Raw genomic sequence first — 54,495 nt, forward strand, 5'->3', positions numbered from 1 at the left:
CGCAATGGCAGGCGTGGAGTTCGCGGTTTTCGGCGGTTTCCAGTGATACTGCGCCACACAGGCATTGAGTTTTCATTAGGTTCTCTCGGTTTGAAACAGTTAAAAATTTGGGTTCAGGCTACCTGAAAACTTTCAGACGGCCTCCCTGCCCTATTTCCACAAGCTCCACGGCGAAGCCATCCACAAGCCGTAGAAAGCGATGGCGATAAAGCCGATGGGAATCAGCACTTTCCAACCCAAACGCATGATTTGGTCGTAGCGGTAGCGCGGGAAAGTGGCGCGAATCCACAGATAGCCGTAGAGCACGAAGGCCATTTTGGCAAACATCCAAATCGGGCTGGGCGTACCGACGATGCCCCAGCTTTGCGGGAAGGGCGAGAGCCAGCCGCCGAGGAACATAATAGAGGTGAGCGCGCCGATTAGAATCATGAAGATGTATTCGGCGAGGAAAAACAGGGCGAAGGCGAAGCCGGAATATTCAACGTGGAAACCGGCCACGATTTCAGATTCGCCCTCGGCCACGTCGAACGGGGCGCGGTTGGTTTCGGCCACGGCGGAAATCAGGTAGACGAGGAACACAGGGAATAGGGTGAACCAGTTCCACGAGAAAATTGAGCCGCCCGCAATACCGTTGCTTTGCGCAGCCACGATGTCGTTGAAGTTCAGGCTACCTGAAACCATGATCACGCACACCAAAGCCGCGCTCATGGCGATTTCGTAGGAAATGGTTTGCGCGGAGGAACGCATCGCGCCGAGGAAGGCGTATTTCGAGTTGGACGCCCAGCCGGCAATAATCACGCCGTACACGGAAAGCGAGGTAATCATTAAGATATACAGCAGACCGGCATCAACTTTGGTTAAAAGCCATTGGTCAGAAAACGGCACTACTGCCCACGCAGCAAACGAGGGCGCAAGCGAGAGCATGGGGCCGATGTAGAACAAGGCTTTATTGGACGAGCTGGGGCGGGTAACTTCTTTAAACAGCAGTTTCAACACGTCGGCAAACGGCTGAATCAAGCCCCACGGGCCGGTCACATTCGGGCCGACGCGCAGCTGCATGAAGCCGATGACCTTACGCTCGAAGTAGGTCAGGTAGGCCACGGTCAGAATCAGCGGCACAAGGATAATCACGATTTTGACGACAATCGACACCAAGAGGCCGATGTCGTTGCCCGCTGCGCCGAACCAGCCGGCAAACAGGGCTTGAAACCATTCCTGCATCATCAGACTCCTTCCAGTTCAATCGCGTTCATCAGCCCGCCCAGCGCGGCGTTGGCCGGATGCTGCGGCAGGTGGACGACGTTGGGCGGCAAAGTGTTGTCGGCCACCACGGTTACGCGCACGCGGTTGCCGTTCTGCACGGCTTCGGCAGTTGCGCCGTCGGCGAGGCCGAGCGCTGCCAGCGTATCGGGGTGGACGCGGGCAGGCGGCACTTGGGCATGCGAAGTTTGCTGCAGGGCTTCGGCGCGGCGCACGATGGCGTCGGTATGATAGATGCCCACGCCGCCGGTGCGGATCAGGCCTGCGGCGGCCGGAGCGGCTTCGCCCTGCCAGCTGCTGCGGTTGTTCAGTTTTTCAGGTAGCCTTTGGGCATCCAGCGCGTCGTGCAGGATTTGCTCGCTGCTGTCGTATTCGAAGCCTTCCAGCTCCAGCAGGTTGCCCAGCACGCGCAGGATTTTCCACAGCGGGCGGCTTTCGCCCAGGCCTTTTACTACGCCGTGGAAAGATTGCAGACGGCCTTCCATGTTGACGAAGCTGCCGGAAGTTTCGGTGAACGGGGCAATCGGCAGCAGCACGTCGCACACCTCAAGCAAGGTATCGCTGACGAACGGGGTGAACGCCATCACGCTCTTGGCCTGTTTCAGCGCGGCCACGGCGGCGGCTCCGCCTGCCACGTCGGCTTCCGGCTCAACGTTGAGCAACAGCACGGCCTGTTTCGGCGTGGCAATCATTTCGGCAATGCTGCCGCTGTCGGCGTTCAGCAAATCCGCACCCACGCTGTTGGCCGCCTGCGGCAGGATGCCGAATGACGCGCCGGTTTGTTCGGCCAGCCTTTGGGCGGCGGTGTAAATCGCGGCATAGTCGGGGTGGTTTTGCGCTTCCGCGCCGAGCAGGACGGCGGCTTTTTCCGCGTCTTTCAAACCGGCGTGAATCGGGTTGGCGGCATCGGCGGCGAGATTTTTCAGGTAGCCTGCCCATTGGTTCGGATGCAGGGCTTCCTGCGCGGCCAAGGGCATATGCAGTTGCTCTTTACGCGCGGCCACCACGCTGATTTTGCTGCCTTGGTTGGCGGCTACGCGCAGGCGGGCGGTCAGCAGCGGCTGCTCTTGGCGCAGGTTCGCACCCACCACCAGTACGGCTTTAGCATCGGAAAGGTCGGCGATATTGCAGCCCAGCCATTGCGCGCCTGCCAACGTGCCTTTCAGACGGCCGTCTTGTTCGCGCAGGCGGGTGGCGAAGTGGCGGCTGCCGATGCCGTTAGCCAGTTGTTTCGCCAGATAGAGTTCTTCCAGCGTGTTCATGGGGTTGGCCCAAAAGCCGATTTGCTCTTGGTTGCCGTCTTTGGCGATGCATTCGATGCCGTTGCGCACGTATTCGAGCGCGGTTTGCCAGTCCACATCGATCCATTCGCCGCCTTGTTTGATTTTCGGTTTTTTCAGACGGCTTTCGTGGTTCAGGCCTTCGTAGGCGAAGCGGTCGCGGTCGGACAGCCAGCATTCGTTGATGGCTTCGTTTTCCAGCGGCAGCATGCGGCGCACGGTGTGTTCTTTGGTTTGCACAATCAGGTTGCTGCCCAATGCGTCGTGGGCAGACACGGATTTGCGGCGGTTCAATTCCCAGGAGCGGGCGTTGAAGCGGAAGGGTTTGCTGGTGAGCGCGCCCACGGGGCAGAGGTCGATAACGTTGCCGGAAAGTTCGGTTTCCACGGCGCGACCGATGAAGGTGAGGATTTCGGAATGTTCGCCGCGGTTGGCGATGCCGATTTCCTGATTGCCGGCGATTTCTTCAGTAAAACGCACGCAGCGGGAACAGTGGATGCAGCGGCTCATTTCCCGAGTAGAAATCAGCGGACCCATGTCTTTGGCCACCACGGCGCGTTTGGCTTCGGTGTAGCGGGTGGTGGATTTGCCGTAGCCGACGGCCAAATCTTGCAGCTGGCATTCGCCGCCTTTGTCGCACACGGGGCAGTCGAGCGGGTGGTTGATGAGCAGGAATTCCATCACGCCTTCCTGCGCCTGCTTGGCCATTTTGGAATGGGTGTGCACCACCATGCCGTCGGTTACCGGTGTGGCGCAGGCGGGCAGCGGCTTGGGCGCTTTTTCCACTTCCACCAGGCACATGCGGCAACTGGCGGCGATGGAAAGTTTTTTGTGGTAACAGAAGTGGGGGATGTAGGTGCCGAGCTTCTGCGCCGCTTCAATCACGGTCGCGCCCTGCTCTACCGATACTTCCTTACCGTCAATGCTGATTTGTAACATGGTGTATTTCCTACGTTACGGGTATTTAAAATTTTTAGTGTGAGGCCGTCTGAAAAAGGCGGCGGCCTGCGGGCTGTTTTTCAGGCAGCCTGTTTTCAGACGGCCTTTTCGCTTTCAGGTAGCCCAATTATTCCGGCAGTTAGCACCACTTGTGCTCTTTTATCGGTTTGCCGTGTTCGATGTAGTAGACGAACTCGTCGCGGTAGTGCTTCATGAAGCCGCGCACGGGGAAAACGGCGGCATCGGCGAGGGCGCAGATGGTGCGGCCGGCCATGTTGTTGCCGATGCTTTCCAGGAGTTCGAGGTCTTCCATGCGGCCTTGGCCGTTTACGATGCGGTGAACGATGCGGTAGAGCCAGCCGGTGCCTTCGCGGCAGGGAGTACATTGGCCGCAGGATTCTTCGAAGTAGAAGTAGCTCAATCTTTCCAAGGCCTTAACCATGCACACGTCTTCGTCCATCACGATAACCGCGCCCGAGCCGAGCATGGATCCGGCTTTGGAGATGGCGTCGTAGTCCATGGTGAGGGTCATCATCATGTCGCCGGGAATCACGGGCGAAGACGAGCCACCAGGGATGACGGCTTTCAGCTTTTTGCCGCCGCGCACGCCGCCTGCCATGGCCAAAAGGTCGGCAAAGGGCGTGCCGAGCGGCACTTCGTAGTTACCCGGGCGTTCCACGTGGCCGGACACGGAAAAGAGTTTGGTGCCGCCTGCATTGGGAATGCCTTTATCGGCAAAGGTTTGAGCGCCGTCGCGGATGATAAACGGGACGGAGGCGAAAGTTTCGGTGTTGTTGATAGTAGTGGGCTTGCCGAACAAACCGAACGAAGCCGGGAACGGAGGTTTGAAGCGTGGCTGGCCTTTTTTGCCTTCGAGCGATTCGAGCAGCGCGGTTTCTTCGCCGCAGATGTATGCTCCGTAGCCGTGGTGGGCAAAGAGTTCGAAATCAAAACCGCTGCCCAAGATATTTTTGCCGAGGAAGCCTGCTTCCCGGGCTTCGGCCAGGGCGGCCTCAAAGCGTTGGTAGCCTTCGAAAATTTCGCCGTGAATGTAATTGTAACCGGCACACGCGCCCATGGCATAGCCGCCGATAATCATGCCTTCAATCAGGGCATGCGGATTGAAACGGATGATGTCACGGTCTTTAAAGGTGCCGGGCTCGCCTTCATCGGTATTGCAGACGATGTATTTTTCGCCGGGGAAGGAACGGGGCATGAAGCTCCATTTCAGGCCGGACGGAAAGCCGGCACCGCCGCGCCCGCGCAGGCCGGAAGTTTTGACTTCGGCAATCACGTCGTCTTGCGGCGTTTTTTCGGCCAGAATTTTACGCAGGGCGGTGTAGCCGCCGCGTTTGACGTATTCGTCCAGCGTCCAGCAATCGGGATTGGCGGTATCCACTTGGTCAAAAATCACGCCTGATTGGTAAATAGCCATTTTGGTGTGCCTATGTGTTTCGGTTTCTGCTGCGGCCTTGTCGGTTTCAGACGGCCTGTCAATATTGCGGTGTTTTTCAGGTAGCCTGTTAGGCCGTCTGAAAAAGGTTTTTCTGTTTTCTTTCTGTTCGGTTTCGGGTCGGCCTGTGTTGGTTTTTCAGACGGCCTTTACGGTTTCAGGTAGCCTCTAACCCAATTCGGCGAGTTTGGCTTCAATCGCTTCTTCGGTCATGAAGCTGCACATTTTGTGGTTGTTCAGCAGCATCACGGGGGCATCGCCGCATGCGCCCATACACTCGCCTTCAACCAGGGTGAATTTGCCGTCGGGCGTGGTTTCGCCGTAGCCGATACCGAGTTTTTTCTTCAGGTATTCGCCGGCATCCACGCCGCCGCGTAGGGCGCAAGGGAGGTTGGTGCAGACGGTGAGTTTGTATTTGCCGACAGGCTTGAGGTCGTACATATTGTAAAAAGTAGCGACTTCATAGGCCTGCACGGGAGGAATACCGATGTAGTCGGCAACAAATTCGATGGTTTCGGGGGCGAGCCAGCCTTTTTCGGTTTGTGCAATACGCAGCGCACCCATGATGGCGGAACGGTGGCGCTCAGCCGGGTATTTGGCCAGTTCGGTATCGATTTGTTTCAAGGATTCTGCGGATAACATTAGCGGTCTACCTCTCCGAATACGATGTCTTGCGTGCCGATGATGGCAACGACGTCGGCGAGCATATGGCCTTTGGCCATTTCGTCCATGCCTTGCAGGTGGGCGAAGCCAGGGGCGCGGATTTTCAGGCGGTAAGGTTTGTTGGCGCCGTCTGAAATAATGTAAACGCCGAATTCGCCTTTGGGGTGTTCCACGGCGGTGTAGGTTTCGCCTTCGGGCACGTGCATGCCTTCAGTAAACAATTTGAAATGGTGAATCAGGTCTTCCATGCCTGTTTTCATTTCGGTGCGTTTGGGCGGTGCGACTTTGTGGTCATCCACAATGACGGGGCCGGGATTAACACGCAGCCAATCGACACACTGCTGAATGATGCGTACGGATTGGCGCATTTCGTTGATGCGGCAGAGATAGCGGTCGTAGCAGTCGCCATTTACGCCGACGGGAATGTCGAAATCCATTTTATCGTAGACTTCGTAGGGTTCTTTTTTGCGCACGTCCCATTCAATGCCCGAACCGCGCAACATCACGCCGGTAAAGCCTTTTTGCAGGGCACGCTCGGGGGAAACCACGCCGATGCCGACAGTACGCTGTTTCCAGATGCGGTTGTCAGTCAACAGGGTTTCGAGAGTGTCAATGCGACCGGGGAAGCGTTTACAGAAGGCTTCAATGAAGTCGAGCATGGTGCCTTCGCGTGCTTCGTTGAGTTCTTTCAACACTTTGGCATTGCGGAATTTGCTGGCTTCATATTTGGGCATGAAGTCGGGCAGGTCGCGATATACGCCGCCGGGGCGATAGTAGGCGGCGTGCATGCGGGCACCGGAAACGGCCTCATACAAATCCATCAGTTCTTCACGATCGCGGAAGGCATAGAGGATGGCGGTCATCGCGCCGATGTCGAGGGCGTGCGAACCGATGCCCATCAGGTGGTTAAGGATGCGGGTTACTTCCGCAAACATGGTGCGGATGTATTTGGCGCGAATGGGGATGTCGATGCCGAGCAGTTTTTCGATAGCGAGACAGTAGGCCTGTTCGTTTGCCATCATGGAAACGTAGTCCAGCCTATCCATATACGGCAGGGCTTGCAGGTAGGTGCGGGTTTCGGCCAGTTTTTCGGTGCCGCGGTGCAGCAGGCCGATGTGCGGGTCGGCGCGGACGATGGTTTCACCCTCCAACTCCAAAATCATGCGCAATACGCCGTGGGCGGCAGGGTGCTGCGGGCCGAAGTTGATGGTGTAGTTTCTAAGTTTAGTGGCCACCGTAGTTCTCCTCGCGGACGACGCGCGGGGTAATTTCGCGCGGCTCGATGGTTACAGGCTGATAGATAACGCGTTTCTCAGTTTCGTCGTAACGCATTTCAACATAGCCGGAAATAGGGAAATCTTTGCGGAAGGGGTGGCCGACAAAGCCGTAGTCGGTAAGGATGCGGCGCAGGTCGGGGTGGTTTTCGAAAACGATGCCGTACATATCAAAGGCTTCGCGTTCGTACCAGTCGGCACTGTTGTAAATATTGATAACGGATTGAACCAACGGGAAATCGTCGTTTTCCGCCCACACGCGCACGCGGATGCGCTGATTATTCTTCACAGATAACAGCTGGCTGACCACGGCAAAGCGTTTACCGGACCAAGGTTCGTTTTTATAAGTACTGTAATCGACACCGCACAAATCCACCAAGAGCTCAAAGTGCATTTCTTCGTGGTCGCGCAGGGTTTGCATAATATCGAGATAGTGTTCAGGGCGACATTCGACAGTTACTTCATCCAAAGCCAACAATACTTTATCCGCCTTGCCTTCCAAGATGCGCTGTGCCGCGCTGTATAAATCTTTCGGGTGCATGGTACGCTCCTAGTTGCGGGCAATGGTGTAAGTGCGCTTGATTTTGCCCTGAAGCTGAATCAGGCCGTAAATCAAGGCTTCGGCAGTCGGCGGGCAGCCGGGCACATACACGTCTACCGGCACCACACGGTCACAACCGCGCACCACGGAATAGGAATAATGGTAATAACCGCCGCCGTTGGCGCACGAACCCATCGACAATACCCAGCGCGGCTCAGCCATCTGGTCGTACACGCGACGCAGGGCGGGTGCCATTTTATTGGTCAGCGTACCGGCCACAATCATCAAGTCGGATTGGCGTGGCGACGGACGGAAAATAATGCCGAAGCGGTCGAGGTCGTAACGCGCCATACCGGCATGCATCATCTCTACTGCGCAACAGGCCAAACCGAAAGTTACCGGCCACAGCGAGCCGGTGCGCACATAGTTGAGCACGGTATCCGCGCTGGCGGTAATGAACCCCTTGTTCAGAATGCCTTCTACTCCCATTCCAGCGCTCCTTTTTTCCACTCGTATACAAAACCCACACCGAGCACGACGATGAAGACAAACATCGACCAGAAGGCAAACTGCCCCGACTGAGCCAGCAAATCTTTGAACACCACTGCCCACGGAATCATAAACGCCACTTCCAAATCAAATAGGATGAACAAAATCGCCACCAAGTAATAACGCACGTCAAACTTCATGCGCGCGTTTTCAAACGCCTCGAAGCCGCACTCGAACGGCTGGTCTTTTTCGGCATAGTGGCGTTTGGAGCCCAGCAGCGTACCGAGCAGGATAAACAGCACGCCGGCAATCAGACCGACCAAAATAAAGACAAAAACGGGAAAATAGTTAGCCAACATGGTTTGCACTCTGAAATAGACATAAAAATGCAGGTAAAACCAACCCGTATTGTAACCAAATTTTTTTTCGCATTCAAAATAAACAGGCTAAAAAGCACAATATTATCATTATATTATAATGATAATAATTTTCGATATTAAAATATTGCAAGTAAGACTCGTACCTCTCCACAGAGTTTTGATTTAAATCAATATACTAAGTTTAGCCGTATAAAATATATGGATATAGCCATGATTTCTCTGCTGTAGGCTACCTGAAAGCAGTTTGTCGCCTCGGAGTAAAACCGTGTAGAATATATCGGATTGCTATTGATGCCAGATTGGGGCGCCAAACTTATGGATCCTTCCGGTTCCCATCCGATTTTGTTTTCCCTTATTTATTCTTCCTGATTTCTCCCGTGCGCCATTACCGTGATGCACGGTAAGGAGTGCGCATGCCTACCCTACTGCCCTCTTCCGAACAACCGCAGATCGATACCGGCCGTATTCACGAATTGGCCGATGCCCTGCTGCCCGTGTCCAACACCATCCGGCCCGACAGCGTGCTGGATAATCCCTATCTCAACAGCTGCCTGGCCGAACTCATCGAAATTCTGCACGAGCTACACCCAGCCGATATTGCCGCCGTGCTTGAATCGCTGCCGCTGCAATCGCGCTTATTGGTGTGGAAATTGGTGGAGCCGGAGAGCGACGGCACCATTCTGCTTGAAGTATCTGATGCGGTTCGCGAATCTCTGATTGAAAACATGGAGCGGCAGGAAATCCTGGCCGCCGTGGAAGACATGGACGTGGACGACTTGGCCGAGCTGGCCGACGACCTGCCGCGCCAAGTCGTGGCCGAAGCCCTGCAATCATTGGATGAAGACGAACGCGCCAAAGTACAGGCCTCCATGTCGTTTGCCGACGACCAAGTGGGCGCCATCATGGACTTCGAGCTGGTGAGCATCCGTGCCGATGTTACCTGCGAAGTGGTGATGCGCTACCTACGTCGCTTCGAGAGCCTGCCTGACCACACCGACAAAATCTTTGTGGTCGACGAAAACGACGTCTTGCAAGGCGTGCTGCCCATCCGCAAGCTCCTTGTGGCAGACCCCGACGAAATCGTGGAGCACATCATGGCGCGCGACATTGTGCGCTTCCGCCCCGAAGACAACACCGAAGAAGCCGCGCAGGCATTTGAGCGTTACGACTTGGTAACCGCGCCCGTGACCGATGCCGATGGCAAACTCATCGGCCGCCTGACCGTGGACGAAATGGTGGACGTGATTCGCGAAGAAACCGAAGCCGATATGTTGAACATGGCCGGTTTGCAGGAAGACGAAGACCTGTTCGCTCCCGTGCTTGATTCCGTGAAAAACCGCTGGATGTGGCTGGCCATCAACCTCTGCACTGCCTTCCTCGCCAGCCGTGTGATTGGCGCATTCGAAGGCAGCATTGCCCAAATTGTCGCCCTGGCCGCGCTAATGCCGATTGTGGCCGGCATCGGCGGTAACTCCGGCAACCAAACCATCACCATGATTGTGCGTGCCATGGCCATGGGGCAGCTTTCAGGTAGCCAGGCTCTGCACCTGTTGCGCAAAGAAGTGGGGGTGGCGCTGATCAACGGTGTAATTTGGGGCGGCGTGATGGGCGTGGTGGCCTGGCTGCTGTATAAAAACATCGGCATCGGCCTGGTGATGGTAGCCGCCATGACGCTAAATCTGCTGCTCGCCGCCACCGTGGGCGTGCTGATTCCGGTAATCATGGACAAACTCGGCCGCGATCCGGCACTGGGCAGCTCGGTACTGATTACCGCCGTTACCGACTCCGGCGGCTTCCTGATTTTCCTCGGGCTAGCTACAATCTTTTTGCTTTAATACCAATCCATTAAAAATTTCAGGTAGCCTCTTGCCGCAACACAGAGGCTACCTGAAAGTTTAACAGCAATATCTTCATCCGCCATGCGGCTATCAAGCGCTTCAATTTTAAAAAGGCTACCTGAAAACCTTTCGGCACTTTCAGGTAGCCTTTCGCTTTACTACTCCAGTTTGACTACTGCCCCGTTTCCATCTTTGCTACTTCGTGCGGATTAAGGCGGGCCTGGTCTTCCTGCCCCAAGCCGACCAGTTGGCGCAGGCGGGTCATGTAGAGGTTTACATCCAGCCCCTGCCCGTTGCGTTGCGCGCTCCAAATGGTTTCGGCCAGCGCATCCATCATATCGTGTTCGGCACGCACCCAGTCTCCGGCATAGCGACCTTGCAGCTCGTGGTGGATGGCGCGGATGCCGGGCGGTTGGTCGATATCACTCTGCTCCTGTATCGAAAGGTGCAGCGACAGATGCAGGAAAGGATTGGTTTCGCCCTGCTCCGGCGTCCAGTTGTGGTCGAGATAGCGTTCGATATTATCGAGATAATGGTGGTATTCGGGGTGGGCTTCGATGATGCGCAGGGCTTTTTGCTGGAGTCTGTCCAGTTGCAGCGGGGCAAGGCGTTGCCGCCATACGTCGGCAAAAAAGCGGCGCACGTCGTGGGTGTTTACGTCATACATTTTCAGGTAGCCTTTGGTACTTAATCGCGGATAACCAAGGTTTTGGCCAGCATATCCTGCCCGGTGCGGCGGTTGCCGTCTTCCATAAACATCATCAGGATGCAGGCCGCGGCCACCACCAAGGAGAGCATACCGCCGATAAGCGGGAGGAATTTCAGCAAGATGGCCAGCGGTAGCAAGATGGCGGCTTCGCGCAACAGAAGGTATTGCACCAGGCTGGGCTCGCTGCCGTCTTCGCTAATCACCCGGATACCCATAATGCGTTTGCCCATGCTCTGCCCGCTATTGACCATCAACATGGCCTGCCCGACCACATAGGCAAGCATCGTGCCGTAGCCGATGAGCGCAGGGTTGCCAAAATTGCTTCCCAACAGGCCACCAATCGAGCTGACAAGAAAGCCGGCACCGGCAGTAATCACCAGCATCATCAATAGGTTCAATGCTGCTGCCGCTATCCGCCGCCACGGCGCCGCCAGCTCCACATTGATGCCGTCTTCATCAAACACCTCGTCTTCCAACACAGCAGAGCGGAAAACTTGTTTGATCTCTTCACCTATCTGACTATTGAAATTTAGTTTACGAAAATCCCGCATGATTTTTCCTTTCTAATTAGTCTGACGGTTTGCTTATCGGGCTACCTGAAAGCTGCCTCCCGCTGTTTTCAGGTAGCCTGTGATATGCCGCTACTGATACCGCTGGCCATTATGCTCCAACCAGCCATCCGCATGCCGGCCGGCCGGGTCGTGGTGCGTCCAGTGGATCACCCCGCCTTGGGCGTTGTATTCGTATTCGCCGGAAAAGCCCACCGTGTCGCCGCGCTGCAAACGCGGAATGCGCGGCGCAAGGTCGATATTGTGTGCCACCAATACGGTTTGGCCGTTGGAGAGTTTCATGATGAAACGCTGGTGGCGCGAGCCTTGGGTGTCGTCGGGCAGAGTGCGGTGCACTTTGCCGCTGCCGCTCACCTGCACATCGCTGCGCTGCTCGGCAAAGGCTTGGGCAATCAGTTCGGCGCCATCTGCTGCCGTCTTGGCAGAGGGTTGGGTAGCGTTTCGGTGTGGTGTGCGCGCCTGCTCGACTACGGCGGTTTGCGGCTGTGCCGCGCCCTGCTCCGGCTTGGATTTTGGCTGTTCGGCAAAGTGGAAATAGGCGGCGATGCCGAGCAACACCAAGAGCCACAGCCATTTGTTTGGTTTATTATTCATTGTTGTTTGGATTGGTTGGCAGGCTACCTGAAAGCTTGCGCTTGCGGAAGCGGCGTTTTAGCTTCGCAGAAACTCCGCCTCCTTCGGAGACTCCGTTTTCAGGTAGCCTCAAACGGGTTAATCGTCGTGCCGCACATCGGGCAACAGCAGGCTCAGCAGAATCGCCAGCAGCGCGCACAAGCCCACGCCGGCAAAGCTGAAACTACCCAGCTTCATTTCCATGCCGCCCACGCCCACGGTGAGTACCGAGCTCACAATCACCAGGTTTTTCGGCTGCATCAGGTTTACTTGCGCATCGATCAGCGTTTTCAGCCCCAGCGAAGCAATCGTGCCGAACAGCAGAATCATCACCCCGCCCATCACCGGCAGCGGAATCGAAGCCAGGAAAGCATTGAATTTTCCGAAAAACGCCATGCAGATGGCGAAGATGGCCGCCCAAGTCATGATGGCCGGATTGCTGTTTTTGGTGAGCATCACCGCGCCCGTTACCTCGCCGTAAGTGGTTACCGGCGGGCCGCCGATCAAACCGGCCACGCACACGCCCAGGCCGTCGCCGGCCAGCGTTCGGTGCAGCCCCGGCTCGGCGGCATAATCTTTACCGGTTACCTTGCCGATGGCCATGATGCCGCCGATATGCTCAATCGCCGGGGCAATCGCCACCGGCAACATAAACAGCGCGGCCTGCCAATTTACCTGCGGCGAATGGAAATGCGGCACGGCAAACCACGGCGCGGCCGCAATCGGCGCGGTATCCACCATACCCATGGCCAAGGCCATCAAATAGCCGGCCGCCACCCCGATTAAAATCGGCACCAGCTTCATCATCTTGCTGCCGAATACCGCCACCATCACGGTCACCGCAAAGGTGAAGCCGGAAAGCAGCAGCGAATGGGTGTAATCCAACACCTGATTACCACCGGCCCGGCCCATCGCCATATTGCCGGCCACCACCGCCACCGAAAGCCCGATCACCATAATCACCGGCCCGATCACCACCGGCGGCAGCAATCGGCTAACCATTGGCAGCCCGAAATACTTAATCAGCGCGGCAAACACAAAATACATAAAGCCCGCCGCGAACAGCCCGAACATCGTGCCGCCCATGCCCCATTCCTGCATGGCATAGATAATCGGCGCGATAAACGCAAACGACGAACCCAGAAAAATCGGCACCTTGCGGCCGGTCAGCGCTTGAAACAGCAGCGTACCGATGCCCGCGCCCAACAGCGCCATCGCCGGGTTCAACCCTGTGAGCAGCGGCACCAGCACCATGGCGCCGAAGGCCACAAACAAAATCTGTGCCCCCGCCACTGCGGTTTTAAAAGATTGGAACATGTCTCCTCCTCGAAAAATTCAGTCGGCAAAGCGGGCTGGATTATACCCGAGAGCCTGTGCCTCCGCATCGCTTGGGCTACCTGAAAATATGAAAATTTAGTCGATGCAAAACTACTTTGGCAAAAGGACAGGCAAAGCAATGCTGCAGCCCAAACCAAATGAATCCGGCATATAGTTTTCAGGTAGCCTGCCATATTGCTTATAGGCTACCTGAACCGGTGGAAACACGCTTCGCACACACAGACATACAAAAGGCTACCTGAAAATTTTAGCTTCGCAGCAACTGCGTTGCGTTTTCAGGTAGCCTTTGTTTACCGCTTCATCTCACACATCATAAGTGCCCACTGCATAAGCTTCGGCTAGGATATGCCCGCGCATGGCGAAGTGCAGGTCGTTGTAGCGGAAACCCTGCGGTAGGTTGAGCTTGGTGTCGAGCGCATACACGAACAATTCGTAGCGGTGGCGGCAGTTGGGCGGAGCCATGCCGCCGTAAGCGGAGGCTTCTTCCAAATCGAGCTGTCCCAGCACGCTGGCCCAGCTGTTGGCGCCCTGCACATAATCTTGAGCCGTTTGGCTGTCGTTTTCCGGCACGGAAGTGCGGGTGAGGTCGGCAATCAGCCAGTGCACCCACACGAAGCCGCTGGCGGTAATGGCATCTTTGTCTTCCAACACCACGGCGAAAGACTGGGTTTCGGGCGGGGCCTCGCTGATTTCAAACGGGATGGAATAAGTGGGCATGCCGTTGGGGCTGAATTGGCTGCCGCGTTTGCCGAAGCGGTCGGCGAATGCGCCGTTTTGGATGGCGGAAGTGCTGACTTTCATGGTGGTTTCCTCCGGTTGGGCTCTGGGATAACTGATTATAGCGGACGCATGGATTTCTTCAAAATACACAAAGGCTACCTAAAAATCCGTTTTCAGGTAGCCTTAATCGCTGTGGGCAAAAAGTTGGGATTAGTTGCCGGTATCGGCAGCACAAATATCCAGATGCGGATCGATACCGCCATCTGGCGAGGTGATGCCGGCGCAGCCTAAAACAGCGTGGAAGATATTGTCGTGCGATACCGCGCGCCCATCCTTAACAGCTTGCGCCACCCGTTCAGCCAGCACTTTGCCCTCGGGGCTTTGCCGATAGCTTTCGGAAAACCACACCACAAACGGAATGGAAAACTGCTCTTTGGGCGCGATATTAACTGGCTTGCCGTGGAAATAATCGCCGTTTTCATCCAACGATTCGCCGTGGTCGGACACATAAATCAGCAACGCCCGCTTATCGGACAGCGATTTGATGGTTTCCGCCAGCAGTTCGTCCACGCCCAGTACCGTATTATCGTAGGCATTGTCTAATTCGGCCTTGCTGCAATGCGATACATCGGGGTTGGTGCAATAGGGAGTGAACACGCGGTGGTGCGGCGGAATGCGGTCGGCATAAGTTTGATGCGAACCCAAGGTGTGCAGCACCAACAGCATTTTGCCGCCGCGATACTGCGCCACCGATTGCCGCATATAAGGCAACAACGCCGCATCCCAGGCACCGGATTGCTGCTCGGCCACAATTTGGTATTTGCTCACCAGCCTGTCGTAGCCCATATAACTGTAAAACCCGGATAGCGTTTGCAGCGAATAGATTTCGCTGCGATAGCCCAATGAGCGGAACACCTCGCCAAACGAGGATTGGCGCGGGGTGCGGTCGGGGCTGCTTTTCAACATGGGCGAAGAAAGGCAGTTGAGCGAATTTACAGTCAGCGTGTCGCAAGATTGGGCATTTTTAAAGCTGTAAAGATTGGGAATGGCGGCAAGCTGCGGATTGGTGTTGCGCGGGTAACCGTTGAGCGAAAAACGGTCGCACGCGTGCTTTCGCCAATCACGAACACCATCAGCAAATCGTCTTTTTGATCGAGATAACGGTATTTCTGCGGCATCCGTTCCACCCCGGCATAATTGCGCTTCATATCCCGAACAGATTTGCGCGCCCGCTGGCCATTGTAATACACATCCAAAGGGGAAAAGCGCAGCACATCGCCCATAAAGCGGCTGTCGCGGATGCTGCCTTTGCCGCGGAAGTGGTAGCCCTTATATTGAAACAGACCGAACACCGCCAGCAATGCCGCAAGCGAAGCCAGGCCGCAGCAGGCCAAATGCCGGCGCCAGCCCACCTGCCGAATGCGCTGCCGCCACAACAGCAGCACCGGTAGCAAGCCGAACACCAGCACAAAGCACACCGACTTTACCGAAATCATTTCTGCCGTCAAATCATTTTCTCTGATGAGCGCGCTGAGCAAAATATCTTCAGTAATCAAGATGCGGTATTGGCTTTTGGCAAACACCGCCACCGAACCCGCCAGCAGGTTCAGCCCCAAATAATTTGAATGGCCAGCGGTGCACTAATGCCAGCAGCCAACCCAGCGCCAGCAGCACCAATGCAGGCCACACCGCTGCTTGAATTTCCACCATTCCATGATTGGAAAACAGGTTTAATGCAAACAAATACAGCGTAAGCACAATATTGAGTGTAAACAGGGAAACGGGCGACGCATGATCTTCATCATGGTAAAGGCTACCTGAAAACAAAGCGGCAGATTTTACTACAAAGCCGCACGGCCTTGTCTGCCGACGCACCTATAGCGTCGCACTTTATACTCAGACAGCCTGTGGAAGCGTTGTTTGAAAACCAAAAGGCTACCTGAAACTTTCAGGTAGCCTTTCTTAGTGCCTAACAGGCAGCTGCAAGCTTAATATTTCACCAGCACCGCGCCCCAGGCGAAGCCGCCGCCGATGCCTTCTAAAAGCAGGGTATGGCCGCGCTGGATGCTGCCGTGGCGTACGCCCCAATCGAGGGCGAGGGGGATGGAGGCGGCGGAAGTGTTGCCGTGATCCTGCACGGTAAGCACCACTTTTCCCATACCGAGCTTGAGGTGTTTGGCAGTGCTTTCCAGAATGCGGTAGTTGGCTTGATGCGGTACCAACCAATCGATTTGCTCGGGGGTGAGACCGGCTTCGGCAATCACGTCTTCAGCCACTTTGGCCAGCGCTTTCACGGCGAATTTGAATACGCCGGGGCCATCCATCTGCAAAAACGGCGTGCCGCAAACGACGCCGTTGGCAATCCAGCCTGGGGTTTGCAACAAGTAGCCGTAGTTGCCGTCGGCCAAAAGTTTGCTGTGCAGGATGCCTGGCTCGTCGGATGCGCCGAGCACCACGGCGCCGGCACCGTCGCCGAACAGCACGCAGGTGCGGCGGTCGGTCCAGTCCATGATGCGGCTGAACACGTCGGCGCCGATGACTAAAGCTTTTTTAGCCATACCGCTTTTGATGTAGGCGTTGGCGGTGGTGATGGCATACATAAAGCCGGCACACACGGCCTGCACATCGAACGCGGGGCAGCCGCTGATACCGAGCTTCTGCTGCACGATGGTAGCAGTGGCGGGGAACTGCATATCGGGCGTGGAGGTAGCCACGACAATCAGATCGATTTCGGCTGCATCCACCCCTGCGGCTTCCAGCGCGTTTCGTGCGGCGGCCACGGCCAAGTCGCTGCATTTTTCGTTGTCGGCGGCGATATGGCGGGTTTTGATGCCGGTGCGGGTGGTAATCCACTCGTCCGAGGTGTCCACGATTTTGGCGAGGTCGTGGTTGCTGAGTGTTTTGGCCGGCAGGTAGCTGCCGGTGCCGAGGATTTTGGCGTAGGTCATGGGTGTATCGCTTTAGAGTTAATCTACTGCTAGGAAACGGCGTATTTTAAAGATTTCTGACGGGTTTGTCTCATGATTTATCCAAACTTCATACTAAATATCGCCATTGCATATGCCTTTTTAATATAAAGATACAAAAACAAATTATTTGTTTGCCTGCGGCTTTGCCATTATCATGCGCACCGTATCCAATTCACACTTCACAGGAGCACCTAATGAGCAATATCGCCAACAACATTGTTGATTTAATCGGCAATACCCCGCTGGTTTACCTCAACCGCCTCACCCAAGGCCTGCCCGGCAAAGTAGCCGCCAAGCTGGAATACTTCAACCCGGGCAGCAGCGTAAAAGACCGCATCGCCATCTCCATGATCCGCGCCGCCGAAGCAGCCGGCCAAATCAAACCCGACACCATTATTGTGGAAGCCACCAGCGGCAACACCGGTATCGGCCTGGCCATGGTTTGCGCCGCCTTGGGCTACAAACTGGTCATCACCATGCCGGAAACCATGAGTAAAGAGCGCAAAATGCTGCTGCGTGCTTACGGTGCCGAGCTCATTCTCACCCCCGGCGCAGAAGGCATGCCCGGTGCCATCGCCCGCGCCCAAGCACTGGTAGACGCTCACCCCGGCCAATACTTTATGCCGCGCCAGTTCGACAACCCCGCCAACCCCGAAATCCACCGCCGCACCACCGCCGAAGAAGTATGGCGCGACACCGACGGCCAAGTTGATATTTTCGTTTCCGGCGTGGGCACCGGTGGTACGCTCACCGGCGTGAGCGAAGTGCTGAAAAAACACAAACCCTCGCTGCAGGCCTATGCAGTTGAGCCTGCCGCCTCCCCCGTATTGAGCGGCGGCGAAAAAGGCCCACACCCGATTCAGGGCTTGGGTGCCGGTTTCGTGCCGCAAACCCTGAACACCGAAATCTACGACGGCGTGATTACCGTGGCCAACCAAGCCGCCTTCGATACCGCCCGCGATGCCGCCGCCAAAGAAGGCCTCTTGGTGGGTATCTCTTCCGGCGCCGCCATCTGGGCTGCCTTGGAGCTGGCGAAAAAACCGGAAAATAAAGACAAACTCATTGTGGTGGTTCTGCCTTCAAACGGTGAACGCTATCTTTCCACCCCGCTGTTTGAAGACCTCGCCTCCTAAGCTAATCCCTTGCCCAAAAGCCGCAGCCATGCGGCTTTTTTCGTATTTCAAGCCTACCGGCGTGTTGTAAATTTGTCGGGAAAACCGCCAAAAACTTGCCCCGCCGCTCGATTTTCCCTATAGTTAACCGCATTAATGGAACTGTTACCTTAAGTCAAAACATGAAAAAATATATCCCCATCCTCCTCGTTGCTGGTCTGCTCGGCGGCTGTAACCTTATTTCTTCTCCTAACAACACACGCCAAAACACACAGGCCTCACCGCGTTATACCCTGGCCGCCAGCCACTGGGGCGACGTGGCTAAAATTCGTAATGAAGCTACCCGTTTGGGCTACGAAGTCAACAAAGGCCGCATGACCAAAACCCAGGCTGCGCAGCAGCTCAACCGCTTCCGCATCAACTTGGTTGGCCGCAACAGCGTGGACGACAGCATGTATGAAGTCTACCTGCGTTCCGCCGTACAAAGCCAACAAGGCCGCATCACGCCCGAACAATCTAAAATCTTCGTGCGCAACGCCCTGCAAGGCTGGCAGCAACGTTGGCCCAATATGCAAAACCGCCCGGCCAACCCCGCATTCACCAACTTCCTGATGGAAGTGATGAATATGCAGCCGCTGAAATAAGCTGCCAGAATCAGCAAAGGCTACCTGAAAACTTTCAGGTAGCCTTTTTCCTATTCCAATCCGGCTATGTTTACACCGGTTTCTTCTTCCGATAATACCGCCGATACACTATCCAGCCATACCCCACCACCACCGGCAGTGCGGCGAAGATCAGCTTAAACGTCCAGCCCGCATACCAAGGCAGGGCTGAAACCGCAGCTGCGGCATCCTGCTGCAACAAGCCCACCGGCAGCGATTGTTCACCACGGGCATCGAAATACGGCCACCAGCAAGCTGCCAGCAGGCCGATAAGGCAGGGCCACAGCCAAGCGGCGCGATTGCGTTGCCACAGCAAAAACGCCGGCAGTAGCACAATCAATGTAAGCGCCGCCACCAGCAGCGCGGTTTGCCCCTGCGCGCCGAAATAGGATGCCGCCGCATAAGTCAGTACCACGAACAGCGCGCCCAGCACCGCCATAATCACTTCTTCCGGCCTTTTTAATATCGACATGGTGTGTTCTCCGTAACAAAATCAATTAGGCAAAATATACTGCAAAGCAGGTGCAGCCGCCAGTTTCTTGCCGCACGAATCCCGTTTTTTCAATCATCGCACGGCATTTTCTCTTTATTCAAGTTTGGCTTTCAGGTAGCCGCATCGGCTGAATCAAAGGCTACCTGAAAATTTATGCCGAATCTCTTTCAGGTAGCCTGCCGCCCTATTCTTTCTCTTCTTTGGCCGCCAGATGCCAGCGCACGCCCGCGTCGTCCAGTTTTTTGCACAGGCCGGCGCTGGGCGGCTCGTCGGTAAACAGGGCGTGGAATTCGGTGACGTCGCCTATGCGCACCAGGGCGTTGCGGCCGAATTTGCTGTGGTCTACGGCCAAATAGCAGTGGCGGGCGTTGGCCATCATGGCCTGCATCACGCTCACTTCTTTGTAGTCGAAATCGAGCAGCGAGCCGTCGGCTTCGATGCCGGAAGCGCCGAGGATGGCGTAATCCACTTTGAATTGGTTGATGAAATCGATGGTGGCCACGCCGGTGATGCCGCCGTCCACCGGCCGCACCACGCCGGAGGTGATGATGACGGTGTAGTCCGGCCGGCCGGACACGATGGAGGCAACGTGGATATTGTTGGTGATGATGCAGAGGTTTTTATGGTTTTTCACCAGCGCGAGCGCCACGGCTTCGATGGTAGTGCCGATGCTCATAAACAGAGAAACGTTGTCGGGGATGTGCTCGGCAATCAGGTCGGCAATGTGGGCTTTTTCGCTTTGCAGCTTGTTTTTGCGCGTGTCGTAGTCTTCATTTTGCACGCTGCTGCCGGGCGCGGCGCCGCCGTGGTAGCGGCGCAGGATGTTGTGTTCGCACAAAACATGGATATCGCGGCGGATGGTTTGCGGGGTCACGTTCAAACTGCGCGCCAGTTCTTCCACCGACATAAAGCCGTGGTCGTGCACAAGCCGGGCGATTTTCTGCCGGCGGGGGGTGCGGTGCGGCATGGTTGCTCTATCTTCTCTATTGATTAGTAGTGGGAATGATTTAGCCGAGGTTTTCAGGTAGCCTTTTGGTTCAATCGTGAGGCTCCTGAAAACAATGGCAAGGCAATCTGAATTTATAGTGAATTAAATTTAAACCAGTACAGCGTTGGCTCGCCTTGCCGTACTATTTGTACTGTCTGCGGCTCGCCGCCTTGTCCTGATTTAAATTTAATCCACTATAGCTTGGCAAAAGCGGCGCTGCGCTTTCAGGTAGCCTCACTTCATTAGCCTGCCTCAAGCCGCAAAGGTATGCTCCAGCGCGGGATAGGTTTTCTCCTTCACTTCGCGCACATAAGCCGCCACCGCCGCCTGAATGCTATCCTGACCCTGCATGAAGTTTTTCACAAACTTCGCCGTTTGGCCGGGGAACACGCCGAGCATATCGTGCATCACCAGCACCTGCCCGTCGCAATCCACGCCTGCGCCGATGCCGATGGTGGGGCAGGCCAGCGTTTCGGTAATCTGTTTGCCCAGAGCGGCAGGCACGCATTCCATCAGCACCACTGCCGCGCCGGCTTTTTCGTGCGCCAGCGCATCATTCAGCAGCGCCTGTGCCGCCACATCGCCCTTGCCTTGCACCTTATAGCCGCCGAACACATGCACCGACTGCGGTGTGAGCCCGATGTGCGCGCACACCGGAATGCCGCGCAGCTGTAGAAACTCGGTGGTTTCCGCCATCCAGGTGCCGCCTTCCAGCTTCACCATATGCGCCCCTGCCGCCATCAGTTCGGCCGCAGCGGCAAAAGCCTGCTCCTTGCTCTGCTGGTAGGCACCAAACGGCAAATCGCTCACAATCAGCGCATTGCTGCTGCCGCGCGCCACCGCCGTCGTGTGGTAGCACATATCGGCCAGGCTCACCGGCAGGGTAGACTTCTGCCCCTGCACCGTCATGCCCAACGAATCGCCCACCAGCAGCATATCCACTCCCGCCGCATCCATCAGCGCGGCAAAGCTGGCTTCGTAGCAGGTGAGCATAGCGATTTTCTCGCCCTCGCGCTTCATCTTGCGCAAAGTGTTCACAGTAATCACGGTATTTCCTTTTCACGATCAGATGGCGCGCAAGGCTACCTGAAAACCTGAGCGCAGGCAAACCCGAAGTGTTTTCAGGTAGCCTTCGGCATGGCTGTTCCCTATAATCACCCTGCCCAAATCCACAGGAAAACGCTTATGAAAACAACCGCCCTCCTCCTGCCAGCCCTGCTGGCCGGCCTCAGCCTGGCTCCTGCGATAGCCGAGCCGCTCAACTACAACCTGCTCAAATTCAGCGAAACCGTCAGCCGCACCGTGCCCAACAACTGGATGACCGTGCGCCTGAAAGTTTCCTCCACCCACGCCAATCCAGCCCAGGCCGCCGCCGAAACCACGCGCCGCTTAAACATCCTGCAAAGCCGCACCCGCCGCCTTTCCGGCGCGGAAGTGGAGCTGGAAAGCCGCCACGCCTACCAAAGCTACCACAACGGCGCCCACCCTTGGGAAGACATCGCCATCTTGCGCGTTTCCGGCAGCGATTTCCAAGCCATCGGCAAGCTGATTGCCGAAAGCAGCAACGAAGCCGCCATCAACGGCATCGGCTTCTCGCTCAAGCCGGAAAGCCGCCGACAAATTGAAGAAAGCCTCGCCATCGAAGCCCTGCAGAACTTCCGCAAACGCGCCGACACCCTCAGCCGCAGCATGGGCGGCAGCGGCTACCGCGTGGTGGAAGTATCGCTGCAGCAAAATGAACAAACCCTGGCCGTTCCCGCGATGGCACGTGCTGCTGCCTATGAAAAAGCAGGCAGCCCCGAGCCCGTGTTCGACAGCCCGGGCAGCAGCACCGTGCAGCAAACTGCAAACGGCACGATCCAATATTAAATGCTGCCAAATCCTGGCCAGCCTTCGCCGAATGCGATCAGGCTACCTGAAAAGCAAACCGCACCGTATTGCCACGGTGCGGTTTGCTTTATCCGGCTCGGTTTCACAACGGCCACTGCAAGCCGCCGTGTTGTTCCACCAGGGTTTTGAACTGCACCTGAATCCGCGCCAGCGCGGCCTGGTTGTCGCCCTCGAAGCGCAACACCAACACCGGCGTGGTGTTGGAAGCGCGCAGCAGACCGAAACCGTCGGCGAATTCGGCGCGCAGGCCGTCGATGGTAATCAGCTCTTGCAGGCCGTCGAACCGGGCGGCCTGAGCCAAATCGGCAATCAATGCGTGGCCATCGGCGCCTTCGGGCAGGGCGATATTCAATTCGGGGGTGGACACGCCTTCCGGCAAGGCTTCCAGCACGGCGCTGGGGTTAGGGCTGGCTGAAAGGATTTCCAGCAGGCGCGCACCAGCGTAGAGGCCGTCGTCGAAGCCGAACCAGCGTTCTTTGAAAAACACATGCCCGCTCATTTCGCCCGCCAAAAGCGCGCCGTGCTGCTTGATGGCGGCTTTGATAAAGCTGTGGCCGGTTTTGCTCATCACCGGTTTGCCACCGTGCTGCTTAATCCACGGCGCCAGCAGGCGGGTGGATTTCACGTCGTAAATCACTTTCGCGCCGGGGTTGCGAGCGAGCACATCTTGCGCAAACAGCATCAGTTGGCGGTCGGGATAGATGATGCTGCCGCTGCGGGTAACCACGCCAAGACGGTCGCCGTCGCCGTCGAAAGCCAGGCCGATTTCAGCCGCGCCGGCCTGCACGGCACGGATAAGGTCTTGCAGATTGGCGGGTTTGGCGGGGTCGGGATGGTGGTTGGGGAAATGGCCGTCCACTTCGCAAAACAGCTCTTCCACTTCGCAGCCCAGCGCACGATACAGCCGCCCGGCAAACGCTCCGGCCACGCCGTTGCCGGCATCGACGGCAATTTTCAGCGGCCGTTGCAGGCGGATATGGCCGGCGATGTGTTGAATATACTCTTCTGCCACATCCAAACGGCGCACGCTGCCTTGCGGGCTACCTGAAACAAAATCCTGCGCTTCGATGATACCGCGCAACTCTTGAATGCTTTCCCCGGCCAGGGTATTGCCGCCGAGCATCATTTTGAAGCCGTTGTAATCGGGCGGGTTGTGGCTGCCGGTAATCATCACGCCGCTGCCGGAGCAATGCTGCACGGCGGCGAAATACAGCATGGGCGTGGCCACCATGCCCACATCGGCCACTTCCAGCCCGCCTGCGGTAAGCCCGCGCATCAGCGCAGCCTGCAATGCCGGGCCGCTGAGCCGGCCGTCGCGCCCCACGGCAATCTGCCGCAGGCCTTGCCGGGCAGCACGCGTGGCGATGGCGCGGCCGATTTGTTCGGCAGTCTCTTCGGTGAGGGTTTGGCCGACGATACCTCGGATATCGTAGGCTTTGAAAATGCTGGGGGAAATGGGCATGGGGGGTTCCTTTGTTTGGAGTGGTGGAGGCTACCTGAAAACATAGAGTGGGATTTTTTCAGGTAGCCCTCTATACGAAAAATAAGGGGCTATATTGGGTTGAATATAAAAATATTGATATAACCCTCAAACCTTAATCCTTGCGGCTCCAAATTATCTTTAAATTGCATAATAATTGGACGGTGGTTTGCTGGAAGGAAATCATCATTGTCGGCAGACAGCCTGCTATACAGGCGGTACTCCCGGAATATAGGGTAGTTGAAATCCTCATAGATATTGGCGCAGACTACAGACGAGCAATCTCCTTGGATAAGCCGACCACGATACACTACTGGATATTGGGTTTGACTATTACCAGAATCAGCAATGGCTGCCGTGCCACCCAGCAGCACAACTGATAGAGCAAAATATCGGGCAAACTTCATAGTATTTTTTTCGTGAATATCTTTTCAGGTAGCCTTTTATCCAGCAAAAGCTACCTGAAAATTCTCCCGCGCTATTGCTGCGGCTTGCTGCTCAGCTGTTGTGCTTTTTCAATCAGCTGCACAAACTGGCGGCGCAGACCGTGGTGGTCGGGAGATTGGGCGCGGCGGGCCAGCTCGAGGGTTTGCGGCCAGCCGAAGTTGCCGCTGTATTTGCCGCCGCGAAGGAGTTCGCCGAAGGCGGCTGCGGCCACGGCCTGGCGGGTGGCGTTGCTGCCTTGGGCCAGCGGTTTGCTGCCCACGGCCACCGGGCGGTTGATGAGGATGCTGTTGCTTTGGCCGGGCAGTTTGTAGCGCAAGTTGATGAAGGCGTATTCGCTGCCGGCTTTATCGTTGGCGGCGGGGACGGCCTGGTAGCGGCTTTCGGGCAGCCAGCCGGTTTGCCCGGCGGGGATGATTTCATACAGCGCGGTAACGTTGTGGCCGGCGCCGATGTCGCCTGCGTCCACTTGGTCGTTGTTGAAGTCTTCGCGGGCAAGCATGCGGTTTTCATAGCCGATCAGGCGGTATTCCTTCACGGTGGCAGGATTGAATTCCACTTGGATTTTCACGTCTTGCGCCACGGTGGCGAGCGTGGATGAGAGCTGGCGGTGCAGTACTTTCTGCGCTTCTTCGGGGCTGTCGATGTAGCTGTAGTTGCCGTCGCCGGCATCGGCCAGCTGCTCCATCAGCCGTTCGTTGTAGTTGCCGCTGCCGAAGCCGAGCGTAGTGAGCGAAATGCCGCTTTTGCGTTTTTCGGCCACCATGCTGCGCAGGGTGTTGAAATCGGTGATGCCCACGTTGAAATCGCCGTCGGTGGCGAGCAGGATGCGGTTGATGCCATTGCGGATATAGGCGCGCTGGGCGGCCTGGTAGGCCTGTTGGATGGCATTTTCGCCGGCGGTGGAGCCGCCTGCCTTCAGGCTGTCGAGCGCGGCGAGGATTTTCTGCCGCTGGTTGCCGGGGGTGGGCGGCAACACGACTTTGTTGCCGTCGGCATAGGTAACGAGGGTGATGCGGTCTTGGGCGCGGGTTTGGTGCGCAAGGGTGCAGAGGGTGTATTTCACCATCGGCAGTTTGTCGCGGCTATACATGGAGCCGGACACGTCCACCAGGAACACAAGATTGGCCGGCAGCAGCGCGGCTTGGCCCACTTCTTTGGCCTGAATGCCGATGCGGATCAGCTTGGCGCCGTTGCGGAAGGGGGAATCCACGGTTTCTGTGTGTACGGCGAAAGGTTTGCCGTCGGTAGGCTTGGCGTAGCCGTAGTCGAAATAGTTGATGATTTCTTCAATACGCACGGCATCGGCGGGCGGCAGGCGGCCGGTTTGAGTGAGGAAGTGGCGGATGTTGGCGTAGCTGCCGGTGTCCACGTCGATGCTGAAGGTGGAAACGGGCTGCTCGGCCACGGCGTGCACGGGGTTGGGCTCATAATGGCCGTAGCGCTCGGTATTCTGGCGCGGCAAAGCCATTTGGCGAGTAGCCACGGAGCCAACAGCAGCCTCAGCCATTGGTGCGGCATTGGCCGACAAATCTGCGGGGGCAGCACTCTTCACCGCCGCCTGCGGCATGGCGCGTAAGCTGAGGCGGGCATTTCGGGATTCATAATAATCCGGCTGTTCATCTAAATAACGCGAACAGGCCTGATGAACGCGCTGGGCATTGTCTGCCAGCGCAGGCAGGGCGGATACAGACAATAAGGCCAGCAAAACGGTGCGGGCAAACGGCGGTTTGTGCATGGCAAACTCCTTGGTAAGCAGACAGGGAAAATAGCTGCCATTATATAGCCGCCCACGCCGCCTGCAAACCAAACGCCGCGCCCTGCCGCCGCTCTATTTTCAGGTAGCCTCCAAGCCGTTTTGGGCCAGCATTCGGGCGCGGATTTTGGTATCATTCCCCTATTGGCAATAGGCTACCTGAAACCGGCCGGCCTAAACCTAACTGAGGAGAAAATCATGTCTTTCAGAGAAATGAAACACGCAAACCAACAGCTATCCAACGAAGAAGCCATCGCCATTTTGCAGCGCGGCAAATCCGGCGTGCTCGCGCTGCACGGCGACAACGGCTATCCCTACGCCGTGCCGATCAGCTACGTTTACCACGAAGGCAAAATCATCCTGCACGGCGCGCCCGCAGGCCATAAACACGAGCTGCTCGCGCGCGACAACCACGTTTCCTTCTGCGTGGTGGATCTCAACGACATCGTGCCGCAGGAATTCACCACCTATTTCCGCAGCGCCATCGTGTTCGGCACAGTACGCACCGTCACCGACCCCGCCGAAAAACAGGCCGCGCTCGAAGCCGTGGGGCACAAATACTCCCCCGGCCAAAACGGCCTCCTGCCCTATATTGGCAAACATTTTGATTATGTGAAAATGATGGTTCTAGAAATCGACCACCTCACTGCCAAAGAATCCATCGAGCTCGTCCGAGCCAAAACCACCCATTCATAACCAAGGAAAACCATGTCAAACCAAGCCCCCTTCCCCGCCCTTGCTCCCGACCTGTTGGTTTCGCCGCAAATCAGCCGCCAAGACATCCTCGCCGCCGCCGCTGCCGGCGTGCAAACCATCATCTGCAACCGCCCCGACGGCGAAGAGCCCGGCCAGACCAGCTTCGAGCAAATCCGCCATTGGGCAGCCGAAGCCGGCATCCGGCACGTTATTCACCAGCCCATGCTCATGCCGCAAATCGATGCCGCCGCCGCCGCACAGTTTGCCAAACACCTGGCCGAGCACCCCGCGCCCGCCCTTGCCTACTGCCGCAGCGGCACCCGCAGCAGTTTCTTGTGGGCCATGGGGCAGGCCGCCCAAGGTGCAGACCCGCGCCAGCTGGTGCAAACCGCTGCCGCCGCCGGCATCGACCTCACTGCCGCCCTGCCGCGTTTGCAGGAAGCACAAGCATAGGCTGGATTGGCCTGCGCAATCTTAACTTTGGTGCAGCGAAACCTTTCAGGTAGCCTCATCTACCATCCAAAGGCTACCTGAAACGAGTGAATCAGCGTTTCTGCAAAGCCAACGCCTCTGCTTCAACAAAGTTAAAACCCGGCCAGATGCAATAAAACTTTGGGCAGACCGTTTTCAGGTAGCCTCATCCGGCAGGCTAAAGGCTACCTGAAACTACCTTAAAAAATGTCTTGGTATAGCCCAAGTAGAGATTCAGCAAAGCTCAAGCCCCGCCCACACAAAAAAGGAGCCGCCCATGCACTATTGGTATTGGTTTATCGCCGCAGCCGCCCTGTTCGTTCTCGAAATGTTCAGCGGCACGTTCTACCTGCTGGTGGTCAGCATCGCCCTGCTCGGCGCAGGCGTGGCTGCCTGGCTCGGCGCGGGCAGCGGCGTATCGCTGCTGGTGGCCGTGCTGCTTTCCGCGGCCGGCATCGCCGCTGTGTACCGCATCCGGCGCAACCGCCGCGCCCACGCTGCCGATGCCGAAGGCGATTTAGACATCGGCAACACCGTGCTGCTGCACCAGCCCCAATCCGGCAGCCTGTGGCTCGTGCAGTATCGCGGCACTTATTGGCAGGCCGAAGCCCCCTTCCCCGCCCATGCCGGCCAAGCCGCACGCATCGCCGGAAAATCCGGCAACATCTTGATTTTGCAACCTCTGGATGAAAACTGATGGATATCGTTACCCTGGCAATCCTGTTTGCCGTTATCGTTGTATTCGGCTTTAAAGCCTTCACCGTCGTGCCGCAGCAGGAAGCCTATGTGGTGGAGCGGCTCGGCCGCTTCCATGCCGTGCTCAACCCCGGCCTCAACTTCCTCATCCCCTTCCTCGACCGTGTGGCCTACAAGCACCTGCTCAAAGAAATTCCGCTGGATGTGCCCAGCCAGGTGTGTATCACCCGCGACAACACCCAGCTCACCGTAGACGGCATCATCTACTTTCAAGTAACCGACGCCAAACTGGCCTCCTACGGCTCCAGCAACTACATCACCGCCATCACCCAGCTCGCCCAAACCACCCTGCGTTCCGTTATCGGCCGCATGGAGTTGGACAAAACCTTCGAAGAGCGCGACGACATCAACCGCACCGTGGTCGCCTCGCTCGATGAAGCCGCCGTATCCTGGGGCGTGAAAGTATTGCGCTACGAAATCAAAGACCTCGTTCCGCCGCAGGAAATCCTGCGCGCCATGCAGGCGCAAATCACCGCCGAACGAGAAAAACGCGCCCGCATCGCCCAATCCGAAGGCCTGAAAATCGAGCAAATCAACCTTGCTTCAGGCGAGCGCGAAGCCGAAATCAAAAAATCCGAAGGTGAAGCCCAAGCCGCCGTCAACGCCTCGCAAGGCGAAAAAGTGGCCCGCATCAACCGCGCCCAAGGTGAAGCCGAAGCCCTGAAACTGGTGGCGCAAGCCAGCGCCGACGCCATCCGTCTGGTGGCCGACGCCATCAACCAGCCCGGCGGCAACGAAGCCGTTAATCTGAAAGTGGCCGAACAATACGTGGACGCCTTCGCCAAACTGGCCAAAGAAGGCAACACCCTGATTATGCCCGCCAACGTGGCCGACATCGGCGGCCTCGTCTCCGCCGGGATGAGCATCATCAAAGGCCAACAAGGCAAAACACCTGCGGCTTAATTGGTACGGAATGTACAAAGGCTACCTGAAATAGTTTCAGGTATCCTTTTGTTATTAATCCCTACCATTTCGGTTCAACCACAGCTGAGAGTGGTAGGTGGTCGGAGAGTTGTTGCCACGGCAGGCCTTGGTGGCTTACTGCGCTTAATACGGTTAGGTGGCGAGTGTAGATACGGTCTAGGCTGAGTATGGGCAGCCTTGCGGGGAAGGTTTTCGGCCGCCCGGAGGAAAAATCGGCGAAGGCTTCGTCTAAGCCGAGCAGCTGGCCAAAACGACTGCATGAGCGTTGCCGCCAGTCGTTGAAGTCGCCGGCAAGAATCAGCGGGGCATCGGGAGGGATTTGGTGTTCGATGTAATCCGCAATGGTGCGATATTGCCGTTTGCGGTCGGTTTCGCGCAGGTTGAGGTGCACGCAGAGGCAGATAAGCGACCTATCCCAGCCGGGCGGCTGAATTTCGCAATGCAGCACGCCGCGTTGTTCGAGCCGGTTGACCGATACGTTTAGATTGGTGTGCATCTGCAGCGGCAGGCGGCTGAGAATGGCGTTACCGTGGTGGCGGCCGGCATAGGTGGCGTTTTGGCCGTAGCTGCAGGCAAAAGCGAGCTGCCGGCCGATCACTTCGCCGTGTGGCTCGGCAGGAAATTCGGGCACGTTCTGCTGCCGTTTGTGGTGTACGCCCTGCACTTCCTGTAAAAACAGGATGTCAGTGTCGAGATGCTGCAGGGCATCGACCATTTGCGGCAGTTGTAGCCGCCGATTTAGCGGCGACATGCCTTTGTGGATATTGTAGGTGGTGATGGAAACGGCGCGGCTCATGGTGTGGCGTGGCAAAGAAATTTAATGCTGTTTTTCAGGTAGCATCTTATGTGCCAACCTGCAATACTCTGCTAAATATGGCCTGTCTATGCCATTTTCCAACTGCTTCAGTCAAAACTTTTCATTTCTATTGTATCCAGCCTGCTTGGCATCTGCTTCCTGTCATCCCTCCCTATTCCGGGCAAAACAAAAGGCCGCCTCTCGGCAGCCTCGGGGAAACACGGCAGCAAATTAGCGTTTGAACATATTGCCGTATTTCTGATTGAATTTGTCCACACGGCCGGCGCTATCCACGATCTTCTGTTTACCAGTGTAGAACGGGTGGCACTCAGAGCAAACTTCGATGTTGAATTCGGTTTTGCTCATGGCAGATTTAGTGGTGAATTTGTTACCGCAAGAGCAGGTAACATTGACTTCGTGGTAGTCAGGATGAATTTCAGGTTTCATGGTTTTTCCTTTAAAAAGCGGGTATAGGGAATTTGCCTATACTACAGACAAGCGGCGGATTGTACTTAAAAACGTCCATTAAGGCAATAGGCTGCGCGCATATTAGGCTACCTGGAAACTTATTTTTCGGCTATTTAGGCTGCGAACGCAACTGCTGCAAATGTGTCCGCACTTGGCGCACGTTCTCTTCGGTAAACAAATCCTCGATATTGCGCCAGATGCTGTGGAAGCCGTAGGGGCCGTGGCGCATTTCGTTTTTGGCTTGCTCCACCGTCCAGCCCTGGTAGATGATGCGGTACATGCCGGCAATCAGGCCGGTGCGGTCGGCGCCGTGGTAGCAATGGATCAACACCGGCCCTTCAGCCTGCTGCTGTTCAATCAAATATAGCGTTTCGGCCACCTGCTGCGGCGTAATCCGCCAAGTGAGCAACGGGCGGTTGAACAGCGAGATACCCCGGTCGGCCAATACTTTGCGGTCGCCGCTACGATTGAAGTAGCGCAGATTCACGACGCTTTTCACATTCAAAGATTGCAACAGCGCCACATCTTCTGCCACCGGCTGCTCGCTGCGGTAGAGTTTGTCGTCCACCCGATACAGATTAGCCGCCTTGCTCACCTGCTCCGCCCAAGCCGGCTGCCCGGCCGGCGGCGTTTGCACCTGTGCCTGCGGCTGCGCACAGGCACTCAGCATAAGTGCCAGCAACAGTCCGCCCAAACAGGTTTTATTCATTTTTGTTCCCATTGCGTAATCTCTTTATTTAATTCTGTAACACGCTATTCAAATGAAACTTTCAGGTAGCCTTCTTCGCAATCGCAGGCTACCTGAAAAACAATAACGGCACGCATTGTAAATAAGCATGCCCGTTCCGACAACCGCCGCCACACTTGGAGGCTTTGTCTAAAAAATGTACAATTCCCAATTTACAGCAGTTCAGCTTTATGCAAATCGGCCCCTATACTGTTTCCCCCGCCGTGGCGCTCGCACCGATGGCCGGCATCACCGATAAACCGTTCCGTATGCTGGCACGGCAATTCGGCGCTGGCTGGACAGTGGGCGAAATGATCAGCAGCAACCCCGATCTGCAAAACACGCGCAAAACCCTCAACCGCATCGACCGCAGCGGCGAAAGCGGGGTGATTGCCGTGCAGATTGCCGGCAGCAACCCGGCTCAAATGGCTGAAGCCGCCCGCTACAACGTGGCGCAGGGTGCGCAGCTTATCGACATCAATATGGGCTGCCCGGCCAAGAAAGTGTGCCAAGTGCAGGCCGGCAGCGCCCTGCTGCAAAATGAGCCCTTGGTGGCCGAAATTTTAAATGCCGTGGTGCGCGCGCTGGATGTGCCGGTTACGCTCAAAACACGGCTGGGCTGGCACGACGAACACAAAAACATCCTCACCATTGCCCGCATGGCCGAAGACGCCGGCATTGCCGCCATCGCCATCCACGGCCGCACCCGCACCCAGATGTATCGCGGCCAAGCCGAATACGGCCTGATTGCCGAAGCCAAACGCCGCCTAAGCATTCCCGTGTGGGTAAACGGCGATATCGACAGCCCGCAGAAAGCCGCGCGCGTATTGGCCAAAACCGGCGCCGACGGCGTGATGATCGGCCGCGCCGCCCAAGGCCGGCCTTGGCTGTTTCACGATGTGGCGCACTACCTCGCGCACGGCAGCCTGCCGCCGCCGATACCTTTTCAGGTAGCCTCCGAAGCCTTGCTCGGCCATATCCGCGCCATGCACGGCTTCTACGGCGAAGTGGTCGGTATGCGTATTGCCCGCAAACACATTGGCTGGTACCTAGCCGACCTGCCGGAGGGCGAAGCCGAACGCCGTCGCCTCAACGCGCTGGAGAGTGCCGAAGCGCAATACAACGAGCTGGCCGCTTTTTTGGCCGCGCAGTCCGAGCAACACGAATACTGGCCCTGCCCCTGGCGGCAGGCCTGAAACACTGCAAACCGTACTAAGGGAAAGCCTGAAGCACCTGCTGCCACATCATGTGCCGGTTTGCCACCCCATTTTTACACCACAATAATAAAAGGAGAGCAAAATGCTCCGTCAGAACAGCCATATCACTACTTGCATCGAAAACAGCCTGCAGCAATACTTTACCGATCTCGACGGCCAACCGGCGCACGACGTGTATCAAATGGTGTTGCAGCAAGTAGAACTGCCTCTTTTGCGCTGCGTGATGGCGCATTGCGAAGGCAACCAATCCAAAGCCGCCCAAGTGCTCGGCCTAAACCGCAACACCCTGCGCAAAAAGCTCAGCGCCTACGGCTTGATTTAGCCGCCGCGCCATGGCCAATATTTTTCAGGTAACCTCTTACTCCAAACCACAAGGAACACTAAATGACCCAAATCGGCATCATCATGGGCAGCAACAGCGATTGGACCGTGATGCAGCACGCCGCCGCCGTGCTCAAACAATTCGGCATCGCCTGCGAAACCCGCGTGGTTTCCGCCCACCGCACGCCCGACTTGATGTTTGAATACGCCGAAACCGCCCGCGAGCGCGGCCTGCAGGCCATCATTGCCGGTGCCGGCGGTGCTGCCCATCTACCCGGCATGGTGGCTGCCAAAACCACCCTGCCAGTGCTCGGCGTGCCTGTGCCCAGCAAATATTTGCGCGGCGAAGACTCCCTGCTCTCTATTGTGCAGATGCCCAAAGGTATCCCCGTGGCCACCTTTGCCATCGGCGAGGCCGGCGCCGCCAACGCCGCCCTCTTTGCCGCTGCCCTGCTCGCCAACCATGATGCCGCCATCGCGCAAAAACTCGCCGATTTCCGTGAAACCCAGCGCCAAACCGTGCTGGCCATGGAGCTGCCTGAAGCCGAATAGCGCAAACCCTGCTTTCTTGCCTTGTGCTGACTGTGCCCCTGCAGTTTGCTGCCCGATATGAAAGAAATAGCTGCCGCCACAAAGCCAGGCCATTCCAGGCTACCTGAAAGCAACCCTGCCTCCAGGCCAAAATAGCAATTATTGCCAGACAAAGCCGCACAAACCGACAAAAACGCAAGGATTGTTCGCCAAAACTGCCAAGCTGTGCCACAATCCACCCACTATCCCACTAACCGAGAACCTGCCATGACACAAGAAACCGCCTTGGGAGCCGCCCTCAAATCTGCCGTGCAGACCATGAGCAAGAAAAAGCAAACCGATCTGATTGCCGACCACATCTACGGCAAATACGACGTATTCAAACGCTTCAAACCCCTGGCCTTGGGCATCGACAAAGACCTCGTTGCCGCCCTGCCCCAATACGATCCTGCCCTAATCGCCCGCGTGCTTTCTAACCACTGCCGCCGCCCGCGCTACCTCAAATCGCTGGCACGCGGCGGCAAGCGCTTCGATTTGAACAACCGCTTCAAAGGCGAAGTCAGCCCCGAAGAGCAGGCCATCGCCCAGCAACACCCCGCCGTGCAGGAAATGCTTGCCCGCCAAGCCGCCAAGCAGGCCGAACAACAAGCGGCCGAGGTTGAAGCCGCCGTTGCCGAACAGCCTGCCGAAGCCGCAGCGGAAACGGCTGCGCCCGCCACAGAAACCCCTGCCGCCCCGGCAGCCGAATAAATCTATGGCCCATAAAGGCTACCTGAAATTTTCAGGTAGCCTTTTGCTGTGTTTAAGATGGCACTACCGAATACACACAACGACAGGCTACCTGAAACTTTCAGGTAGCCCCAAACTCTAATCCCACATAAAGGAACACCACATGCGTGCACCTATCCTCCTCCCCATCGCCGCCCTACTGCTCGCTGCCTGTGCCGGTAACCCCCTGCCCCCGCCCACCGCCGACCAGCCCACCGACACCTCCATGATCAACACCGCCTATTGGACTGCCCAGCCCTACTGCGCCGGCCGCGTGCAAATGCGCCTGCCTGCCGAGCGCCGCTACGGCTCAAGAAACCAAGGCCAAACCGAAAGCTACCGCTACAACGACTGGCAAATCAATCACTACGTCGACGATTGGCGTTTCCTCAACGTCATCCTCACCAAAAGGCGGCAAGGCGGATTTAACCGCTATTTTGAGCGGAGTACCGGCCATGGTGAAGGCTATATCGGCGAGCGCGAGCTCATCCCCGGCCGCGCCTTCCTGCAATTCACCCGCAAAACCCCCATGTTCGACGGCAGCCGCCTGAGTGCCAGTCTCGGCATCCGCTACGATGCCGAGCTCATCGTCAAGCTCGGCCCAAACGGCGGTTTCCACACCGACGGCGAATTAAAAATCCCCACCCCGGGCGGCACAGAGCCGAACAACTGGCGTGAACAGGAACGCTCACTGCTCAACAAAGCAACGCATGAAATGCGCCGCGACCTCACCTCCCGCCTGCGCGAACGCCAACCATACGAAGTGCCCAAACACCAAGGCGTGTGCATCCCCGACGGCTTCTTCGCCGACAACGGAGACACCCCCTTTAAAGGCAGCTCCCGTGTTTATTTCGCCGGCCAAGACGACACCTACATCATCATCTCCCACGGCCGCAACCCGCGCGGCGCTTCCATCGCCAACGGCCGCAACCATCCCGACACCGAAGGCTTGAAAGGCCTGATGCAATCGCTCACTGCCCGCGCCATCCGACAAGGCCCGCGCACCATCAACGGCATGCCCGGCTACGAAAAAATCAGCCGCTGGGACGGCAACCACTACCTGCTTAGGTGGGAGCGCGAAAGCGACCACCTCCTCGTGATGATGCCCTTCGGCACCGAAACCTTTGACGGTACCAAACGCAGCCAGCAGGAAATCCTCGCCATTTGGGACACCGTCCTGGCCACCCTCAAACCGGTGGAATAAACCGGCAGCCCAAGCAAAAGGCTACCTGAAACGGTTTTTCTGTTTCAGGTAGCCTTGATTTATCGAGGGTGCCACAGCTATTGCCACTTTCCTTAGCACAGGCAAATTAGTCTGCCGGCAGCTTATCTTTTTTCAGACCAGCCAAAGCCTATCTTCCCGCATCCAAGTTCAACGGAATCGGATCCGGAGCCTTGTTTGGGCTGTATGCATCAAAATAAATCATCCGTTCCTGTTCATTCCATCTCAATTTGCGCGATGGGGAAGAATGTTCGGTCAATATACTCTCCAAAGCAGCACGGCGATTGTCAACCGGCAGGAGGTATAAGGCCAAGGCTGCTTGGAAAGCGCGCTGATGCATGGCGGTATCTTGCAGGCGGTAGACGTATTCGCCAAACGAAGGTATCGCGATATCAGAAGTCAAACAACCAACGCTATTCCTCACACACGCCCATTTTTCGATCAGTGTTTTTTCCGACAACGGCTGCCATGGCGCTTTCTGGTCGGCCTGCAAAATCGCAGCGGCTTCCGGCTTGCAGCAGGCAACATAATACGGCGCCGCCATGGCGAGGCTGTGTGCCGTATCCAATACTCTGGGGCCATACGATTGGCCTGAGTGTCATCTGCTGCACTTCGTTTTCCAATTTGTGCTGTAAGTTGGCAAATAAACGGAATTCGTCTTGTATTGCCAGGCAGATGCTTTGTTCTTGTTCGGTCAGCACATCAAACATGCCGCCGCATTCAGCAGGCAGGCGGTTGGCCCATTCAGGTTTTTCATACAGCATTTGTACTGCCAAGTCGGTATTGCGGAGGATAACGGCGTTACCAATCATGGGGTAAATTAGGCCGGGGCGGCTGTGCAGCAGGCTGCGGCCGGTTTTGATATTACGGCAGACACGCCGCCAGGCTTCATGTTCGCTGCCCTGCGCCCAATCCAGCGCGGCTACGGCATGGCTGCGGAAGATCAATTCAAAACGAGGCAGGCGTATTTCGCCCAAATCTGCTTCATCATTTGGCCAATCATGCGGGGCGAAGGTGTCGTAATCGGCCAGTTTACCCACATTGGCAAACAGTTCAGCCTGTTTTCCCGCCTCGGCACGGTATTGCGGCAGATGTGCGCGGATTCCGACCAAATATTGCGCGGCCGTGCCGGTAAGTTTCAATGCGTCGCCATCAGACAGCGGCAGGCGTTTGGCCGCTAATTCTTGATGCTGCTTAAAAGCATCGCTATCGCCTTGGATGATATGGCCGAAGCGGCGCATCAAATCGGCGCGCTCGGCATCATCGATAGTCCGGTATTCCAACAGCCACAGCGCGTCTATACCATTTTTCACAGACGGCGGCGGCGCAGGCGGGGCGGCCAGCAAGGCCAAGTCGGCTTCGGCAGCACGGATTTCGCGCTGTTTCAGCCATTCTGGGAACAGATACAGCGTAGAAACAACAGACAGGATTAGGATGGCAATTACACCAAACAAATATTTCAGGTGATTCATGCGGTTCTTTCATAGCCAGGCTGTTCAGAATTATAGCGAAAGCAGGCAGCCTAGCGAGAGGCTACCTGAAACAATTTATCCCTTTCAGGTAGCCCCTCGCCATTCTGAAACAGCAAACAAAAAACAGGCCGGATTGCTCCGGCCTGTTTCCCTTCATATCTCTCCCAACTAAGCCGCCACCGGCTGGTTGCGCAGCAGGCGAATAAGTTTGGCGATGCGCGCTTTCATTTCACGGCGGTCCACAATCTGGTCGATGGCGCCTTTTTCCAGCAGGAATTCGGCACGCTGGAATCCTTCGGGCAGCTTTTCGCGCACGGTCTGCTCGATCACGCGCGGGCCGGCAAAGCCCACCAGCGCGTTCGGCTCGGCCAGCACCACGTCGCCTAAAAAGGCAAAGCTGGCAGAAACGCCGCCCATGGTCGGGTCGGTGAGCACGGAAATAAATGGCAGCTGTTTATCGCTCAACAAGTGCAACACGGCACTGGTTTTGGTCATCTGCATCAGCGAGCTCAGGCCTTCCTGCATCCGCGCCCCACCGGAAGCGGCCACGCAGATAAAGGAGCAGCCGTTTTCCGCAGCCTCACGCACGCCGCGCACGAAACGTTCGCCCACCACCGAGCCCATCGAGCCGCCGATAAAGCGGAATTCAAATGCAGCCACCACCACGGGCAGCCCGTCCATTTCGCCTTTCATCACCACCAATGCATCGTTTTCGCCGGTGGCTTTGCGCGCCGCACTGAGGCGGTCGGGGTATTTTTTGCTGTCTTTGAATTTCAGAATATCGGTGGGCTTCACCTCGGCGCCGATTTCTTCGCGGCCTGCTTCGTCTAACAGCAGATCCAGCCGCTCGCGGGCGCTGAGCGGATTATGGTGGTTGCACTTGGGGCAAACTTGGTGGTTTTCTTCCAAATCGGAGGCATACAGCACTTCAGAGCAGGCCGGGCATTTGCGCCACAGGCCTTCCGGCACGCCGGATTTGCCGCTGTCTTCGCGTTTGATTTTCGGGGGGAGGATTTTATCGAGCCAACTCATGATTTACTCCATTTGCTCCTAATTAGGTTTGGTTTGCCACTCGGGGCAACAGCCGGGCGGGATAGTAGCCAATAGCGGCGGTTTAGGCAAGTTTTGTAAAGACCGCAAGGATTTTGCCCGGCTGCGGGCGGCAGTTTTACAGGCAAATCGGGCGGTAGGCCAAACAGGCATCCACCACTTCTTCCGCCGTGGGCGCGTAATCCGCCGGATCACCGCTGCGGGCGTTCCACCCTTCGGGGTAGAAAAACAGGCTGCTGCCTTCGGGATGGGGCACGTTGCGGTCAAACTCTGCTATCAAACCGTCCAACACATCATCGTCTTCTTCCACCAAGATGCGCTGCCCTAAGTCGATTAATTCGTCCCGCGTCATTTTCAGGTAGCCTCAGATGGCTTCTTTCAGGCTTTTCAACAACTTGACAGCAGCTTCGACTTCGCGGCCGGGGTTGGCTTCGATTTCTTTCACAATGCGGCTGCCGATCACCACGCCATCGGCCACAGCGGCGACTTGCCGCGCGCTCTCGACATCGGAGATGCCGAAGCCCACGCAAATCGGCAGCGGCACATGGCGGCGCAGCACAGCCACTTTTTCCGCCACTTCCGCGGTGTTCAGGCTGGCCGAGCCGGTAACGCCTTTGAGCGATACGTAATACACGAAGCCGGAAGCCAGCTTGGCAATTTCAGCCATCCGCTCCTCGCCGGTGGTGGGGGCAACCAGGAAAATGGTGTCGAGCCCTGCGGCTTTGAGCGCGTTATGCAGCGGAGCCACGGTTTCAATCGGGCTATCCACCGTGAGTACGCCGTCTACGCCGGCCTCTTTGGCGGCACGGGCAAATGGCTCATAGCCCATTTTGTGAATCGGATTCAGGTAGCCCATCAGCACCACAGGCGTGCTTTGGTTGCTTTGGCGGAAGCGGCGCACGGTTTCCAATACGTCTTTCAGAGTAACTCCGTTGGCCAAGGCGCGTTCGGCCGCACGCTGGATGGTGGGGCCGTCCGACATCGGGTCGGAAAACGGCACGCCCAGCTCGATGATGTCCGCACCGTTGGCGGCCAGGCTGTGCATCAGCTCCAGCGTGGTTTCAAGGTTTGGGTCGCCGGCGGTGATGTAGGCAACCAAGGTTTTATGTGTATCGGCATTTTGAAAAACTTGTTTAATTCTGCTCATGATTTCATCCATATCTGAGGCTACCTGAAAACCAAATAAAAGGTTTCAACTAGCCGTTGGTTTAATTCTTCAACGACTGCACCGGCGCGGGAATCCGCCCTCCGCGGTTCACAAACACTTCGCAGCTTCCTTCCTTCACCGGCATTATCGGCGCGTAGCCCAGCAACCCGCCGAATTCCACGCTTTCTCCCACGCCCTTGCCGGTTACGGGAATAATGCGCACAGCGGTGGTTTTACTGTTGATCATGCCGATGGCGGCTTCATCGGCGATGATGCCGGAAATGGTGGCGGCTGAGGTGTTGCCCGGCACGGCAATCATGTCCAGCCCCACCGAGCATACGGCGGTCATGGCTTCGAGTTTGTCCAGCGTCAGCACGCCGCTTTCCGCCGCCGCAATCATGCCTTCGTCTTCCGACACGGGGATGAACGCGCCGCTCAGGCCGCCCACGGCGGACGATGCCATCATGCCGCCTTTTTTCACGGCGTCGTTCAACAGTGCGAGTGCGGCGGTGGTGCCGTGCGTGCCGCAGACGGTCAGGCCCATGGCTTCCAGAATGCGGGCGACGGAATCGCCGACGGCGGGCGTGGGCGCAAGCGACAAATCCAAAATGCCGAACGGAATATTCAGACGGCGTGCCGCTTCCTGCCCGATCAGTTCGCCCACCCGCGTGATTTTAAACGCGGTTTTCTTCACGATTTCGGCAATTTCAGTCAAATCCTTGCCATCGCAATCCGCCAACACGGCCTGCACCACACCGGGGCCGGATACGCCCACGTTCAGCATTACATCGCCTTCGCCCGCGCCGTGGAACGCGCCCGCCATAAACGGATTGTCGTCCACCGCGTTGCAAAACACGACGATTTTGGCGCAGCCGAAACCTTCGGGCGTGATTTCTGCTGTGCGTTTGATGGTTTCCCCCATCAGCTTCACCGCATCCATATTGATGCCGGCGCGGGTGCTGCCGATATTGACCGAGCTGCACACGATATCGGTGGTTTTCATCGCTTCGGGGATGGAACGGATCAGCACTTCATCCGAAGGTGACATGCCTTTTTGTGCCAGCGCGGAAAAGCCGCCGATAAACGACACGCCGATGGCTTTGGCTGCTTTATCCAGCGTTTGCGCGATGGAAACGTAGCTGTCCGCCCCCGTGGCCGCGGCGATTTGGGCGATGGGTGTTACGGAAATGCGCTGGTTCACAATCGGCACGCCGTATTTGGCCGACAGCTCGCAGGCTACCTGAACCAAGTTTTTGCCAACGCGGGTGATTTTATCGTAGATATTTTGGTTTAGCTGATCGATATCGGGCGAAATGCAATCGTGCAGGTCGATGCCGATGGTAAGCGTGCGCACGTCGAAGTTTTGATCGGCCACCATGCGGACGGTTTCGAGGATTTCGGTAAAGCGAAGGGACATTTTCAGGTAGCCTTTATATTGTTGGGTTAGATTTTGAGTTTGACATACATATTTCCATGGGTCCCCTCAACACTTTTGCGCATCTGGTATGCAAATATCTCTGAATATTTCTTTACTAAATCAGTAAGTTTTTTGCAACCATAGGTACGCGGATCAAAATCAACCTGTAAACGTTTCCAAGTTGACCCCAAAGCGGCAGCAGTAATCCATTCATCATCAAACTGTTCAAAAACTTTATGTATGGTTTCCAAAGGAAGCGGTATTTTCGGCAACTCTTCTGTTATTTGGTTTGTGGTATCTGCAACATGAGAAGTGGTTTGTACCAATACTGCTTTTTTGGATTGCTCAGCATTTGCCATTTTTCCCACAGCTTCCGGCATCAGATTTTCCACATAGATAAACTGGCTGCATGCATTACGAAAAGCTTCCGGTGTTTGCTTTTTACCAAAGCCGTAAACTGTTACGCCTTGCTCCTTCAACCGAATAGCCAGCGCGGTAAAATCACTATCACTCGATACGAGGCAAAAACCATCAAACCGATCTGTATAAAGCAAATCCATTGCATCGATAATCATGAAGCCGTCGGTAGCATTTTTACCCGTGGTATAAGCAAACTGCTGAATCGGCTTGATGGCATGTTCGTTAATAACAGCTTTCCATTTACCATTATCGCCAACAAAGTTGCCATAGATACGTTTTACCACCGCTTCGCCGAATTTGGCGGTTTCTTCCAAGATGGCATTAATAGATTGTGCAGATGCATTATCGGCATCAATCAATACCGCTAGTCGCGCGGATTTCTCTTCAGCTACATTAAAGCTAATCTTGTGTCTAGACATTATCGTTGCCTATTTTTGAGTTTGAAGGTAATAGCAAGACTGTTCAAATCACTGCATTGCCAGTGAAGGCACAGGCTGGATGAATCTAGATATTCCCTTTTTCAGGTAGCCTACAAATTAAATCCGGTGCATGGCGTTGAACAAGGCCTCGTTTTGCATGCGGATATCCAAGCCCAACTTCTCACCGGCTTGGGCGAACACGCTCAGCATTTTTTCTCGGCTTTGCGGGCAGCGGCTGGTGTCCATCAGGATAATCATGGTGAAATATTCACCCATGAGCTGCTGGCTGATATTGAGGATGTTGATTTGGTGCTCGGCCAAGAGTTTGGATACGTCGTAAACGATGCCGATGCGGTCTTTGCCGATAATAGTGAGTATGGAATGGGGGCTGGGCTGGGGCATAGTCATTCAATTTCCGTTTGAAAATTTGAGGCCTTTGCGAAGTGCCGCTCTGCGGTGTGTTCGCAAAGGCCTCTAGGATATAAGCATAAAACAGTGGCCGCGCTCAATCATCCTGTTTGCCGTTTTCTTCGGCATCAGCCACCATCTGTTCGGCGGCTTCTTGGGTGAGGGTGGCGAAACCGGCAGGCAAATCCAATGTTTCCAGCGTGGTTTTGCCGGTGGGTTTGTCGGCCATTTCGGCAAATGCCTGCTGCAGGGCTTCTTGCTGCTCGGCGAAATCGGGATGCAACACCACCATATGTGTGACGGCGGCAAAACTGCTTTCCTGCAAAACACGCAGCTGCTCAAGCGTGCGCTTGCTCATGTGGGCATAGGTGCCAGCCATAAAAAAGCCGGCCTGTGCTTGGCCCCTAATCAGAGCGGAAGCTGCCTGGGGAAAGGTAGCGGCTTCTTCGATTTTAAGCTGTTCCACATCCAACCCGGCCTGTTTCAACAAACGCAGGCCAAGGCAGCGGATATCGGGATTGGGACCGGTTTTAATCAGCGCATCAGCCGGCAGGTCTTCCATTTTTTGATATTCTGATTCAGCGGATACGGCCACCACGGCTTCATCAAATTTATCTTTCAGGCACACCAGCGGCAAATAGCCTTTGTCTTTAATCAGTGCCACGGCATCAAAGGCATTGGCATAGAGCATGTCCATTTTACTGACATCGGCCAGCTCTTGTATTTCTTCAGTATTAGCAGGCAGATGTAGATGGATGGAGAGTTCGGTTTCGCGCTGCAAATGGCTGCTGAGCAGATACCAATGGCTGAAATGATCAGGCAGGTAGTCCGGCGCCACCACAAAGTTGATTCCAGCTTGTTGCACCATAAAACTTTTTCCTTGTTTTTGCTGGGTAATTCCTGTATTTACAACAAATGAGGATGTGTGTTTGTGTTTCAAGATTGGATTGAGGCTACCTGAAAACTTAGAAATTCAAACATCAACTGCATTCCAAGCACCCTACCCTTATCGTTCCAAAACAGCAGGGGCGAAAAGAGTCATTATCGTTCTAATGTAATTATCTTACCACCTTTACCTACGATAAAAAACCACCTATATAGGTGATTTTTTGCTTGACATGGATTTGAGAGAAGCTGCATCAGGCAAGGGTTTGCTACCAATATTGATTCTCCTCCGCCACATCAGGTGTGTATACCCAACACCATACGGCAAAGGCTACCTGAAAATGCAAAAAGAGCCGGCTGCTTTAGCCGACTCTTTGAAATTTGGTGGAGGTAAGCGGGATCGAACCGCTGACCTCTTGCATGCCATGCAAGCGCTCTACCAACTGAGCTATACCCCCGAAATTTGGTGGCGAATCAGGGACTCGAACCCCGGACACAAGGATTATGATTCCTCTGCTCTAACCAGCTGAGCTAATTCGCCGTTCATTCAGAAAGCGCGCATTATACGGCTTTCTTCAATTCTGTCAAACCCAAAAACAAAATTTTTTTGCTACCGCCTGATTTATATAGATAACTAATTTTCACCATGCTTTTGCAAAATCCAAACAGGCCGGCATTTCCACTCGCCGGCCTGTTGGTTTGAAGCATCAATCCGCAAACTGTTTCTTCATGCGTTCGCGCCGCTCTTGCGCTTCCACCGACAAAGTAGCGGTGGGTCGGGCAAGCAGGCGTTTGAGGCCGATGGGCTCGCCGGTATCAACGCAGTAGCCGTATTCGCCTTCATCAATCTGACGCAGCGAAGCCTGAATCTTATTCAGCAATTTGCGCTCACGGTCGCGGGTGCGCAACTCCAGCGCATATTCTTCTTCCTGCGTGGCGCGATCGGCCGGATCGGGAGCAGCTTCATGGTTTTGCAGATGGCCGGTGGTGTCGGCCGCCTTTTGAATCAGCTCATCTTGCAGCTTAACCAGCAACTCACGGAAGAAAGCCAGCTGATCGGCATTCATATACTCCTCTTCCGGGCCTTTCCAGTTGATGATGTCTTGCTCGGTTAGTTTTGCCATGAGTTACCCTTTTTGTGAAATTCTACCAACCGCCCCTTCCCGCCAGCGGCTGCTTCTTTTATAAAAAGGCGGAATATAAAACAGCCGCCAGCTTATGGCAAGAGCAAAAAATTCAAATGCATGATAATTGCCGGCAAGCCCCAGCCAATCCAGCCCCATAGCAAAAGCGCCAACAGGCTACCTGAAAAATCCCAGCGGCCGATGCGTAAAAAGGCAAACGGGCGGCACAGCGGCTCATACACACGGTTGAGCACCGCCACCAGCGGCGAATACGCCTGCGATAAGGAAAGCACCATGCGCCACAGCAAACCGCCCAGCAGCACATAAGCCGCCGAACGCGTAAGGGCGAGCGCAGCAAGCAACACATCAGCCGCTGCGATCTGCCAGCCGAACATCCCCGTCGGCAAATTGATGAGCGACAACAACAAATACAACACCACATACAGCAGCCAGGCCGCCAAAATACAGGCGCTGTCCAAGCCGCCCAAGGGCGGCAGCAACCGACGCAGCGGTTTCACCAGCCAGTCGCTGCTGCGGCAGCAAAACTGCGCCAGCGGATGCATATAGTTCAAACGGCCGTATTGCAGCAGGCAGCGCGCCAACAGGAGCATGGCCAGCGCATCGGCGAGCAGGGCGACAAATTGATTAAACATACCGCCTTATTCCGCCAGCTGTTCGGCCAATTCCTGCGAACGTGCCACGCAAGCAGCCACGCCCGCGCCAATCGCTTCGGCCACACCGTGCGCCTCAAAGCTTTGCAGCGCAGCATAAGTGGTGCCGCCTTTGGAAGTAACTTTTTGCCGCAAATCGGAAAACTCTTCCCCGCTCTGCTCAGCCAGCCGCACCGCGCCTTGGAAGGTGGCCAAGCTGAGCTGTCGCGCTTCTTCCGCATTGAAACCTTGCTGCCTTGCGGCGTTTTGCAGCGCTTCAAGCAGGTAGAACACATAGGCCGGGCCACTACCGCTGATACCAGTGATGCGGTGCAGGCCGTCCTCACTATCCAGCCACAGGGTTTGCCCGCTGGCGCGCATAATGCGGTCGGCCAATTCGCGGTCGGCTGCGGATGCGCCGTTGTCGGCAAACAAACCGGCCACACCCTGCCCCACCTGCGCCGGCGTGTTCGGCATGATGCGCACGATACGGCGCGTACCGCCCAACCAGCGGCTCAAGGCCGCACACGGCAGCCCGGCGGCAATCGACAACACCAGCGCGCCGCCCGTTTGCACCTTTTGCAGCGCCGCCTGCATATCTTGCGGCTTCACCGCCAACACCAGCACGTCGCTATCATTCAGCGGCGGCAGCTCTGCTGCGGTGGCGATACCGTATTGCTGCGCAAGCGTGGCCAGTTTGTCGGCACTGTAGTCGATGGCATAGATATCGAAACCGCCGGCGCGGCTCATGCCAGCGATAATGGCAGAGGCCATATTGCCTGCGCCGAGAAAATAGATGCTCATGATGTTTCCTTATGTGGTGGTTTGAAAGTTTCAGGTAGCCTCATCTACCTGCCGACAGGCTACCTGAAAACCTATCTGCATCTTTTCAGGTAGCCTGTTGCCTACCAATATGTAAACGGATATTGCTCATACAAACCCGGTGCAATGGTATCCATCCGGGTTTTGAAAGCATCCTGTATTGGCTGGCTGAGTTCCGGTTGCGCATCGAGCAGCCCTTCAAGCTCTTGCAAAAGAAAGGCCGTTTGCAGGAAGGGAATAAAACCGATGCCCATATCGGCAAACCGCGCCTCGGCTTCATCGTATTCGCCTTGATCGTGGTCATAAAACAAAATGCTCCCACTCTCCTTGCCAATAAACCAGGTATCGCCCTGCCCCGCATCGCCGATCAGCCAATATCGAGCGGCCACTTCCGAATATTCGCTGCCCAGGCGGCGGTTTTCGTTAAGCGCGGTTGGATAATCCCAAAGCCGGATATCGGGCGTGATTTCCACGCTTTCGCATTGCTGCACAAAAGACAGATACGCCGCAGGCAAAGGCGGCAGTTTGTCCAAACGCTTAACCGCAACTGCGCGCTTGGGCAGCCTGGCCATGATTTGTTCTGCAGAAAGCGGGGTAAACATGTTTCCAATTTCCAAGCCGGCTTTGGAAGCCTAGAGGCTACCTGAAAGCCACAGCTGCAACGAAGTTAAAACAGAATCTTCACACAGTACGGCACAGTTTTCAGGTAGCCTACCCTAACCGGCAAAAGGCTAGCTGAAAGCTTTATTCGCTATAATTCCGCTGCCCGAAAATGGCGCTGCCGATACGTACATGGGTGGCACCGCAAGCGACGGCGGTTTCCAAATCGTCCGACATGCCCATGGAGAGCACGTCCACATCCAGCCCCTGCGCCTGCAGGAATTTCAGCAATTCATTCATGCGGCCAAACTGCTGGCGCAACTCTTCTTCACTGCTGCCCAGCCGTGCCACGCACATCAGGCCGCGCAGCTTCAGCCGGGGCAAAGAGGCTACCTGAAAAGCCAGCTCGCGCAGCGTTTCCTCTTGCGGCGGCACGCCGTGTTTGACGTCTTCGCCGCCAATGTTCACTTCAATCAGCACTTGCAGCGGCGGCATAGTTTCCGGCCGCTGATCGCTCAGGCGGCGGGCGATTTTTTCGCGGTCGATGGTGTGCACCCAATGGGCGCGTTCGGCAGCGATGCGGCTCTTATTGGATTGGATATGGCCGATGATGTGCCAGCAGATATCGGGAATATCGGCCAACTCGCTGCTTTTCTCTTCAAATTCCTGCAGATAGTTTTCGCCGAAATCGCGCTGCGCGCTTTTTTGGCACAACAGGCGCACATCGGCGGCGGGGAAGGTTTTGCTCACCGCAATCAGTTCGGGCTCAGGGCGGCCTGCCGCTTCGGCGGCAGCCCAAATGCGGGCGCGCACGGCGTGCAGGTTCATGGTTAGCACTCTCATCATTTTTCCTTTTCATCAAATAATTCGCCGGGAATTTTGCACACGGGGATGGGCTGGATTTTGTGCAGCGCGGCGCGATGCAAGCGTTGGTAAATCTCAAATACTTCGCGTTCTCGGCCGGCAAATTCTTCGGCGCGGCGGCCGGCTTCGCTTTGCGCCATCGCCCATTCCAGCTCGGGATAGCTCGCGCCCATCTGCTGCTCGTCGGTGCGCTCTTCGTCCCACAGCCCGTCGGTGGGCGCGGCTTGGCGGATGGCGGGCAGCACCTCCAAGGCTTCAGCCAGGGCGTATACCTGGGTTTTGAGCAAATCGCCGATCGGGCTTAAATCCACGCCGCCGTCGCCGTATTTGGTGAAAAAGCCCACGCCGAAATCTTCCACCTTATTACCCGTACCCGCCACCAGCAGGCCGTTGATTTGGCCGTAGTAATACAGCGCGGCCATGCGCAGGCGGGAGCGGGTGTTGGCCATGGCCAGGTTTTTATTGGCGGCGGCGGTGTCGGCCACGCCGTGCTCAAACTGCTCGAAAGTTGGCGTTAAATCCAACGTTTGGCTGCGCACATTCATAAAACGGCGCTGCAAATCGGCGATGTGTTCGTTAGCCCGCTGCAACTGGTCGGCCTGCTGGCGGATAGGCAGCACCACGCACAACACGTCCAGCCCGCTATGCGCGCACAGGGCAGACACCACGGCGGAATCCACCCCGCCGGAAATACCTACCACAAAACCTTTCGCGCCCGCGCGCACGGCATAATCGGCCAGCCAGCGGCTGATGTGTCGGATAACAGCTTGGGTTTGCATCATGTTTTTCCTATTTTGATGAGCCGCCAACGCATAATGCATTAGCAGCCTGTTGGATATACGTTTTCAACGGAGTCAGGCAGGCTTCATCTGCAATCTTTTCACTCTCTTCCAAATAATAATATCGCCCCAGCGAATCGCTCACATCCACCCTGCCTTGCAAAGTTGCCCGGTTTAACTCCATTTCGAGCACCACTTCATCATTACCGTCATTTTTCAGGTAGCCTTTCCGCAGCAGCAGGCTGAGTAGAATCCTAATCGAACTCGGGCGCACAAAAATATCCGCATCAATCTTCAGCACCCGAACATCGGCCGAAAACTCATCGCGCCATCTGATGATGTGTACCAACAATTCTATCTCGCCCATTTGCCATCCTTCGCTCGGTTGCACGGCAGCGGGTAATATATCGCCAATCTGCCCAAAAGCCAAATAACAAGCCCGGCCCGACAATCTGCTAAAATTCCGCAGAGGCTACCTGAAAATCGAAGCCTCAGTGTAACAACAATGAACACCGCAGCTTTCTGCGCCGCTCAACCCGAAAGCAAGCAATGGAAACCCTGCACACCGCCCGCCTTATCCTCCGCCCATGGACGCTCGCCGACGCTCCGGCGCTCTACGCGCAAGCCCAAAATCCCAAGATAGGCGCAATGTGCGGCTGGCTGCCGCACAAAAGCGTGGCAGAAAGCCGGGAAATTATCGAACATATCCTGCTTAAGCCCCATTCCTTCGCCATCTGTCTGGCCGACCATCAACTCATCGGCAGCATCGGCCTCCTCTTCCCACACGACAGCAATTTGCCACTGGCCGCAGGCGAAGCCGAAATAGGCTATTGGCTGGGCGAAAGCTTCTGGGGCAACGGCTATGCCACCGAAGCCCTGCAAGCCATGATTGCCTATTTTTTTGAAAAGCAGGAACCCACCCGTCTATTGGCCGGCGTTTATCAAGAAAACATCCCCTCGCAAAAAGTGCTGGAAAAATGCGGCTTCCGCCACCGGCAAACCATAGAGCACTTCTTTTCCAAGCTCACCGGCGAAACCCACACCGCCCTGCTATACGCATTAGCCGCCGCCCCCATTTTCAGGTAGCCTTCATCACACAGCAAAGGAACCCCATGCCCCACCAGCCGCCGCAACAAATCCGTCTGGAAGCCGGCCGCCAAAGCCTCGTCTTGGTTTACCCTGATGCCGAATACACCCTGTCCGCCGAATACCTGCGCGTGTATTCCCCCAGCGCCGAAGTACGCGGCCACGGGCACGGGCAAGCCAAACTGCAAACCGGCAAAGCCGGCATCAGCATCACCGACCTGCAGCCTGCCGGCAACTACGCCCTCAAAATCACCTTCTCCGACGGCCACGACAGCGGCCTCTACAGCTGGGGCTACCTGTATGAATTGGCAAGCGGATACGCTACAATGTGGCCCGATTACCTGCGCCGCCTCGAAGCAGCCGGCGCTTCCCGCGAACCTACCGAACAAACCCTTGCTATCCCGAAAGGAAAGAAATGTCCGCATTAAGCCGCACCCTCCCCGCCCTCATCGCCGCCTCCGTTTTACTGCTGGCCGGCTGCGATAAAGTTGCTGACAAAGTTGCCGACAATGCCGCCGGACAAATCGACGACCAAAAAGCCCGTAGCGAATTCGTGACCAACTGCGCCAAATCTGCCGTTGAATCCTCCAAAGGCTCAATCAACAACGAAGCGGCCACCAAACTGTGCGGCTGCACCTACGACCAAGCCGCCTCCACCTACAGCAACTCCGAAGAGTGGAAGAAAGACCTCATCCGCTACGGCCTGAACCAAAACAATAAAGAGCTGGAAGCCAAAATCCAAGCCGCCATGACCACCTGTATCGACCGCTTCTCCAAAGGCCAGCTGTAACCCTTCTGCAGGCTACCTGAAAGCACTTTATGTCCACCAAACCCGCCCTGTTCGTCCTCAGCTTCTTGCTCCTGGCCGGCTGTGACTTTATTGCCAATAAAGCCGCCAGCAACGTCACCGAGCAAGAAGCCAAAGACGGCTTTATCGAAGGCTGTGTCAAAGGCGCGCTCGATCCGCAAGCCTTCAAACGCCAATTGAGCCAAGCAGAAGCCTCCAAGCTCTGCCACTGCGCCTACGACACCGCTTCTGCCCAATATACCGACCGCGAAAAATGGAAACGCGACCTGATTCGCGCCGGCCTGTCCCCCAACGACCAAAACCAGGAAATCTTCCAAAAACTGGTGGCCGGCCTGCAAAGCTGCGCCACCAGCCAACACCTGATGTAACCCGCCCAAAGGCTACCTGAAAGCACCACAATGACCGACAAGCAAACCCATTTCGGCTACCGCACCGTAAACGAAAGCGAAAAAGCCGCCAAAGTAGCCGAAGTATTCCACTCCGTCGCAAAAAAATACGACATCATGAACGACGTGATGTCCGGCGGCCTGCACCGCGTGTGGAAACACTTCACCCTCACCACCGCCCGCGTGCCCAAAGGCGGCAAAGTGCTCGATATTGCCGGCGGCACAGGCGACCTCTCGCGCGGTTGGGCCAAACGCGTGGGCAAAGACGGAGAAGTCTGGCTCACCGACATCAACTCCTCCATGCTCGGCGTGGGCCGCGACCGCCTGCTCAACGAAGGCCTGCTCCTGCCCGTGGCCGTGTGCGATGCCGAAAAACTGCCCTTCCCGGATAACTATTTCGACCTCGTTTCCGTATCCTTCGGCCTGCGCAACATGACGCACAAAGACGCCGCCCTCAAAGAAATGCACCGCGTGCTCAAACCCGGCGGCACACTCTTGGTGCTGGAATTTTCCAAAGTGTCCAAGCCGCTCGCTCCGGCCTACGACCTCTATTCCTTCAAGCTCCTGCCGCTGATGGGCAAACTCATCGCCAAAGATGCCGACAGCTATCAATACCTGGCCGAATCCATCCGTATGCATCCCGACCAGGAAACCCTCAAACAAATGATGCTCGATGCCGGCTTCGACAGCGTGGACTACCACAATATGAGCGCCGGCATAGTGGCTCTGCACAAAGGCGTGAAATTCTGATTGCTGCTTGTAGTTTGTAAAGCAAAAGGCTACCTGAAAATATTCAGGTAGCCTTCTTCTCGGCTATGTCCGTTTTTAGCTGGCCTTCTACCTACTACACTACAAAAGCTGCTTAAAACCCACACACCTTTTTCAGGTAGCCTTCCGCTTGTTGGCTCATCCATACGCAGAAAACAAATCCCGCAAGGTTCAAACCATGCGGGATGTTATTGATTCTTTGGTGCCCAGGAGAAGACTCGAACTTCCACACCCGTGAGGATACCAGCACCTGAAGCTGGCGCGTCTACCAATTCCGCCACCTGGGCAAGCAATTTCCGTTTTGGTTTCAATTAAAGCAAGTTGTGGTGCCCAGGAGAAGACTCGAACTTCCACACCCGTGAGGATACCAGCACCTGAAGCTGGCGCGTCTACCAATTCCGCCACCTGGGCTTTGCTTTAATCGAACTTTGCGGTAAAGTGCATTGCTCTTTATGCAAGAAACGAGCATTATAGCGCCAATTTTCCACTTGTCAATTTATATATGAAGAAGAAAACCTCACTCCGACTGCAAGACCCTTATCTACAGCGGGAAACACAACGCTACGAACACCCCCTGCCCAGCCGCGAATGGATTACTGAAATGCTGGAAGACAGGGGCGTGCCGCTGAAAACCGAATCTTTAGCCATCCTGCTCGATATCGCCGAGCACGAAATGCCCTTTTTCGAACGCCGCCTGACTGTGATGGCGCGCGACGGGCAAATCCTGATTAACCGGCGCGGCATGGTGTGCGCTGCCGAAAAACTCGCGCTGGTAAAATGCCGCGTTGAAGCGCATAAAGACGGCTTCGGCTTTGCCGTGCCGCTCACGCCCGACGGCCAGGGCGACTTCGTGCTGCCCGCCCGCCAGATGCGCGGCCTGATGCACGGCGACACGGTAACCGTGCGCCCGGCCGGCACCGATCGGCGTGGCCGCCGCGAAGGCCAAGTGCTCGATGTGATTGAACGCGCGCAGAAAACCGTTGTTGGCCGGCTCATGATAGAGCGCGGCATCGCCATGCTCTCGCCCGAAGACAGCCGCCTGCCCGACAGCATCCTGCTCGAACCCGATTCGGTGGGCAAGGCCAAGCCCGGCCAAGTGGTGCTGGCTCAAATCGATGCCTACCCCGACGCGCACCGCCCCGCCGTGGCCAGCGTGGTGGAAGTGTTGGGCAACTATGCCGACAGCGGCATGGAAATCGAAATTGCTGTGCGCCAGCATCACCTGCCACACCAATTCTCCACCGCCTGCGAAAAAGCCGCCGCAAAAATCCCTTCCGCCGTGCGCAAAACCGACCTCAAAGGCCGTGAAGACCTGCGCGACCTACCACTGGTAACGATAGACGGCGAAAGCTCGCGCGATTTTGACGATGCCGTATATGCCGAAAAACAAGGCCGCAATTTCCGCCTGGTGGTGGCCATTGCCGACGTGAGCCACTATGTGAAGCCTCAAGACGCAATCGACACCGACGCGCTGGATCGCGCCACCAGCGTGTATTTCCCACGCCGTGTGATTCCCATGTTGCCCGAAAGCCTCTCCAACGGCATCTGCTCGCTCAACCCCGATGTAGACCGCCTGTGCATGGTGTGCGACATGGTGTTCACCTACGCCGGCAATCTTAAATCCTACCGTTTCTACCCCGCCGTGATGCGCTCCCACGCCCGCCTCACCTACACCCAAGTGTGGGATTGGATTGAAAACGGCAGCGACAACCCGCTCAAGCCTCACATCGATACCCTCTACAAACTCTATCAAATTCTGCTCAAAAAACGCCACCAGCGCGGCGCGATGGAGTTTGAAACCACCGAAACCGAGATGATTTTCGACAAGCAGGGCAAAATTAAACGCATTGTGCCCGTGGTACGCAACGAAGCCCACCGCCTGATCGAAGAATGCATGCTTGCCGCCAACGTGTGCGCTGCCGAATTCCTGCTGAAACACCAGCATCCCGCCCTATTCCGCAACCACTCCGGCCCCACCCCGGAAAAGCTTGCCACCCTGCGCGAGCAGCTCGGCCTGCTCGGCCTTACCCTCGGCGGCGGCGAACAGCCCACCCCGCTGGATTACGCCGCACTCTTCGCCCAAACTGCCGAGCGCCCCGACCGCGAGCTGATTCAAGTGATGCTCCTACGCTCTATGCAGCAGGCCATGTACGAGCCGGATAACAGCGGCCACTTCGGCCTCGCCTATCCCGCCTACACCCACTTCACCTCCCCCATCCGCCGCTATCCCGACCTCCTGGTACACCGTGCCATCAAAGCCGTGCTTTCAGGTAGCCGCTACAACCCCGCCGAAAACTGGAGCGCACTGGGCATCCACAGTTCTCAATGCGAGCGTCGTGCCGATGAAGCCAGCCGCGACGTGGAAAACTGGCTCAAAACCTACTATATGCAAGACAAAGTGGGCGAAGTATTCAGCGGCACCGTTAGCGGCATGGCCGGCTTCGGCCTGTTCGTTACCCTCGACGACATCCACATTGAAGGCCTCGTCCACATCAGCGAACTGGGCGAAGACTACTTCAACTATCGCGCCGAAACCATGAGCATCGAAGGCGAACGCAGCGGCTTGCGCTTCAGCATGGGCGACAAAGTTGTGGTTCAGGTAGCCCGTGCCGACTTGGATACCCGCAAAATCGACCTCATGCTCATCAGCGGCGGCAGCCTGCCCGGCAAAGGCAAAAAACCTGTCGCCAAAGGGAAAACCAACACAGCAAAAGGGAAAGCCCACAGCCCAGCCCCGACCGGCAAACCTACTGCCAAAAGCAAGGCCAAAGCCCCCGCTGCTCCGGCTAAGAAAACCCGCAGCCGTAAAAACAGCCAGCCAACTCAGGCCGCCCAGCCCAAAGCCAAACGCAAGCCCCGCACCCGCAAGAAAAGCGGCTGAACTTTGAAAGAGGCTACCTGAAAACAAACAGGCTACCTGAAAACGGATTTCCACTTTCAGGTAGCCTTTTCTGCCTAATATAGCAAGCCAAATTAACCTTTAATACAAGGCGGTGAGCCGCATGCAGTACAGAAGTATGGCAAGGCAAACCCACGCGGTAGCGAAAGTTAAGTTGGTTTGCTTTAGATGAAACATTACTTCGGCAAAGCTGAGGCTACCTGAAAAAGACAAAACCCGTTTGCACCAGCAGACGGGTTTCGTTTTTCAGGTAGCCTCAAATATTTAGTGGCTATATCGAAGTACGGGCGGCTCACCCGCTTTCTTGCATCGCTGCAAACTAGGCTCAGCTAATAACCGTGTTGCGGATAAGCCATCCGTACATTCAATCACGCCAGCACATTGGCCAGCAGGCTCTGCCCGAGGTAACCGCCCTGCTCCGCGCCGGGCAGGGTAAAGAAGTAGCCGCCGCCGAAGGGGCTGATGTATTCCTCCAAAGGCTCGAAGTCGAGCAGTTTCTGCACAAAGATGAAACCGTCGTCAAGGTTGGCCTGGTAGCAGATGAAAATCAGACCCACATCAAGCTGGCCGGCTTTGGAGAGGCCGCGCGAATAGTCGAAGGGGCGGCGGTAGAGCAGATGCCGTTTCATGAATTCGGGGTCGCGGGTATTGGCGAGCCGCATGTGGCTGTCAGTGGGCAGGGTTTTGCCTTCGGGATCGGAGGCGTAGTTGGGAATATCGCCTTCGTTTTTCATGCCCAGCGGGGCGCCGCTGTATTTTTCGCGGCCGAAAATGGTTTGCTGCTCTTGCAGCGGGGTTCTATCCCAAAACTCTACGAAATGGCGGATAAGGCGCACAGCCTGATAGCTGCCGTTTTTCGCCCAGGTCGGTTCGTCTTTGCTGTTTTCAGCCACGCCGCTCCACAATACCGCATCGGCAGTTTCTGGTTTGGACACATCAGGATTGCCGGAACCGTCGCGGAAGCCGAACAAGTTGCGGGCAGCCAACGCGCCGGGCTCGGCTTTGGGCAAGAATCCGTCGATACTCCAGCGGATAACGGCGAATTGGGCGGTGTTTTTGATCAGGTCGCGCAGGGCGTTTTGGCAGGTTTCGGGGCTGAAGGCGCAGATTTGGATACTGATGTCGCCGTCGCACCATTCGCGCTGCAGTTTGTCGTTGGGGAAGTCTTTCATTTCCTGCAGGTGCTTGGGCTTGTGCGGACCTAGGCCGAAACGTTCGTCAAACAGGCTGTTGCCCACGCTGAGGGTGATGGTGAGGCCGTCTGGTTTGATGACCTTGCCGAGGATGCCGCTGCCCTGCGGTGGAAGTTTGGGGTCGCCATCTTGCAATTCGCCGCCTTTGGTAAGGAAATCGGCGCGGGCAGTGATGGCGCGGAATAGGTGTTCGAGCTCTTTGGGGGTTTTGGCCAGCACGTCGAAGGCGGCCATGATGGCGAATTGTTGGTGGGGCGTGGTGATGCCGGATTGATGGATGCCGTAGAAAGGAAAGCTCTGGTCGGAATGGTGATCGGCGCTGCCGCCGCTGTTTTGCGCCGCGCTACCTTCGGCACTTTGACCATTACTGTTCAGGCCGCAGGCAGCCAGCCCGGCGGCGGCGGCGCCAACGGCGAGGCCTTTGAAGAGATTGCGTTTGGACGGGGATTGGGGGTGTTCGTTGTGGCTCATGTTTTTCTCCTGCCGGGAGTAGGAATGGGTTGCTTGGCAATATACGCTGTTTTGATGAGCGATTAAATTTT

The 54,495-nt window shown here is 56.3% G+C and carries 60 protein-coding genes, 4 tRNA genes and 1 pseudogene; 19 read left to right on the top strand and 46 right to left on the bottom strand.

What is annotated here, in order from left to right; all coding sequences use genetic code 11:
• Window positions 1-150 precede the first annotated feature (150 nt).
• The 8 genes from nuoH to ndhC all read right to left on the bottom strand — a co-directional run bounded on the left by nuoH (window position 151) and on the right by ndhC (window position 8,258).
• Window positions 151-1,221 (bottom strand): NADH-quinone oxidoreductase subunit NuoH, encoded by a 1,071-nt coding sequence (nuoH, locus tag ACO6EE_RS05595; RefSeq protein ID WP_485960037.1) that lies wholly within the window; start codon window positions 1,219-1,221, stop codon window positions 151-153.
• Between the two features lie 2 nt (window positions 1,222-1,223).
• Window positions 1,224-3,479 (bottom strand): NADH-quinone oxidoreductase subunit NuoG, encoded by a 2,256-nt coding sequence (gene nuoG / locus ACO6EE_RS05600; RefSeq protein ID WP_485959851.1) that lies wholly within the window; start codon window positions 3,477-3,479, stop codon window positions 1,224-1,226.
• Between the two features lie 139 nt (window positions 3,480-3,618).
• Entirely contained in the window at window positions 3,619-4,914 is a 1,296-nt protein-coding gene (gene nuoF / locus ACO6EE_RS05605) for an NADH-quinone oxidoreductase subunit NuoF (protein ID WP_485959852.1), read from the bottom strand.
• Between the two features lie 186 nt (window positions 4,915-5,100).
• Window positions 5,101-5,574, bottom strand: a complete 474-nt coding sequence (nuoE, locus tag ACO6EE_RS05610) for an NADH-quinone oxidoreductase subunit NuoE (protein ID WP_003771166.1) — start codon at window positions 5,572-5,574, stop codon at window positions 5,101-5,103.
• Window positions 5,574-6,830, bottom strand: a complete 1,257-nt coding sequence (nuoD, locus tag ACO6EE_RS05615; protein ID WP_485959853.1) for an NADH dehydrogenase (quinone) subunit D — start codon at window positions 6,828-6,830, stop codon at window positions 5,574-5,576. The genes nuoE and nuoD overlap by 1 nt, the downstream gene beginning before the upstream one ends.
• The gene (locus tag ACO6EE_RS05620) at window positions 6,820-7,410 is read right to left on the bottom strand and encodes an NADH-quinone oxidoreductase subunit C (protein WP_485959854.1); all 591 of its coding nucleotides are present in this window, start codon (window positions 7,408-7,410) and stop codon (window positions 6,820-6,822) included. Before ACO6EE_RS05620 ends, nuoD begins: the two co-directional genes overlap by 11 nt.
• A 9-nt stretch (window positions 7,411-7,419) precedes the next feature.
• Window positions 7,420-7,899: a NuoB/complex I 20 kDa subunit family protein gene (locus tag ACO6EE_RS05625; RefSeq protein WP_003771161.1), complete on the bottom strand. Its 480-nt coding sequence runs from the start codon at window positions 7,897-7,899 to the stop codon at window positions 7,420-7,422.
• Window positions 7,890-8,258 (bottom strand): NADH-quinone oxidoreductase subunit A, encoded by a 369-nt coding sequence (gene ndhC, locus ACO6EE_RS05630; RefSeq protein ID WP_003822950.1) that lies wholly within the window; start codon window positions 8,256-8,258, stop codon window positions 7,890-7,892. The genes ACO6EE_RS05625 and ndhC overlap by 10 nt, the downstream gene beginning before the upstream one ends.
• Before the next feature lie 434 nt (window positions 8,259-8,692).
• Between ndhC and mgtE the strand changes: the two genes are divergently transcribed.
• The gene (gene mgtE / locus ACO6EE_RS05635; RefSeq protein WP_064084684.1) at window positions 8,693-10,114 is read left to right on the top strand and encodes a magnesium transporter; all 1,422 of its coding nucleotides are present in this window, start codon (window positions 8,693-8,695) and stop codon (window positions 10,112-10,114) included.
• A gap of 175 nt (window positions 10,115-10,289) precedes the next feature.
• Here mgtE and ACO6EE_RS05640 read toward each other — a convergent pair whose 3' ends face one another.
• From ACO6EE_RS05640 to ACO6EE_RS05675, 8 genes and pseudogenes are all read right to left on the bottom strand, one after another.
• On the bottom strand, window positions 10,290-10,784 hold the full coding sequence (locus ACO6EE_RS05640) for a DUF1841 family protein (protein ID WP_485959856.1): 495 nt from the start codon (window positions 10,782-10,784) through the stop codon (window positions 10,290-10,292).
• A gap of 20 nt (window positions 10,785-10,804) precedes the next feature.
• Window positions 10,805-11,377, bottom strand: a complete 573-nt coding sequence (locus ACO6EE_RS05645) for an RDD family protein (protein WP_485959857.1) — start codon at window positions 11,375-11,377, stop codon at window positions 10,805-10,807.
• Between the two features lie 90 nt (window positions 11,378-11,467).
• On the bottom strand, window positions 11,468-11,989 hold the full coding sequence (locus tag ACO6EE_RS05650) for a DUF3465 domain-containing protein (protein WP_485959859.1): 522 nt from the start codon (window positions 11,987-11,989) through the stop codon (window positions 11,468-11,470).
• Window positions 11,990-12,106: 117 nt separating this feature from the next.
• Window positions 12,107-13,324 carry a uracil-xanthine permease family protein gene (locus ACO6EE_RS05655; RefSeq protein ID WP_485959861.1) on the bottom strand — a complete coding sequence of 406 codons (1,218 nt, stop codon included), beginning with the start codon at window positions 13,322-13,324 and terminating at the stop codon, window positions 12,107-12,109.
• Window positions 13,325-13,648: 324 nt separating this feature from the next.
• Window positions 13,649-14,146, bottom strand: coding sequence for a YbhB/YbcL family Raf kinase inhibitor-like protein (locus ACO6EE_RS05660; protein ID WP_485959863.1), 498 nt, complete (start codon window positions 14,144-14,146; stop codon window positions 13,649-13,651).
• 129 nt (window positions 14,147-14,275) lie between these two features.
• Entirely contained in the window at window positions 14,276-15,286 is a 1,011-nt protein-coding gene (locus tag ACO6EE_RS05665) for a phosphoethanolamine transferase (protein ID WP_485960038.1), read from the bottom strand.
• A gap of 158 nt (window positions 15,287-15,444) precedes the next feature.
• Window positions 15,445-15,654 (bottom strand): annotated as a pseudogene (locus ACO6EE_RS05670) (phosphoethanolamine transferase domain-containing protein); the annotation flags it as partial.
• Between the two features lie 399 nt (window positions 15,655-16,053).
• A complete protein-coding gene (locus ACO6EE_RS05675) occupies window positions 16,054-17,013 on the bottom strand; it encodes a beta-ketoacyl-ACP synthase III (protein WP_485959864.1) in 960 nt (319 codons plus the stop codon).
• Window positions 17,014-17,228: 215 nt separating this feature from the next.
• Here ACO6EE_RS05675 and cysK point away from each other — a divergent pair, with 215 nt between their 5' ends.
• Together cysK and ACO6EE_RS05685 are read left to right on the top strand one after the other, a co-directional pair.
• A complete protein-coding gene (gene cysK / locus ACO6EE_RS05680) occupies window positions 17,229-18,167 on the top strand; it encodes a cysteine synthase A (protein ID WP_485959866.1) in 939 nt (312 codons plus the stop codon).
• Between the two features lie 161 nt (window positions 18,168-18,328).
• Entirely contained in the window at window positions 18,329-18,790 is a 462-nt protein-coding gene (locus ACO6EE_RS05685) for a hypothetical protein (protein ID WP_003822968.1), read from the top strand.
• A 70-nt stretch (window positions 18,791-18,860) separates the two neighbouring features.
• Here the strand turns inward: ACO6EE_RS05685 and ACO6EE_RS05690 are convergent, their stop codons facing one another.
• The 3 genes from ACO6EE_RS05690 to panB form a co-directional block, all read right to left on the bottom strand.
• Window positions 18,861-19,280, bottom strand: coding sequence for a hypothetical protein (locus tag ACO6EE_RS05690; RefSeq protein WP_485959867.1), 420 nt, complete (start codon window positions 19,278-19,280; stop codon window positions 18,861-18,863).
• Window positions 19,281-19,485: 205 nt separating this feature from the next.
• A complete protein-coding gene (locus ACO6EE_RS05695; RefSeq protein WP_485959868.1) occupies window positions 19,486-20,268 on the bottom strand; it encodes a DeoR/GlpR family DNA-binding transcription regulator in 783 nt (260 codons plus the stop codon).
• A gap of 273 nt (window positions 20,269-20,541) precedes the next feature.
• A complete protein-coding gene (gene panB, locus ACO6EE_RS05700) occupies window positions 20,542-21,336 on the bottom strand; it encodes a 3-methyl-2-oxobutanoate hydroxymethyltransferase (protein WP_485959870.1) in 795 nt (264 codons plus the stop codon).
• Between the two features lie 138 nt (window positions 21,337-21,474).
• Between panB and ACO6EE_RS05705 the strand changes: the two genes are divergently transcribed.
• On the top strand, window positions 21,475-22,158 hold the full coding sequence (locus ACO6EE_RS05705) for an SIMPL domain-containing protein (RefSeq protein ID WP_485959871.1): 684 nt from the start codon (window positions 21,475-21,477) through the stop codon (window positions 22,156-22,158).
• Between the two features lie 103 nt (window positions 22,159-22,261).
• Here the strand turns inward: ACO6EE_RS05705 and ACO6EE_RS05710 are convergent, their stop codons facing one another.
• The 3 genes from ACO6EE_RS05710 to ACO6EE_RS05720 form a co-directional block, all read right to left on the bottom strand.
• A complete protein-coding gene (locus tag ACO6EE_RS05710; RefSeq protein ID WP_485959872.1) occupies window positions 22,262-23,641 on the bottom strand; it encodes a phosphomannomutase/phosphoglucomutase in 1,380 nt (459 codons plus the stop codon).
• Window positions 23,642-23,730: 89 nt separating this feature from the next.
• Window positions 23,731-24,066 (bottom strand): hypothetical protein, encoded by a 336-nt coding sequence (locus ACO6EE_RS05715; protein ID WP_485959873.1) that lies wholly within the window; start codon window positions 24,064-24,066, stop codon window positions 23,731-23,733.
• A gap of 71 nt (window positions 24,067-24,137) precedes the next feature.
• The gene (locus tag ACO6EE_RS05720) at window positions 24,138-25,841 is read right to left on the bottom strand and encodes a vWA domain-containing protein (RefSeq protein ID WP_485959875.1); all 1,704 of its coding nucleotides are present in this window, start codon (window positions 25,839-25,841) and stop codon (window positions 24,138-24,140) included.
• Between the two features lie 216 nt (window positions 25,842-26,057).
• Here ACO6EE_RS05720 and ACO6EE_RS05725 point away from each other — a divergent pair, with 216 nt between their 5' ends.
• From ACO6EE_RS05725 to ACO6EE_RS05740, 4 genes are all read left to right on the top strand, one after another.
• Entirely contained in the window at window positions 26,058-26,555 is a 498-nt protein-coding gene (locus ACO6EE_RS05725) for a pyridoxamine 5'-phosphate oxidase family protein (protein WP_485959876.1), read from the top strand.
• Window positions 26,556-26,567: 12 nt separating this feature from the next.
• The gene (locus ACO6EE_RS05730) at window positions 26,568-27,008 is read left to right on the top strand and encodes a protein tyrosine phosphatase family protein (protein ID WP_485959878.1); all 441 of its coding nucleotides are present in this window, start codon (window positions 26,568-26,570) and stop codon (window positions 27,006-27,008) included.
• Window positions 27,009-27,303: 295 nt separating this feature from the next.
• Window positions 27,304-27,723 carry an NfeD family protein gene (locus tag ACO6EE_RS05735; RefSeq protein ID WP_485959879.1) on the top strand — a complete coding sequence of 140 codons (420 nt, stop codon included), beginning with the start codon at window positions 27,304-27,306 and terminating at the stop codon, window positions 27,721-27,723.
• The gene (locus ACO6EE_RS05740) at window positions 27,723-28,685 is read left to right on the top strand and encodes an SPFH domain-containing protein (protein WP_064084671.1); all 963 of its coding nucleotides are present in this window, start codon (window positions 27,723-27,725) and stop codon (window positions 28,683-28,685) included. The genes ACO6EE_RS05735 and ACO6EE_RS05740 overlap by 1 nt, the downstream gene beginning before the upstream one ends.
• Before the next feature lie 61 nt (window positions 28,686-28,746).
• Here the strand turns inward: ACO6EE_RS05740 and ACO6EE_RS05745 are convergent, their stop codons facing one another.
• The 3 genes from ACO6EE_RS05745 to ACO6EE_RS05755 all read right to left on the bottom strand — a co-directional run bounded on the left by ACO6EE_RS05745 (window position 28,747) and on the right by ACO6EE_RS05755 (window position 30,679).
• Window positions 28,747-29,502 (bottom strand): endonuclease/exonuclease/phosphatase family protein, encoded by a 756-nt coding sequence (locus ACO6EE_RS05745; protein WP_485959880.1) that lies wholly within the window; start codon window positions 29,500-29,502, stop codon window positions 28,747-28,749.
• Between the two features lie 231 nt (window positions 29,503-29,733).
• Window positions 29,734-29,949: a 50S ribosomal protein L31 gene (gene rpmE / locus ACO6EE_RS05750; protein ID WP_064090120.1), complete on the bottom strand. Its 216-nt coding sequence runs from the start codon at window positions 29,947-29,949 to the stop codon at window positions 29,734-29,736.
• A 130-nt stretch (window positions 29,950-30,079) separates the two neighbouring features.
• A complete protein-coding gene (locus ACO6EE_RS05755; protein WP_485959881.1) occupies window positions 30,080-30,679 on the bottom strand; it encodes a dual specificity protein phosphatase family protein in 600 nt (199 codons plus the stop codon).
• A gap of 209 nt (window positions 30,680-30,888) precedes the next feature.
• Between ACO6EE_RS05755 and dusB the strand changes: the two genes are divergently transcribed.
• From dusB to ACO6EE_RS05780, 5 genes are all read left to right on the top strand, one after another.
• Entirely contained in the window at window positions 30,889-31,893 is a 1,005-nt protein-coding gene (dusB, locus tag ACO6EE_RS05760) for a tRNA dihydrouridine synthase DusB (protein WP_485959883.1), read from the top strand.
• A gap of 103 nt (window positions 31,894-31,996) precedes the next feature.
• On the top strand, window positions 31,997-32,236 hold the full coding sequence (gene fis / locus ACO6EE_RS05765) for a DNA-binding transcriptional regulator Fis (RefSeq protein WP_049258047.1): 240 nt from the start codon (window positions 31,997-31,999) through the stop codon (window positions 32,234-32,236).
• Window positions 32,237-32,298: 62 nt separating this feature from the next.
• A complete protein-coding gene (purE, locus tag ACO6EE_RS05770; protein ID WP_485959884.1) occupies window positions 32,299-32,787 on the top strand; it encodes a 5-(carboxyamino)imidazole ribonucleotide mutase in 489 nt (162 codons plus the stop codon).
• Window positions 32,788-33,033: 246 nt separating this feature from the next.
• Window positions 33,034-33,516, top strand: coding sequence for a ProQ/FINO family protein (locus tag ACO6EE_RS05775; protein ID WP_485959886.1), 483 nt, complete (start codon window positions 33,034-33,036; stop codon window positions 33,514-33,516).
• Between the two features lie 142 nt (window positions 33,517-33,658).
• The gene (locus tag ACO6EE_RS05780) at window positions 33,659-34,738 is read left to right on the top strand and encodes a T6SS immunity protein Tli4 family protein (protein ID WP_485959888.1); all 1,080 of its coding nucleotides are present in this window, start codon (window positions 33,659-33,661) and stop codon (window positions 34,736-34,738) included.
• Window positions 34,739-34,886: 148 nt separating this feature from the next.
• Here the strand turns inward: ACO6EE_RS05780 and ACO6EE_RS05785 are convergent, their stop codons facing one another.
• The 18 genes from ACO6EE_RS05785 to ACO6EE_RS05870 all read right to left on the bottom strand — a co-directional run bounded on the left by ACO6EE_RS05785 (window position 34,887) and on the right by ACO6EE_RS05870 (window position 47,180).
• A complete protein-coding gene (locus ACO6EE_RS05785) occupies window positions 34,887-35,159 on the bottom strand; it encodes a hypothetical protein (RefSeq protein WP_485959889.1) in 273 nt (90 codons plus the stop codon).
• 10 nt (window positions 35,160-35,169) lie between these two features.
• Window positions 35,170-36,228, bottom strand: a complete 1,059-nt coding sequence (locus ACO6EE_RS05790; RefSeq protein WP_485959891.1) for a hypothetical protein — start codon at window positions 36,226-36,228, stop codon at window positions 35,170-35,172.
• A gap of 168 nt (window positions 36,229-36,396) precedes the next feature.
• Window positions 36,397-37,260, bottom strand: coding sequence for an acetyl-CoA carboxylase, carboxyltransferase subunit beta (gene accD, locus ACO6EE_RS05795; protein WP_067447199.1), 864 nt, complete (start codon window positions 37,258-37,260; stop codon window positions 36,397-36,399).
• Between the two features lie 136 nt (window positions 37,261-37,396).
• Window positions 37,397-37,630, bottom strand: a complete 234-nt coding sequence (locus tag ACO6EE_RS05800; protein ID WP_485959892.1) for a colicin immunity protein — start codon at window positions 37,628-37,630, stop codon at window positions 37,397-37,399.
• Window positions 37,631-37,642: 12 nt separating this feature from the next.
• Window positions 37,643-38,425, bottom strand: coding sequence for a tryptophan synthase subunit alpha (gene trpA / locus ACO6EE_RS05805; RefSeq protein WP_485959893.1), 783 nt, complete (start codon window positions 38,423-38,425; stop codon window positions 37,643-37,645).
• A 61-nt stretch (window positions 38,426-38,486) separates the two neighbouring features.
• Window positions 38,487-39,842 carry a DUF711 family protein gene (locus ACO6EE_RS05810; protein WP_485959894.1) on the bottom strand — a complete coding sequence of 452 codons (1,356 nt, stop codon included), beginning with the start codon at window positions 39,840-39,842 and terminating at the stop codon, window positions 38,487-38,489.
• A gap of 26 nt (window positions 39,843-39,868) precedes the next feature.
• Window positions 39,869-40,681, bottom strand: a complete 813-nt coding sequence (locus tag ACO6EE_RS05815; protein ID WP_485959896.1) for an NYN domain-containing protein — start codon at window positions 40,679-40,681, stop codon at window positions 39,869-39,871.
• Window positions 40,682-40,798: 117 nt separating this feature from the next.
• The gene (locus tag ACO6EE_RS05820; RefSeq protein WP_485959898.1) at window positions 40,799-41,089 is read right to left on the bottom strand and encodes an ACT domain-containing protein; all 291 of its coding nucleotides are present in this window, start codon (window positions 41,087-41,089) and stop codon (window positions 40,799-40,801) included.
• A gap of 97 nt (window positions 41,090-41,186) precedes the next feature.
• Window positions 41,187-41,957, bottom strand: a complete 771-nt coding sequence (locus ACO6EE_RS05825; RefSeq protein ID WP_485959900.1) for a PhnD/SsuA/transferrin family substrate-binding protein — start codon at window positions 41,955-41,957, stop codon at window positions 41,187-41,189.
• A gap of 399 nt (window positions 41,958-42,356) precedes the next feature.
• Window positions 42,357-42,432, bottom strand: a tRNA-Ala gene (locus ACO6EE_RS05830).
• Window positions 42,433-42,438: 6 nt separating this feature from the next.
• Window positions 42,439-42,515 (bottom strand) — tRNA-Met (locus ACO6EE_RS05835).
• Window positions 42,516-42,681: 166 nt separating this feature from the next.
• Window positions 42,682-43,098 carry an RNA polymerase-binding protein DksA gene (dksA, locus tag ACO6EE_RS05840; protein ID WP_003823010.1) on the bottom strand — a complete coding sequence of 139 codons (417 nt, stop codon included), beginning with the start codon at window positions 43,096-43,098 and terminating at the stop codon, window positions 42,682-42,684.
• Window positions 43,099-43,190: 92 nt separating this feature from the next.
• Window positions 43,191-43,751, bottom strand: a complete 561-nt coding sequence (locus ACO6EE_RS05845; protein ID WP_485959901.1) for a YggT family protein — start codon at window positions 43,749-43,751, stop codon at window positions 43,191-43,193.
• A 6-nt stretch (window positions 43,752-43,757) separates the two neighbouring features.
• Window positions 43,758-44,552, bottom strand: coding sequence for a pyrroline-5-carboxylate reductase (gene proC / locus ACO6EE_RS05850; RefSeq protein ID WP_485959902.1), 795 nt, complete (start codon window positions 44,550-44,552; stop codon window positions 43,758-43,760).
• Between the two features lie 101 nt (window positions 44,553-44,653).
• Window positions 44,654-45,172 (bottom strand): hypothetical protein, encoded by a 519-nt coding sequence (locus ACO6EE_RS05855; protein ID WP_485959903.1) that lies wholly within the window; start codon window positions 45,170-45,172, stop codon window positions 44,654-44,656.
• Between the two features lie 142 nt (window positions 45,173-45,314).
• Complete coding sequence (locus ACO6EE_RS05860; protein WP_485960040.1) at window positions 45,315-46,013, bottom strand: YggS family pyridoxal phosphate-dependent enzyme; 699 nt, start codon at window positions 46,011-46,013, stop codon at window positions 45,315-45,317.
• Window positions 46,013-46,813 (bottom strand): NAD(+) synthase, encoded by an 801-nt coding sequence (gene nadE / locus ACO6EE_RS05865; RefSeq protein ID WP_485960042.1) that lies wholly within the window; start codon window positions 46,811-46,813, stop codon window positions 46,013-46,015. The genes ACO6EE_RS05860 and nadE overlap by 1 nt, the downstream gene beginning before the upstream one ends.
• A gap of 10 nt (window positions 46,814-46,823) precedes the next feature.
• Entirely contained in the window at window positions 46,824-47,180 is a 357-nt protein-coding gene (locus tag ACO6EE_RS05870) for a hypothetical protein (protein ID WP_485959905.1), read from the bottom strand.
• Between the two features lie 182 nt (window positions 47,181-47,362).
• Between ACO6EE_RS05870 and ACO6EE_RS05875 the strand changes: the two genes are divergently transcribed.
• From ACO6EE_RS05875 to ubiE, 5 genes are read left to right on the top strand one after another with little or no spacing between them, the layout of a single operon-like run.
• Window positions 47,363-47,899 carry a GNAT family N-acetyltransferase gene (locus ACO6EE_RS05875; protein WP_485959907.1) on the top strand — a complete coding sequence of 179 codons (537 nt, stop codon included), beginning with the start codon at window positions 47,363-47,365 and terminating at the stop codon, window positions 47,897-47,899.
• Window positions 47,900-47,925: 26 nt separating this feature from the next.
• Complete coding sequence (locus ACO6EE_RS05880; protein WP_485959909.1) at window positions 47,926-48,327, top strand: gamma-butyrobetaine hydroxylase family protein; 402 nt, start codon at window positions 47,926-47,928, stop codon at window positions 48,325-48,327.
• Window positions 48,315-48,689, top strand: a complete 375-nt coding sequence (locus ACO6EE_RS05885) for a hypothetical protein (protein WP_485959910.1) — start codon at window positions 48,315-48,317, stop codon at window positions 48,687-48,689. Before ACO6EE_RS05880 ends, ACO6EE_RS05885 begins: the two co-directional genes overlap by 13 nt.
• 29 nt (window positions 48,690-48,718) lie before the next feature.
• Window positions 48,719-49,075 carry a hypothetical protein gene (locus tag ACO6EE_RS05890; RefSeq protein ID WP_064105606.1) on the top strand — a complete coding sequence of 119 codons (357 nt, stop codon included), beginning with the start codon at window positions 48,719-48,721 and terminating at the stop codon, window positions 49,073-49,075.
• A gap of 30 nt (window positions 49,076-49,105) precedes the next feature.
• The gene (gene ubiE / locus ACO6EE_RS05895) at window positions 49,106-49,843 is read left to right on the top strand and encodes a bifunctional demethylmenaquinone methyltransferase/2-methoxy-6-polyprenyl-1,4-benzoquinol methylase UbiE (protein WP_485959911.1); all 738 of its coding nucleotides are present in this window, start codon (window positions 49,106-49,108) and stop codon (window positions 49,841-49,843) included.
• Between the two features lie 218 nt (window positions 49,844-50,061).
• On the opposite strand, the gene ACO6EE_RS05900 is transcribed toward ubiE, so the two are convergent.
• Window positions 50,062-50,148 (bottom strand) — tRNA-Leu (locus ACO6EE_RS05900).
• A 37-nt stretch (window positions 50,149-50,185) separates the two neighbouring features.
• Window positions 50,186-50,272 (bottom strand) — tRNA-Leu (locus tag ACO6EE_RS05905).
• A gap of 91 nt (window positions 50,273-50,363) precedes the next feature.
• Here ACO6EE_RS05905 and rnr point away from each other — a divergent pair.
• Window positions 50,364-52,742: a ribonuclease R gene (gene rnr / locus ACO6EE_RS05910; RefSeq protein WP_485959912.1), complete on the top strand. Its 2,379-nt coding sequence runs from the start codon at window positions 50,364-50,366 to the stop codon at window positions 52,740-52,742.
• Between the two features lie 386 nt (window positions 52,743-53,128).
• Here the strand turns inward: rnr and efeB are convergent, their stop codons facing one another.
• Window positions 53,129-54,424 (bottom strand): iron uptake transporter deferrochelatase/peroxidase subunit, encoded by a 1,296-nt coding sequence (efeB, locus tag ACO6EE_RS05915; RefSeq protein WP_485959913.1) that lies wholly within the window; start codon window positions 54,422-54,424, stop codon window positions 53,129-53,131.
• Window positions 54,425-54,495 lie beyond the last annotated feature (71 nt).

The sequence above is a fragment of the Eikenella sp. genome (assembly GCF_057315495.1).

Excerpts from the sequence above, each read along its gene's own strand:
- nuoH (WP_485960037.1), bottom strand. The coding sequence starts at position 1,221 with ATGCAGGAATGGTTTCAAGCCCTGTTTGCCGGCTGGTTCGGCGCAGCG.
- nuoG (WP_485959851.1), bottom strand. The coding sequence starts at position 3,479 with ATGTTACAAATCAGCATTGACGGTAAGGAAGTATCGGTAGAGCAGGGC.
- nuoF (WP_485959852.1), bottom strand. The coding sequence starts at position 4,914 with ATGGCTATTTACCAATCAGGCGTGATTTTTGACCAAGTGGATACCGCC.
- nuoE (WP_003771166.1), bottom strand. The coding sequence starts at position 5,574 with ATGTTATCCGCAGAATCCTTGAAACAAATCGATACCGAACTGGCCAAA.
- ACO6EE_RS05620 (WP_485959854.1), bottom strand. The coding sequence starts at position 7,410 with ATGCACCCGAAAGATTTATACAGCGCGGCACAGCGCATCTTGGAAGGC.
- ACO6EE_RS05625 (WP_003771161.1), bottom strand. The coding sequence starts at position 7,899 with ATGGGAGTAGAAGGCATTCTGAACAAGGGGTTCATTACCGCCAGCGCG.
- ndhC (WP_003822950.1), bottom strand. The coding sequence starts at position 8,258 with ATGTTGGCTAACTATTTTCCCGTTTTTGTCTTTATTTTGGTCGGTCTG.
- mgtE (WP_064084684.1), top strand. The coding sequence starts at position 8,693 with ATGCCTACCCTACTGCCCTCTTCCGAACAACCGCAGATCGATACCGGC.
- ACO6EE_RS05640 (WP_485959856.1), bottom strand. The coding sequence starts at position 10,784 with ATGTATGACGTAAACACCCACGACGTGCGCCGCTTTTTTGCCGACGTA.
- ACO6EE_RS05645 (WP_485959857.1), bottom strand. The coding sequence starts at position 11,377 with ATGCGGGATTTTCGTAAACTAAATTTCAATAGTCAGATAGGTGAAGAG.
- ACO6EE_RS05650 (WP_485959859.1), bottom strand. The coding sequence starts at position 11,989 with ATGAATAATAAACCAAACAAATGGCTGTGGCTCTTGGTGTTGCTCGGC.
- ACO6EE_RS05655 (WP_485959861.1), bottom strand. The coding sequence starts at position 13,324 with ATGTTCCAATCTTTTAAAACCGCAGTGGCGGGGGCACAGATTTTGTTT.
- ACO6EE_RS05660 (WP_485959863.1), bottom strand. The coding sequence starts at position 14,146 with ATGAAAGTCAGCACTTCCGCCATCCAAAACGGCGCATTCGCCGACCGC.
- ACO6EE_RS05675 (WP_485959864.1), bottom strand. The coding sequence starts at position 17,013 with ATGACCTACGCCAAAATCCTCGGCACCGGCAGCTACCTGCCGGCCAAA.
- cysK (WP_485959866.1), top strand. The coding sequence starts at position 17,229 with ATGAGCAATATCGCCAACAACATTGTTGATTTAATCGGCAATACCCCG.
- ACO6EE_RS05685 (WP_003822968.1), top strand. The coding sequence starts at position 18,329 with ATGAAAAAATATATCCCCATCCTCCTCGTTGCTGGTCTGCTCGGCGGC.
- ACO6EE_RS05690 (WP_485959867.1), bottom strand. The coding sequence starts at position 19,280 with ATGTCGATATTAAAAAGGCCGGAAGAAGTGATTATGGCGGTGCTGGGC.
- ACO6EE_RS05695 (WP_485959868.1), bottom strand. The coding sequence starts at position 20,268 with ATGCCGCACCGCACCCCCCGCCGGCAGAAAATCGCCCGGCTTGTGCAC.
- ACO6EE_RS05705 (WP_485959871.1), top strand. The coding sequence starts at position 21,475 with ATGAAAACAACCGCCCTCCTCCTGCCAGCCCTGCTGGCCGGCCTCAGC.
- ACO6EE_RS05710 (WP_485959872.1), bottom strand. The coding sequence starts at position 23,641 with ATGCCCATTTCCCCCAGCATTTTCAAAGCCTACGATATCCGAGGTATC.
- ACO6EE_RS05715 (WP_485959873.1), bottom strand. The coding sequence starts at position 24,066 with ATGAAGTTTGCCCGATATTTTGCTCTATCAGTTGTGCTGCTGGGTGGC.
- ACO6EE_RS05720 (WP_485959875.1), bottom strand. The coding sequence starts at position 25,841 with ATGCACAAACCGCCGTTTGCCCGCACCGTTTTGCTGGCCTTATTGTCT.
- ACO6EE_RS05725 (WP_485959876.1), top strand. The coding sequence starts at position 26,058 with ATGTCTTTCAGAGAAATGAAACACGCAAACCAACAGCTATCCAACGAA.
- ACO6EE_RS05730 (WP_485959878.1), top strand. The coding sequence starts at position 26,568 with ATGTCAAACCAAGCCCCCTTCCCCGCCCTTGCTCCCGACCTGTTGGTT.
- ACO6EE_RS05735 (WP_485959879.1), top strand. The coding sequence starts at position 27,304 with ATGCACTATTGGTATTGGTTTATCGCCGCAGCCGCCCTGTTCGTTCTC.
- ACO6EE_RS05740 (WP_064084671.1), top strand. The coding sequence starts at position 27,723 with ATGGATATCGTTACCCTGGCAATCCTGTTTGCCGTTATCGTTGTATTC.
- ACO6EE_RS05745 (WP_485959880.1), bottom strand. The coding sequence starts at position 29,502 with ATGAGCCGCGCCGTTTCCATCACCACCTACAATATCCACAAAGGCATG.
- rpmE (WP_064090120.1), bottom strand. The coding sequence starts at position 29,949 with ATGAAACCTGAAATTCATCCTGACTACCACGAAGTCAATGTTACCTGC.
- ACO6EE_RS05755 (WP_485959881.1), bottom strand. The coding sequence starts at position 30,679 with ATGAATAAAACCTGTTTGGGCGGACTGTTGCTGGCACTTATGCTGAGT.
- dusB (WP_485959883.1), top strand. The coding sequence starts at position 30,889 with ATGCAAATCGGCCCCTATACTGTTTCCCCCGCCGTGGCGCTCGCACCG.
- fis (WP_049258047.1), top strand. The coding sequence starts at position 31,997 with ATGCTCCGTCAGAACAGCCATATCACTACTTGCATCGAAAACAGCCTG.
- purE (WP_485959884.1), top strand. The coding sequence starts at position 32,299 with ATGACCCAAATCGGCATCATCATGGGCAGCAACAGCGATTGGACCGTG.
- ACO6EE_RS05775 (WP_485959886.1), top strand. The coding sequence starts at position 33,034 with ATGACACAAGAAACCGCCTTGGGAGCCGCCCTCAAATCTGCCGTGCAG.
- ACO6EE_RS05780 (WP_485959888.1), top strand. The coding sequence starts at position 33,659 with ATGCGTGCACCTATCCTCCTCCCCATCGCCGCCCTACTGCTCGCTGCC.
- ACO6EE_RS05790 (WP_485959891.1), bottom strand. The coding sequence starts at position 36,228 with ATGAATCACCTGAAATATTTGTTTGGTGTAATTGCCATCCTAATCCTG.
- accD (WP_067447199.1), bottom strand. The coding sequence starts at position 37,260 with ATGAGTTGGCTCGATAAAATCCTCCCCCCGAAAATCAAACGCGAAGAC.
- ACO6EE_RS05800 (WP_485959892.1), bottom strand. The coding sequence starts at position 37,630 with ATGACGCGGGACGAATTAATCGACTTAGGGCAGCGCATCTTGGTGGAA.
- trpA (WP_485959893.1), bottom strand. The coding sequence starts at position 38,425 with ATGAGCAGAATTAAACAAGTTTTTCAAAATGCCGATACACATAAAACC.
- ACO6EE_RS05810 (WP_485959894.1), bottom strand. The coding sequence starts at position 39,842 with ATGTCCCTTCGCTTTACCGAAATCCTCGAAACCGTCCGCATGGTGGCC.
- ACO6EE_RS05815 (WP_485959896.1), bottom strand. The coding sequence starts at position 40,681 with ATGTCTAGACACAAGATTAGCTTTAATGTAGCTGAAGAGAAATCCGCG.
- ACO6EE_RS05820 (WP_485959898.1), bottom strand. The coding sequence starts at position 41,089 with ATGACTATGCCCCAGCCCAGCCCCCATTCCATACTCACTATTATCGGC.
- ACO6EE_RS05825 (WP_485959900.1), bottom strand. The coding sequence starts at position 41,957 with ATGGTGCAACAAGCTGGAATCAACTTTGTGGTGGCGCCGGACTACCTG.
- dksA (WP_003823010.1), bottom strand. The coding sequence starts at position 43,098 with ATGGCAAAACTAACCGAGCAAGACATCATCAACTGGAAAGGCCCGGAA.
- ACO6EE_RS05845 (WP_485959901.1), bottom strand. The coding sequence starts at position 43,751 with ATGTTTAATCAATTTGTCGCCCTGCTCGCCGATGCGCTGGCCATGCTC.
- proC (WP_485959902.1), bottom strand. The coding sequence starts at position 44,552 with ATGAGCATCTATTTTCTCGGCGCAGGCAATATGGCCTCTGCCATTATC.
- ACO6EE_RS05855 (WP_485959903.1), bottom strand. The coding sequence starts at position 45,172 with ATGTTTACCCCGCTTTCTGCAGAACAAATCATGGCCAGGCTGCCCAAG.
- ACO6EE_RS05860 (WP_485960040.1), bottom strand. The coding sequence starts at position 46,013 with ATGAGAGTGCTAACCATGAACCTGCACGCCGTGCGCGCCCGCATTTGG.
- nadE (WP_485960042.1), bottom strand. The coding sequence starts at position 46,813 with ATGCAAACCCAAGCTGTTATCCGACACATCAGCCGCTGGCTGGCCGAT.
- ACO6EE_RS05870 (WP_485959905.1), bottom strand. The coding sequence starts at position 47,180 with ATGGGCGAGATAGAATTGTTGGTACACATCATCAGATGGCGCGATGAG.
- ACO6EE_RS05875 (WP_485959907.1), top strand. The coding sequence starts at position 47,363 with ATGGAAACCCTGCACACCGCCCGCCTTATCCTCCGCCCATGGACGCTC.
- ACO6EE_RS05880 (WP_485959909.1), top strand. The coding sequence starts at position 47,926 with ATGCCCCACCAGCCGCCGCAACAAATCCGTCTGGAAGCCGGCCGCCAA.
- ACO6EE_RS05885 (WP_485959910.1), top strand. The coding sequence starts at position 48,315 with ATGTCCGCATTAAGCCGCACCCTCCCCGCCCTCATCGCCGCCTCCGTT.
- ACO6EE_RS05890 (WP_064105606.1), top strand. The coding sequence starts at position 48,719 with ATGTCCACCAAACCCGCCCTGTTCGTCCTCAGCTTCTTGCTCCTGGCC.
- ubiE (WP_485959911.1), top strand. The coding sequence starts at position 49,106 with ATGACCGACAAGCAAACCCATTTCGGCTACCGCACCGTAAACGAAAGC.
- rnr (WP_485959912.1), top strand. The coding sequence starts at position 50,364 with ATGAAGAAGAAAACCTCACTCCGACTGCAAGACCCTTATCTACAGCGG.
- efeB (WP_485959913.1), bottom strand. The coding sequence starts at position 54,424 with ATGAGCCACAACGAACACCCCCAATCCCCGTCCAAACGCAATCTCTTC.